At 46.9% G+C, this 57671-nt stretch carries 49 protein-coding genes and 1 tRNA gene (1 of these 50 running past the window's edge); 31 read left to right on the forward strand and 19 right to left on the reverse strand.

Features of this window, described 5'->3' with window-relative positions:
• The first annotated feature begins 83 nt into the window (after positions 1–83).
• From Q0323_RS03720 to Q0323_RS03730, 3 genes are all read left to right on the forward strand, one after another.
• Entirely contained in the window at positions 84–1715 is a 1632-nt protein-coding gene (locus Q0323_RS03720) for a CTP synthase (protein ID WP_297894728.1), read from the forward strand.
• Positions 1705–3285 carry a single-stranded-DNA-specific exonuclease RecJ gene (gene recJ / locus Q0323_RS03725; RefSeq protein ID WP_298051618.1) on the forward strand — a complete coding sequence of 527 codons (1581 nt, stop codon included), beginning with the start codon at positions 1705–1707 and terminating at the stop codon, positions 3283–3285. The genes Q0323_RS03720 and recJ overlap by 11 nt, the downstream gene beginning before the upstream one ends.
• Before the next feature lie 310 nt (positions 3286–3595).
• A complete protein-coding gene (locus Q0323_RS03730; RefSeq protein ID WP_298051620.1) occupies positions 3596–3739 on the forward strand; it encodes a hypothetical protein in 144 nt (47 codons plus the stop codon).
• Positions 3740–3759: 20 nt separating this feature from the next.
• Here Q0323_RS03730 and Q0323_RS03735 read toward each other — a convergent pair whose 3' ends face one another.
• From Q0323_RS03735 to Q0323_RS03755, 5 genes are all read right to left on the reverse strand, one after another.
• Positions 3760–4089: a cupin domain-containing protein gene (locus Q0323_RS03735; protein ID WP_291939008.1), complete on the reverse strand. Its 330-nt coding sequence runs from the start codon at positions 4087–4089 to the stop codon at positions 3760–3762.
• Positions 4090–4155: 66 nt separating this feature from the next.
• A complete protein-coding gene (locus Q0323_RS03740; protein ID WP_298051623.1) occupies positions 4156–6555 on the reverse strand; it encodes an NnrS family protein in 2400 nt (799 codons plus the stop codon).
• The gene (locus Q0323_RS03745; RefSeq protein ID WP_298051625.1) at positions 6548–7237 is read right to left on the reverse strand and encodes an ATP-binding cassette domain-containing protein; all 690 of its coding nucleotides are present in this window, start codon (positions 7235–7237) and stop codon (positions 6548–6550) included. The genes Q0323_RS03740 and Q0323_RS03745 overlap by 8 nt, the downstream gene beginning before the upstream one ends.
• Positions 7237–8034, reverse strand: a complete 798-nt coding sequence (locus tag Q0323_RS03750) for an ABC transporter permease (RefSeq protein WP_298051628.1) — start codon at positions 8032–8034, stop codon at positions 7237–7239. Before Q0323_RS03750 ends, Q0323_RS03745 begins: the two co-directional genes overlap by 1 nt.
• Complete coding sequence (locus tag Q0323_RS03755; RefSeq protein WP_298051630.1) at positions 8028–8987, reverse strand: ABC transporter substrate-binding protein; 960 nt, start codon at positions 8985–8987, stop codon at positions 8028–8030. Before Q0323_RS03755 ends, Q0323_RS03750 begins: the two co-directional genes overlap by 7 nt.
• A 193-nt stretch (positions 8988–9180) precedes the next feature.
• On the opposite strand from Q0323_RS03755, the gene ilvD reads away from it, so the two are divergent.
• Complete coding sequence (ilvD, locus tag Q0323_RS03760; RefSeq protein ID WP_298051633.1) at positions 9181–10854, forward strand: dihydroxy-acid dehydratase; 1674 nt, start codon at positions 9181–9183, stop codon at positions 10852–10854.
• Positions 10855–10909: 55 nt separating this feature from the next.
• Complete coding sequence (locus tag Q0323_RS03765; protein WP_298051636.1) at positions 10910–12655, forward strand: hypothetical protein; 1746 nt, start codon at positions 10910–10912, stop codon at positions 12653–12655.
• Positions 12656–12856: 201 nt separating this feature from the next.
• Here the strand turns inward: Q0323_RS03765 and Q0323_RS03770 are convergent, their stop codons facing one another.
• Positions 12857–14122 carry a 3-isopropylmalate dehydratase large subunit gene (locus tag Q0323_RS03770; RefSeq protein ID WP_298051638.1) on the reverse strand — a complete coding sequence of 422 codons (1266 nt, stop codon included), beginning with the start codon at positions 14120–14122 and terminating at the stop codon, positions 12857–12859.
• A 97-nt stretch (positions 14123–14219) separates the two neighbouring features.
• Here Q0323_RS03770 and Q0323_RS03775 point away from each other — a divergent pair, with 97 nt between their 5' ends.
• The 11 genes from Q0323_RS03775 (at position 14220) to Q0323_RS03825 (ending at position 25063) form a co-directional block, all read left to right on the forward strand.
• Complete coding sequence (locus Q0323_RS03775) at positions 14220–14744, forward strand: nitroreductase family protein (RefSeq protein ID WP_298051641.1); 525 nt, start codon at positions 14220–14222, stop codon at positions 14742–14744.
• Positions 14745–14749: 5 nt separating this feature from the next.
• A complete protein-coding gene (locus Q0323_RS03780) occupies positions 14750–16072 on the forward strand; it encodes an NFACT RNA binding domain-containing protein (RefSeq protein ID WP_298051643.1) in 1323 nt (440 codons plus the stop codon).
• Between the two features lie 49 nt (positions 16073–16121).
• Positions 16122–16886: a phosphatidate cytidylyltransferase gene (locus tag Q0323_RS03785; RefSeq protein WP_005872778.1), complete on the forward strand. Its 765-nt coding sequence runs from the start codon at positions 16122–16124 to the stop codon at positions 16884–16886.
• Positions 16880–17965 carry a 1-deoxy-D-xylulose-5-phosphate reductoisomerase gene (gene dxr, locus Q0323_RS03790; protein ID WP_298051646.1) on the forward strand — a complete coding sequence of 362 codons (1086 nt, stop codon included), beginning with the start codon at positions 16880–16882 and terminating at the stop codon, positions 17963–17965. Before Q0323_RS03785 ends, dxr begins: the two co-directional genes overlap by 7 nt.
• Positions 17966–18152: 187 nt before the next feature.
• Positions 18153–19109 carry a DUF3137 domain-containing protein gene (locus tag Q0323_RS03795; protein WP_298051649.1) on the forward strand — a complete coding sequence of 319 codons (957 nt, stop codon included), beginning with the start codon at positions 18153–18155 and terminating at the stop codon, positions 19107–19109.
• 397 nt (positions 19110–19506) lie between these two features.
• Positions 19507–19582, forward strand: a tRNA-Val gene (locus Q0323_RS03800).
• 632 nt (positions 19583–20214) lie between these two features.
• Positions 20215–20733, forward strand: coding sequence for a hypothetical protein (locus Q0323_RS03805; RefSeq protein ID WP_298051650.1), 519 nt, complete (start codon positions 20215–20217; stop codon positions 20731–20733).
• Between the two features lie 117 nt (positions 20734–20850).
• On the forward strand, positions 20851–21255 hold the full coding sequence (locus tag Q0323_RS03810; protein ID WP_298051652.1) for a hypothetical protein: 405 nt from the start codon (positions 20851–20853) through the stop codon (positions 21253–21255).
• Positions 21256–21287: 32 nt separating this feature from the next.
• Positions 21288–21713: a hypothetical protein gene (locus tag Q0323_RS03815; RefSeq protein WP_298051654.1), complete on the forward strand. Its 426-nt coding sequence runs from the start codon at positions 21288–21290 to the stop codon at positions 21711–21713.
• 366 nt (positions 21714–22079) lie between these two features.
• Positions 22080–24152, forward strand: a complete 2073-nt coding sequence (locus Q0323_RS03820; RefSeq protein ID WP_298051656.1) for a TonB-dependent receptor — start codon at positions 22080–22082, stop codon at positions 24150–24152.
• 119 nt (positions 24153–24271) lie between these two features.
• The gene (locus Q0323_RS03825; RefSeq protein WP_298051658.1) at positions 24272–25063 is read left to right on the forward strand and encodes a class I SAM-dependent methyltransferase; all 792 of its coding nucleotides are present in this window, start codon (positions 24272–24274) and stop codon (positions 25061–25063) included.
• Positions 25064–25484: 421 nt separating this feature from the next.
• Here the strand turns inward: Q0323_RS03825 and Q0323_RS03830 are convergent, their stop codons facing one another.
• Positions 25485–26039 carry a manganese efflux pump MntP family protein gene (locus Q0323_RS03830; protein ID WP_298051661.1) on the reverse strand — a complete coding sequence of 185 codons (555 nt, stop codon included), beginning with the start codon at positions 26037–26039 and terminating at the stop codon, positions 25485–25487.
• Positions 26040–26125: 86 nt separating this feature from the next.
• Here Q0323_RS03830 and Q0323_RS03835 point away from each other — a divergent pair, with 86 nt between their 5' ends.
• Positions 26126–26755, forward strand: coding sequence for a hypothetical protein (locus Q0323_RS03835; protein ID WP_298051664.1), 630 nt, complete (start codon positions 26126–26128; stop codon positions 26753–26755).
• A gap of 43 nt (positions 26756–26798) precedes the next feature.
• On the forward strand, positions 26799–28628 hold the full coding sequence (locus Q0323_RS03840) for a DMT family transporter (RefSeq protein WP_298051667.1): 1830 nt from the start codon (positions 26799–26801) through the stop codon (positions 28626–28628).
• Here Q0323_RS03840 and Q0323_RS03845 read toward each other — a convergent pair.
• Together Q0323_RS03845 and Q0323_RS03850 are read right to left on the reverse strand one after the other, a co-directional pair.
• Positions 28572–29375 carry a metal ABC transporter permease gene (locus Q0323_RS03845; RefSeq protein ID WP_298051669.1) on the reverse strand — a complete coding sequence of 268 codons (804 nt, stop codon included), beginning with the start codon at positions 29373–29375 and terminating at the stop codon, positions 28572–28574. The two genes, Q0323_RS03840 and Q0323_RS03845, sit on opposite strands and share 57 nt — an antisense overlap.
• The gene (locus tag Q0323_RS03850) at positions 29368–30135 is read right to left on the reverse strand and encodes an ABC transporter ATP-binding protein (RefSeq protein WP_298051672.1); all 768 of its coding nucleotides are present in this window, start codon (positions 30133–30135) and stop codon (positions 29368–29370) included. Before Q0323_RS03850 ends, Q0323_RS03845 begins: the two co-directional genes overlap by 8 nt.
• 99 nt (positions 30136–30234) lie before the next feature.
• On the opposite strand from Q0323_RS03850, the gene Q0323_RS03855 reads away from it, so the two are divergent.
• Genes Q0323_RS03855 through Q0323_RS03865 form a run of 3 tightly spaced genes read left to right on the forward strand, consistent with a single transcriptional unit; the run spans position 30235 to position 34394 of the window.
• Positions 30235–31149, forward strand: coding sequence for a bifunctional 2-polyprenyl-6-hydroxyphenol methylase/3-demethylubiquinol 3-O-methyltransferase UbiG (locus tag Q0323_RS03855; protein WP_298051675.1), 915 nt, complete (start codon positions 30235–30237; stop codon positions 31147–31149).
• Positions 31112–31984, forward strand: a complete 873-nt coding sequence (locus Q0323_RS03860) for a cytochrome c peroxidase (protein ID WP_298051677.1) — start codon at positions 31112–31114, stop codon at positions 31982–31984. The genes Q0323_RS03855 and Q0323_RS03860 overlap by 38 nt, the downstream gene beginning before the upstream one ends.
• A complete protein-coding gene (locus tag Q0323_RS03865; RefSeq protein WP_298051680.1) occupies positions 31974–34394 on the forward strand; it encodes a GGDEF domain-containing phosphodiesterase in 2421 nt (806 codons plus the stop codon). The genes Q0323_RS03860 and Q0323_RS03865 overlap by 11 nt, the downstream gene beginning before the upstream one ends.
• 577 nt (positions 34395–34971) lie before the next feature.
• On the opposite strand, the gene Q0323_RS03870 is transcribed toward Q0323_RS03865, so the two are convergent.
• The 4 genes from Q0323_RS03870 to Q0323_RS03885 all read right to left on the reverse strand — a co-directional run bounded on the left by Q0323_RS03870 (position 34972) and on the right by Q0323_RS03885 (position 39371).
• Entirely contained in the window at positions 34972–36480 is a 1509-nt protein-coding gene (locus Q0323_RS03870) for a succinate CoA transferase (RefSeq protein ID WP_298051682.1), read from the reverse strand.
• 949 nt (positions 36481–37429) lie between these two features.
• Positions 37430–37948, reverse strand: a complete 519-nt coding sequence (locus Q0323_RS03875; RefSeq protein ID WP_298051685.1) for a hypothetical protein — start codon at positions 37946–37948, stop codon at positions 37430–37432.
• A 293-nt stretch (positions 37949–38241) separates the two neighbouring features.
• Positions 38242–38802 (reverse strand): sel1 repeat family protein, encoded by a 561-nt coding sequence (locus Q0323_RS03880; RefSeq protein WP_298051687.1) that lies wholly within the window; start codon positions 38800–38802, stop codon positions 38242–38244.
• A gap of 137 nt (positions 38803–38939) precedes the next feature.
• Positions 38940–39371: a redoxin gene (locus Q0323_RS03885; protein ID WP_298051690.1), complete on the reverse strand. Its 432-nt coding sequence runs from the start codon at positions 39369–39371 to the stop codon at positions 38940–38942.
• Between the two features lie 141 nt (positions 39372–39512).
• On the opposite strand from Q0323_RS03885, the gene Q0323_RS03890 reads away from it, so the two are divergent.
• A complete protein-coding gene (locus Q0323_RS03890) occupies positions 39513–40589 on the forward strand; it encodes a DUF3137 domain-containing protein (protein WP_298051729.1) in 1077 nt (358 codons plus the stop codon).
• A gap of 226 nt (positions 40590–40815) precedes the next feature.
• Here Q0323_RS03890 and Q0323_RS03895 read toward each other — a convergent pair whose 3' ends face one another.
• Positions 40816–41826: a DUF475 domain-containing protein gene (locus Q0323_RS03895; protein ID WP_298051694.1), complete on the reverse strand. Its 1011-nt coding sequence runs from the start codon at positions 41824–41826 to the stop codon at positions 40816–40818.
• Between the two features lie 87 nt (positions 41827–41913).
• Between Q0323_RS03895 and Q0323_RS03900 the strand changes: the two genes are divergently transcribed.
• From Q0323_RS03900 to Q0323_RS03925, 6 genes are all read left to right on the forward strand, one after another.
• A complete protein-coding gene (locus Q0323_RS03900; RefSeq protein WP_298051697.1) occupies positions 41914–43233 on the forward strand; it encodes a Na+/H+ antiporter NhaC family protein in 1320 nt (439 codons plus the stop codon).
• Between the two features lie 272 nt (positions 43234–43505).
• Positions 43506–43949 carry a copper resistance protein CopD gene (locus tag Q0323_RS03905; protein WP_298051699.1) on the forward strand — a complete coding sequence of 148 codons (444 nt, stop codon included), beginning with the start codon at positions 43506–43508 and terminating at the stop codon, positions 43947–43949.
• 612 nt (positions 43950–44561) lie between these two features.
• Positions 44562–45371 (forward strand): transporter substrate-binding domain-containing protein, encoded by an 810-nt coding sequence (locus tag Q0323_RS03910; RefSeq protein ID WP_298051702.1) that lies wholly within the window; start codon positions 44562–44564, stop codon positions 45369–45371.
• Between the two features lie 22 nt (positions 45372–45393).
• Positions 45394–46197, forward strand: coding sequence for a transporter substrate-binding domain-containing protein (locus Q0323_RS03915; RefSeq protein WP_298051705.1), 804 nt, complete (start codon positions 45394–45396; stop codon positions 46195–46197).
• Between the two features lie 65 nt (positions 46198–46262).
• Positions 46263–47066 (forward strand): transporter substrate-binding domain-containing protein, encoded by an 804-nt coding sequence (locus Q0323_RS03920; RefSeq protein WP_298051708.1) that lies wholly within the window; start codon positions 46263–46265, stop codon positions 47064–47066.
• Positions 47067–47081: 15 nt separating this feature from the next.
• Positions 47082–47885 (forward strand): transporter substrate-binding domain-containing protein, encoded by an 804-nt coding sequence (locus tag Q0323_RS03925; protein WP_298051710.1) that lies wholly within the window; start codon positions 47082–47084, stop codon positions 47883–47885.
• 221 nt (positions 47886–48106) lie between these two features.
• Here the strand turns inward: Q0323_RS03925 and Q0323_RS03930 are convergent, their stop codons facing one another.
• Positions 48107–49063 carry an AraC family transcriptional regulator gene (locus tag Q0323_RS03930; RefSeq protein WP_298051712.1) on the reverse strand — a complete coding sequence of 319 codons (957 nt, stop codon included), beginning with the start codon at positions 49061–49063 and terminating at the stop codon, positions 48107–48109.
• Between the two features lie 109 nt (positions 49064–49172).
• On the opposite strand from Q0323_RS03930, the gene Q0323_RS03935 reads away from it, so the two are divergent.
• Both Q0323_RS03935 and Q0323_RS03940 read left to right on the forward strand, forming a co-directional pair.
• Positions 49173–51143: a TonB-dependent receptor gene (locus Q0323_RS03935; protein WP_366939550.1), complete on the forward strand. Its 1971-nt coding sequence runs from the start codon at positions 49173–49175 to the stop codon at positions 51141–51143.
• Between the two features lie 50 nt (positions 51144–51193).
• Positions 51194–52339: a PepSY domain-containing protein gene (locus Q0323_RS03940; protein WP_298051717.1), complete on the forward strand. Its 1146-nt coding sequence runs from the start codon at positions 51194–51196 to the stop codon at positions 52337–52339.
• 188 nt (positions 52340–52527) lie between these two features.
• Here the strand turns inward: Q0323_RS03940 and Q0323_RS03945 are convergent, their stop codons facing one another.
• The 4 genes from Q0323_RS03945 to Q0323_RS03960 all read right to left on the reverse strand — a co-directional run bounded on the left by Q0323_RS03945 (position 52528) and on the right by Q0323_RS03960 (position 57358).
• Positions 52528–53460, reverse strand: coding sequence for a D-2-hydroxyacid dehydrogenase (locus Q0323_RS03945; RefSeq protein WP_298051721.1), 933 nt, complete (start codon positions 53458–53460; stop codon positions 52528–52530).
• Positions 53461–54081: 621 nt separating this feature from the next.
• Entirely contained in the window at positions 54082–55266 is a 1185-nt protein-coding gene (locus Q0323_RS03950; protein WP_298051723.1) for a glutathionylspermidine synthase family protein, read from the reverse strand.
• 869 nt (positions 55267–56135) lie between these two features.
• Positions 56136–56723, reverse strand: coding sequence for a UPF0323 family lipoprotein (locus tag Q0323_RS03955; protein WP_297942762.1), 588 nt, complete (start codon positions 56721–56723; stop codon positions 56136–56138).
• Positions 56720–57358, reverse strand: coding sequence for a helix-turn-helix domain-containing protein (locus Q0323_RS03960; RefSeq protein ID WP_298051726.1), 639 nt, complete (start codon positions 57356–57358; stop codon positions 56720–56722). The genes Q0323_RS03955 and Q0323_RS03960 overlap by 4 nt, the downstream gene beginning before the upstream one ends.
• 279 nt (positions 57359–57637) lie before the next feature.
• On the opposite strand from Q0323_RS03960, the gene Q0323_RS03965 reads away from it, so the two are divergent.
• On the forward strand, positions 57638–57671 hold the 5' end (the start) of the coding sequence (locus Q0323_RS03965) for a TetR/AcrR family transcriptional regulator (RefSeq protein ID WP_298028216.1). It continues 590 nt past the right edge of the window; 34 of the gene's 624 nt are visible here — the first part of the coding sequence; the start codon lies at positions 57638–57640; its stop codon lies off the right edge, out of view.

A 57671-nucleotide genomic window follows, 5' to 3' on the forward strand; every position in this document is an offset into this window, starting at 1 on the left:
AAAATTTTCAAATTCTAGCTTAGTGTGCTTTAACCTAAAAGAAGTTATAATCGCGGCATTAATATCAAAATTTAGGAAAACTTATGGCAAAACAAACGAAATATATTTTCGTTACCGGCGGAGTGCTGAGCTCGCTGGGTAAGGGCATTGCAGCGGCGTCGATCGCGACGCTTTTAAAGCATGCGGGGCTTAAAGTGCGCATACTAAAGGCGGATCCTTATATCAACGTCGATCCCGGCACCATGAGTCCGCTGGAGCACGGAGAGGTTTTTGTAACCGACGACGGCGCGGAGACCGATCTGGATCTTGGGCATTATGAGCGGTTCTTGGATGAAAATTTAAGCCAAGACAACAACTTTACCACGGGCAAAGTTTACAGCTCCGTCATCGAAAAGGAGCGCAGGGGCGATTATCTGGGCAAGACGATCCAGGTGATCCCTCACATCGTAGGCGAGATCGTGCGCCGTATAAAAAAGGCGGGCGAGGGCAACGACGTGCTGATCGTCGAGATCGGCGGCACCGTAGGCGACATCGAGGGGCTGCCGTTTTTAGAGGCGATCCGCGCGATGAGAGTGGAGCTTGGTAGGGTAAATACGATGAATATCCACCTCACGCTCGTGCCTTTTATAAAAGTCGCGGGCGAGCTCAAAACCAAGCCTACGCAGCACAGCGTAGGCGAACTGCGCCGCATCGGCATCAGCCCCGATATGATAATCTGCCGCTCCGAAATGCCGCTAAATCGCGCGCTAAAAGATAAGATCGCGCTAAGCTGCGGCGTGGATAAAAACTGCGTCATAGAAAGCCCAGATAGCGCGAGCATCTATCAGATCCCACTTGCGTTTTTGAAACAAGATATTTTAACGCCGATCGCAGAGACTTTAAGCTTAAATAAGCTTGAAGTCGATATGAGCAACTGGGACAGCCTAGTTAAGCGCGTCATCGTGCCTACGAACGAAACTACGATCGCCTTCGTCGGCAAATATATCGATCTGAAAGAAAGCTACAAATCCCTCACCGAGGGGATCATCCACGCGGGCGCGACGCTCGATACGCGGATAAGCTTAAAGTGGATAGATAGTGAAAAAATTGAAGCAAGCAATGTGGATGAAATTTTCCGCGACGTAAACGGAATTTTAGTCGCGGGCGGCTTCGGTTCGCGCGGAGTGGAGGGTAAAATTTTAGCCATAAACTACGCGCGGGTGCATAAGGTGCCGTTTTTGGGCATCTGCCTAGGGATGCAGCTTGCGATGGTGGAGTTTGCGCGCAACGTCTTAAAATTGAAAAACGCCAACTCCTCGGAATTTGACCCTCAGACCGAAGATCCGGTGATCTACCTCATCGACAGCTTCATCGACGCGAGCGGCAAAAAGCAGATCCGCACGCACAAATCCCCTATGGGCGGCACTATGCGGCTGGGCGGCTATGACTGCGACGTCAAAAAAGGCTCGCTTCTGGGTAAAATTTACGGCGAGCAAAAAACCATCCGTGAGCGCCACCGCCACCGCTACGAAGCCAATCCGAAGTACCGCGCCGAGTTTGAAAAGCACGGGCTTATAGTCTGCGGCGAGAGCGACGGGCTTATCGAAGCGGTCGAGCTAAAAAATCATCCGTTTTTTCTGGGCGTGCAGTTTCACCCGGAATTTACCAGCCGTCTAGTGCGCCCAAATCCCGCGATTTTGGGCTTTATCGAAGCATCTATAAAAAATGCTAGGTAAAAATGAGATAAGGGAAATTCTAAAATCGAGATTTGCGAACGATCGGCATACTAAAATTTCTGAAATTCCCTTACCTTGCGAGCTGAAGGATACCTATAAGGCGGCTTTGCGCATAAAAACTGCCATCGAAGAAAACCAGCGCATAGCCGTAGTCGGCGATTACGATGTCGACGGTATCGTAAGCACCGTCATAATGAGCGATTTTTTCAATCAAATAGGCGCGGATTACGTTATTAAGATCCCAAACCGCTTCACCGACGGATACGGGCTAAACAGCGAGATCATAGGCGAGCTTGAGGATGTGGATCTCATCATCACGGTAGATAACGGCACCTCCGCGACGGAAGCTGCCGAAATTTGCGCTCAAAAGGGGATCGATCTCATCATCACCGATCATCACATGCCCCCGCCCGTGCTGCCGCGCGCTTATGCGATAATCAATCCGAAGCAGCCTGATTGCACCTTCCCAAATATCGAAATTTGCGGCGCACAAGTAGCGTGGTATCTCGTGGGAGCGCTAAAAGAAACCCTCGGCGTGAACTACGATATGGCAAGCTCTATGGATATCCTCATCATCGCCATAATCGCCGATATGATGGAGCTGCGCGACATGAACCGCGCGCTGCTGCGCTTCGGTATCAAGCGGCTAAATAGCTCAAACCGCGCCTGCTTCAAGGCGATAAAAGAGCATTATTTTAAAAAGCACTTCGAATTCGACGATATCAGCTATACGATCGCGCCGCTTATCAACTGCACGGGGCGGATGGACGATGCGACGATGTCGTATAATTTCCTATGCGCCAAAAATATCAGAGAGGCAAACCACTACCTAGAGACGATAAATTCCATCAACAACTCGCGCAAAGAGGAGGAGAAAAACCTCTACGACGAGATCGTAAAAAGCGTCGATCCGAGCGACAACGTCATCGTCGTGTGGGGTCCGCAGTGGCACGAAGGGATCATCGGCATCGTCGCAAGTCGCCTAAGCAAGACCTACAAAAAGCCCGCGATCGTCTTTAGCGTAAGCGGCTCGCGCGCCAAAGGAAGCGCGCGCAGCATCGGTAAATTCGATATTTTAGAGCTAATCTCCTCGCAAAGCGAAATTTTAACGACCTTCGGCGGACACAAGGGCGCTGCGGGCGTGGGGATCGATCCTGCGCTACTTCAGGAGTTTAAGCGCCGCGTAAATGAGCGCATAACGCCTAAAGATCTGAGTGATTTTAACGCGCAAGACGATCTGCTGGGCGAGCTGGACGCGTCGCAGATAGACTTCGAGCTGCTTGAAATTTTAGAATTTTACGAGCCGTACGGGCAGAAAAATCCACGCCCGCTCTTTTGTATCAAAGGCGCCCGCGCCCGCAATATCAGAGAGATCGGCAAGGAGGGCAAGCATATCAAAATGGCGCTTGACAAAAACGGCGGCAGCGTCGAGGCGCTGTTTTTCAACTACGACTTTTTGCCGCGCGCCGGCGAGCGAGTGGACGCGATCTTTACGATTAGCAAAAACAACTTCCGCGGCACGATCACGCCTGAGCTCATCATCAAGGAGCTGACTCCGAGCGAGAGCTAAATTTTAAAATTTAGGCCTGCTTGGTGGGCATTTCGCGCCGGACACGGCCTTTAAATTTAACTCTCGATCTATGAGCTAGGCCGCGCATTGCGCACTCGGCGGGTTCGCCCTACTACAGCGCCCGTCTACTCTACTCGCCCGATATGTATTGCACGCTCGGCGCGACTTAAAAATTTAACGCGCGAGCTATGAATTTGACTTGCGATGCGAGCTCAAGCGCGCGATTTCGGGGCTAGACACAGCGCGCAAACGCAGTGCGTTATTTTCAGCTCCCGCGCGGTTTGCAAAACAGACGAAATTTTTAGGCGCGGTGAAAATAAAATTTAAACGTTTTGGAATTTTAAAATTTTGCGAGGGCGAGCGGGAGCAGGCGGGAACAAACAAGGCGATCCTAAGAATGAAATTTCGGATAAAATTTTATGAAGCGGCGGGCGGGCTAAATTTTAAAATTTGACCCGTCCTTAAACTTATAGGCTAAAAAACCACCACTAAAAACCACTTAAACGGCACCGGCGCAAAGATCGCGTGCGGCAAGCCCGCAGGCATGACGATGCTTTGCCCCGCTTTTACGCGGTGCTTCTGCCCATCGATCGTGAAATCGCCCTCCCCCTCAAGCACGTAAACGAATGCGTCGCCGTCGGATTTGTGCGAGCTGATCTCCTCACCGCCGTCGAAGGCGAAAAGGGTCATATTCAGCGCAGGATTTTGTGCGAGGGTGCGCGAAATCACCTTATGAGGGGATACTTCGACTAGCGAAGCAAGCTCTACGGCCTTAGCGGCGTCGATATTTTTGATGTGTTGCATAAGCTCTCCTTGAAATGAAATTTGATCGATTGTAGCTAAAATTTAACAAGCCCGCTTTGATGAGCATCAATCCGGATCCGCGCTGAAAGGATTTTTCAGAAAGATCGGGACGAAATTTATCAGATATAGCGCGACCGCGGCGATAAAAAGCGCCGCGGGGGTCATCACGTATAAAACAAAGCTCTCGCCCGCAAAAACGGCTCTTAAACCTCCCGCGAGTAGAGCCAAAACGAGCGCCGCACGGCTTAGGCGCGGGAAGTTTAGCGGCGAAATTCCGCTGTGGCGCTGTCCGGCGATCATCCCTACGAAAAGTATCGCTCCATACATATAGCAGATCGCGATGACGTGCAGCGGCGCGGCAGCGTATCCCCCGCGGATCAGCTCCCAGCCCAACCACGCATAGCCCGCCGCGCACGCAGCCTGCAACGCGTAGTAAAACGCCATATAGTGGCGGCTTAAAATTTCGGCGTAGTGCAGCTCGCGAAGCTTCGCCAAAAACAAAAATCCGATGCCAAGCGCGATAAATCCGCACGTCGCCTCGCTTAAAAATGGCGTCGCGAGCGCCAAAGCAAAGGCGAGGAAAGCGGCTAAATTTTTGTAGATAAAATTTGGAATAAAAACGGCGTCCTTCAGCCCGCCCTCTCTTAACGCTTCGTTGCCTATGACGACGCTTATGCGGTAGCTTACGACGGCGATTGCCGCGACGTTGATATGCACGAAGCTAAGCAAAAACTTCTCATTCCCGTTCGCGCCATAGGCGGCAGAGCAGGCGCAAAACGCCGCAAGGACTGCCAGGATGCTAAAATTATTCGAGTTTTTATCCAGCCACAAAAGCCATGCCGCAAAGATGAAAAATATCGCCCAAAATAGCGCCGTAATCGCAGCCGCAAGCCGCAAATTTAAAAAGCTCGCGACAAAGGCTGCGATCAGGCAGGCGGCAAAGGCAAGCGAAACAGGCTTTAGCGAGCCCTCGAAGTTCGTCCAATCGGGCAGCGCGGTAAGCAAAAATGCCGCGTAGATGCACGAAGGCGCCAAAAACAGAAAATAAAACTTATGAGCGCCGACATAATCGATCGCCAGCGCATCGGGTGCTAAAAAACTAAGCGCGCCCAGCGCCGCAAAAAAGCAGGCGCAAAGAACGAAGGCGCGCATCGGATGGGAGAAAAAATTCCTCGCGCGCTCATCTTTAAATTTAGGCGCGTAAAAGCCTAGCCGCTGCGCCGGGCACGGCTCGGAATTTTTGAGCTCCTGCGGCGAAACAGGCTCGGTTCCATTTTGCGTGGAATTGGTCTTAAAATTCCGATCGGAATTTTTAGAGCTCTGCGAGAAATTTTGAACAGAATTTGGCTCGGCATGACTTTGCGCGGAGGCGTGTTTGGAATTTTGACCTTGATAGGAATTCTTGGCGCTTTGTAAGAAGCTTAGCGGTAAATTTCGCTCGTAATTTTTAACGCTCTGCGAGAAGCTCAGCGCGGAATTTGGATCGGCGCTTCTGCCGTTTTGTGAGAAGCCATGAGTGGAATTTTGATCGTAGCTTTTAGCGCTTTGCAAGAAATCATGTGCGAAATTTGGATTTTTAAAGCTTTGCGCTGGCTCGGCGTCCGAATTGCGAGCTGAATTTTTGAAATTTCGCGTAAAATTTGAAGCGGAAATTTTGAAATTTCGTGCGAAATCGAGAGCGTAAATTTTAAAATTTCGCGTAGAAATTCCGCCTGAATTTTTAAAATAATCTGCGCCAAATCCACAACGCAGACGGGCATCTGGGTTCGCACCAAATCTGCAATGTAGGCAGGCGGCACGAGCAGGGCGGTCGGATACGCGCTGTAAACGATCGCTCGCGTTAGAGCTGCATCGCAAGCTGACACTCGCGCCGGAGTCGCGGCGTGAGCGGGTATCTTGGCTTGTGCCAACGCGCCGTAAGTCGGCTCTGGCGCTGCGATACATATCGCTACTAAATTTCGCCGAATTTCGCGCTGCAAAAACCCAGCGCACTACGCCGTTCAAGAGCACGCTCACGATATAATCGCAGTTCGCACGGCTACGCAGTTCGTATTTCGGTGTGATAAAACCGCGGTGCCAGGCGTCCTGCGAAAGGCTGTATTCGCTTGCGCTAAGATTGCAGCATCCGATGTCCCGAAAGAGCCTGTCTATGCAAGCAACGAAATCATAACATTTAGTATCCCGCAAGAGCCTGTGCCCGCCCGCACCGACATCAATACATCCAGAACTCCGCAAAAGCTCGCGCCCGCGTGCATCCATATCGCAGCGCCCGATGCCCCGCAAAAACCCATCTATGCGAGTGCTGAGGTCGTCGCATCTAGCGCCCGACAAATGCCCGTGATTGCGCACGCTCGGATCTCCATATGCACCAAAATCTCGTTCATACGCGTCTGAGCTGCAACGTAAGTTCAAATTTCGTGCGGAACCTCCCTGCTTGCGCGCATTAAAGATAAAATTTCTACTCATAATAGCTCACTCCCCCAAACTGCTCGCTTACCACGCGCTCTTCGTACCGCTCGTCGCGTGCGTTTAGCGGCTCGTCCAGGCTCACGACGCGCCTAAGCCCCATCCCTTTGGGCTCGAGCTCGATGATCTCGTGGCTTAAGCGTGCGGCTTCGAAGCGGTCGTGTGTCACCAAAAGGCAGGCAAGCCCCTCGCGCTCGATCTTTGAGACTAAAATTTCGATCAGTACGCCGCGTAGGTCGCGATCGAGCCCTACAAACGGCTCATCAAGCAGCGTCAGATCGCAGCCGCTAAGGATCGTGCGCAAAAACGCCGTGCGCTTTTGCATACCGCCGCTTAGCTCGCGCGGGAATTTATTCAGATCGCTCGGGCTTAGCCCGATCTTTGCGGCGAGGGCGTAAATTTCGTTCACGCCGGCGGGGCTAAAAATTTCAATATTTTTAAGCGCCGTGAGGTTTGGTAGCAGGCGGTTTTCTTGAAACAAAAAGCTGATTTTCTTAAAGCCGTTTTCGATCTGCCCGCTTTTTTTATCCTCCAGCCCGCAAACCAACCGCAAAAGCGAGGTCTTACCGCAGCCGCTGGGGCCAAAAAGCGTCTTGACTTCACCCGCGCGCAGCCGCAGCGAAAAATCTGAAATTATAACGTCGCGCAGAATTTCGTAGCGCAGATTTGAAATTTTTAGCATCATCTGCTCCACGGCATCAGTAAAATTTGAAGCGGCTTGGTCACGAGATAATCGAAAAGCGCCGTAAAGGCTATGACTAGGCACACATATGCCATGACCTCGACCGTATCGATATTGACGCGCGCTTCGGCGATCTTTGCGCCGACGCCGTCGTTCGCGCCCAAAAGCTCCGCCATCACAAGCACCTTCGCGCCGTTGCTGACCGCGACGTAGATCGCAGGAAGCAGCCGCTCGATTAGGTGCGGTGCGTAGAGGTAGCGCAGTTTTTTTAAAATTGAGCTTTTGTAGCTGTCGAAAAGCTCGGTGTATTCGATGCTCACGCTAGCCATCGCCTGCGCCGCGGACGCAAAAGTCATCGGCGCGACTACGATAACGACGGTAAAAAGTACGCTTTTATCGCCAAAATGAAACCAAAATATCGCAAGCACGATCCAGACGATGGGCGGAGTCGAAAGAAGCACGGTGATTAGCGGGTTTAAAAAGGCTCGCAGGCTTTTAAAATACCCCGCCGCAAGCCCGCTGCAAATCCCCGCAAAAAGCGCGAGGAAGGTGCCTGCAAGCGCGCGCTTAAGCGACAGGGCTAGATCGTTTGCAGCGAAATTTTTTAAAATTTCGCACGCCTTAAAAAAAACAGCCGCGGGTTCTGGCAGAATGAGCGGCCCGTAAGCCTCGCTCGCCACCTGCCAAATGGCTATGAAAAAGCACACCGCCCCTAGGCTCGCAAAGCCGCCCCACAGATAGTCTATGACGTAAAACGCGGGGTTTTGAGCTTTGCGAATTTTATCGATTTTTAGCATAGAAAAAACTCGTCCTTAGGCATCGCGCCGCCGAGGAGCTTAGGGTTAAATTCCATCAAAATTTCATAAAATTTCAAAAGCTCGTCCTTGATCTCGCTAGGTTTTTTGACGCATAAATTCGACGTATCGATGCTCATAAATATCGCAGGCGGCGGCGCAGGGAAGAAATTCGTCCCGATCGCCGCGGCGCTTTGTTTGTTCGCTTTGATCCACACAAGCGCGTCTGCCAGATCGGCGTTTAAAATTTCAAAATCCGCCTTTTTCGCGGCGTAAAAATCGGTATCTGCGATGATGCCTGCTTGCGGGATGATGGGCTTTACCGAAAACGCCTGCGCCCACATATCGCTTAAATTTGCCCCTCGCTGCACGGCGATACCCGATACTTTGCCCTTTAAGATCATGGCGCTTGCTAGCGGCTCCACCGTGATCGCGACGTCGTAGTCCTTGGCCAAAAACAGCTGCGCGCTCTCTGCGGGGCTGGCGGTGTAATCGATGTTTAGCCCGCTAATGCCCTGCTTTTTCGCTATGGCTCGCACGATGATGTCTAGCATGTCATTTTTAAAAGGCATGACGATCTTTTTGCCCTTCAGCTGCGCAAATTCCGTTATCTTCTCGCCCTTGCTCATCACGAAATTTAGCCCCTCGGTGAGGATATTTACCATGCCAATCTTGCGCCCTTGATTTGCGAGGTTCACTCCCACGTTGCTCGGGCTCATCATAACCTTGTACTCGCCGTTTGCCACGCCCGCGCGCAGCTGATCGGGATCGCGCCAAAGCTCAAGCCTGGCGTCGTATTTTTTGCCGATCTGCCCCTGCATGCACGCAACGCCGATGATGAGGCTAGGCATCGCGGGCGCGCCGTAGATAGCGAAGGCCTCCTTTGCAAAAAGAGGGCTAGCAAGCCCGCTAGCCGCCAACGCGGACGTTAGTTTTAAGAAATTTCTTCTTTGCATCTTCTCCTCTTTTCATTCCTGCCAAACGGCAAGATTTTGATAATCGATGTGCAATTATATCAAAAACAGGAGTGATTCGGTTTGATTAAGCTCAATAGTCCCACTTTAAATTTTAATGCGCTAAAATTTAAAACGCCCTGCAGCGGTAAAATTTTATGCTAAAATGGAGAAAATTTCAATTCAAGGACATAAAATGAGAAGCGACATCATCAAAAAAGGCTATACGCGCGCGCCGCACAGAAGCTTGCTAAGAGCGACGGGGCTAAAGGACGAGGACTTTGAAAAGCCCTTTATAGGCGTGGCAAATAGCTTCATAGAGATCATTCCGGGGCATTTTTTTCTCAACAAATACTCCGAAATTTTAAAAGACGAGATCCGCAAAAACGGTTGCGTGCCATTTGAGTTTAACTGCATCGGCGTGGACGACGGCATCGCTATGGGGCATGCCGGGATGCTTTATAGCTTGCCTAGCCGCGAGCTGATCGCAAATTCGATCGAAACGGTGATGAACGCGCATGCCCTGGACGCTCTGGTCTGCATGCCAAACTGCGATAAAATCGTGCCCGGCATGGTGATGGGCGCGCTTCGCGTGAACGTGCCGACGGTTTTTGTTAGCGGCGGCCCGATGAAAAAGGGCTACACTAAAAAAGGCGAGCCGATCGACCTATCCACGGCGTTTGAGGCGGTGGGTAAATTTGAAACCAAAGAGATCAGCGCCGAGGAGCTAAAAGAGATCGAGTGCAAAGCCTGTCCAAGCGGAGGCAGCTGCTCGGGGATGTTTACGGCAAACTCGATGAATACGCTGTGCGAAGCGATGGGTATCGCGCTAAAAGGCAACGGCACGGTGCCCGCGCTCACGCCTGAGCGCGAGGAGCTCATCAGGGAAGCGGGGCGACGAATTTGCCAAATCGCGCTGGATGAAAAATACAAAATCCGCAACATCGTGAACGAAAAATCGATCCAAAACGCCATAGTCGTCGATATGGCGATGGGCGGCAGCAGCAACACCGTGTTGCACATCCTAGCTATCGCGCGCGAAGCGGGGGTAAATTTACAGATCGCGGGGCTCAACGAGATCAGCCGCAAGATCGCTCACATCGCCAAAATCAGCCCGAGCTTACCAAATATCCACATGGAGGATATCGACCGCGCGGGCGGGCTAAGCGCCGTGATAAACGAAATTTCGCGCCGCGACAATGGGCTGCTAGACCTTGGCGCGCCGACGGTCACGGGCGAGAGCCTAGGCGAGCGCGTGGGTGCTAGCGTCATAAAAGACGAAGAGGTCATCCATAAGGTCGAAAACGCCTATTCGGACGTGGGCGGACTGGCGATTTTGTTTGGAAATTTAGCCGAACAAGGCTGCGTCATCAAGACCGCGGGCATCATAGGCGAGCGTAAATTTAGCGGCAAGGCCGTGTGCTTTAACAGCCAAGACGAGGCGATAGAGGGCATCTCAAAAGGCAAAGTCGGCAAAGGCGACGTGGTCGTCATCCGCTACGAAGGGCCGCGCGGAGGCCCGGGTATGCAGGAGATGCTAAGCCCGACTTCGCTCATCATGGGGCGCGGACTGGGCGCGGACGTAGCTCTCATCACGGACGGGCGTTTTAGCGGTGCGACGAGAGGGCTAAGCGTCGGGCACGTGAGCCCGGAGGCTGCCGAGGGCGGCATGATCGGACTGCTACAAGACGGCGACATCATCGATATCGACGTGGATACGTACGCGATCAACGTGCGTCTAAGCGAAGCCGAGATCGCAGAGCGCAGGGCTAAATTTAAGCCGGTTGAAAAATCGCTGCCGTACCGCTGGCTGCGAATGTATCGCAAACTGGTAACGAACGCTAGCAACGGAGCGATTTTGGAGGCGTAGAATTTAAAATCGGTAGGTATCGTAGTTTTAAAAATTTAAATAAGGAATGATTTTTTTGTCTGAGAGAAATTTTACCTATAAGGATTTAGAGCAAGTAGAGACTGAAATAGAAAATATACATGAGGCGCTTGCTAATGTCTATAATAATAAGTCATGTATTTGGAAAATTAGTAGAACTCTTGACAAATTAAAAAATTCAAATTTTTCTAGTACGGAAAAATATATAATAGCTATATTTAAATCTGAATATGCCAAGCGCATGAATAGAACCGATGAAGCCATCAATTTTCTACAAAAATTTATAAAACAAGATGATTTTAAAATTTTATCTGATACGACCCGCGGTCTTATTAATGAAATAGAACAATATTTGTTGGTTTTGAAGCAAGATAATATTTACTCAGCCAGTAGAACTGCATTTAGAACCACTATCATAAGGTATATTAAATCGATTAAAATATTAAAAGAAGAGAAAGAAATTATCGAAAGGTACATAAAAAGTAGAAATGTAAAGGAACAAAAAAATCTGAATTATGAATTTTTTGAAAAAGAGAATGTATTGTATGCTGTTTATAACAATCTTAGCAATATACTTGAAGATGTAAGCATTATGCAATCATATATAAGACATATGAAAAATTCTATGTATTTTAATTTTCTTAATTTGTTTTCTATTGCTGCGAGACATACAGTTTTATTATTTTGGATGGTTGTTTTTATTGGAGGGGTATTTTGTTTGCCTTACTTTTTTAAAATTGGAATACCACCGCAGATTAATGTTAATGAAATAATTCCGTTATTGCTTTTTATTGGTATTTTAGGATTAGCGTATGTTGTTACGGTAGGTTTACTTTCTTTTATAGGTAGCTATTTTATTTTTAATGTCAAAACTAATGAAAAATGGATAAATAGATATTTTATAATTACACAAATTTACTTATTTGCAATTCTTACTATTCCATTTCTATATGAAATTAAATTTTTTAGTAAATATTTAAATCTTATACTTAATAATTTCGGCACTATTCTAGTTGTTTATTTTATAGCATCTATATCATATTTTATTTTATCTATGTTTAAAACCGGAAAATTTAAAGATGATGTAAATTTATTTATATTTTTACATCCTCTTTTTGACTTTCTTCTCATAGTAATAGTTTATTTTGGATATAAAGATATAGTACTACCAGTATTTTTGTGTTTTTTTCTAATTATTCTTGTTACTAGAATAGCTGCTTTTTCAAAATACTTTGATTATAAAACAGTTTTTTGGCTTTCTTTCTTTATTGGGTTAGGTCCAATTTATCTTTTAAGTCCCGATTTTGTAAGAATGATCAAGCTTGCGAACTATAAAGCCAATTTCATAGTAAAAAATGAATTTATCGAAAGCGAGAAATTGGATAAAATCCCGCTATGTTTTCAAGACTATAATGATACTTGCAAAAATTTAAAATTAAGTGATGATAATAAAACAGCAATAAATAGCCTCATAGTAAAGGTCAAATTTGATGAGCAATATTTTTTTAAAGCCCAAGTACCAAAAGATGAATTTAATATAACAAAAGAGCGCGTCATACGCTATCAAGATGAAAATTTTACTGATATTTCACAGAAAATGTTTAAAATTTTTAAAGTAAAAGAATGCAAGTATAACTCTACTGCTTCTTGCTATATCCATAATGACAAGGAGGGTAACATAACCATAAAGCATTATCATAAAGATATGGAAAATATTATACAAGATGAAAATGGTAAATATTTTATAGAGTTTCCGGTAAGAAAAGAAAATATATTAAATTGAGCGTTATCTTGCCTAAAACAAGGTACATTATCCAAATTTATAGTGATTTGGCTACAAAATTTCTGAAATAATCTAACAGCTATCTTAAATGTATGGACGCTTTAAATTTTACGATAAACACAAAATGAGCAGATCCGCAGATTTTTCAAACCGCGCAAAGCGGAGGATTTGTCTTACGCGGCTAAATTTAAATTTTAAAACCTACAAATCCCGCGGATCGGCGATCTTGCCTGCGACGGCGCTAGCTGCGGCGACGGCGGAGTTTGCTAGATACACTTCGCTCGTTCTATCGCCCATACGACCGACGAAATTTCGATTAGTCGTGCTTACGCAGCGCTCGCCCACGCCTAAAATTCCCATATATCCGCCCAGGCACGCGCCGCAGGTCGGGTTGCTCACGACTGCGCCCGCTTCTACGAAAATATCCCACAGCCCCTCTTTTTGCGCGGCCAGAGCGATCTTTTGCGTCGCAGGCGTGATTATGAGGCGGGTTTTGCGCGCGACCTTGCGACCTTTTAAAATTTGCGCGGCAATCCGCAGATCGGAGAGCCTGCCGTTGGTGCAGCTGCCGATGAAGACCTGATCGACGGCAATGTCGTCGCGCACCGCATCGCGCACACTCTTGCCGTTGCTAGGTAGGAACGGATACGCGATCACCGGATCAAGCTTGCTCACGTCGATCTGCAAAATTTGCTCATAGTTCGCGCCCTCGTCGGAGTAGTGAAATTTCGGCTCGGCGCGCAAATTTTTATCTGCCAAAAATTCCTTCGTGATCTCATCGACCGCGACGATACCGCTCTTGCCGCCCGCTTCGATCGCCATATTGCAAAGCGAAAATCTGCTATCCATATCCAAATGCTCCAGCGCGTCGCCGCAGAACTCCAGCGCCTTATAGCGCGCGCCATCCACGCCGATGAGGCGGATCACCTCTAAAATCAGATCTTTACCGTATATGTGCGGCGCGGGCTTGCCGCGAAAGATCACTTTGATCGTAGGAGGTACTTTGAACCAATTCTTGCCCGTTATCATCGCAAAAGCAAGATCCGTGCTGCCCATACCGGTTGCAAAAGCCCCCAGCGCGCCGTGGGTACAGGTGTGGCTGTCCGCGCCGATGATGACGTCGCCGGGTACCACGAGCCCTTTTTCAGGCATCAGCGCGTGCTCGATACCCATATCCTTTTCGTCGAAATAGTTTTTCAAATCGTGCTTGTAAGCAAACTCGCGCGAAATTTTAGCTTGGTTTGCGCTTAAAATATCCTTCGTAGGGATGTAGTGATCCATCACGATCGCAAAGCCGTCCGGGTTGGCGAGCTTTTTTGCGCCGCTAAGCTCGAACTGCTTGATCGAAATCGGCGTCGTGATGTCGTTGCCGATGACCATATCGATGGCGCTTTCGATGATCTGTCCCGCAAAAACCGTCTCGCCCACGTGCTCGCTAAAAATTTTCTCCGTGATCGTCTGCCTCATAAAATCTCCTTCGTGTCGGTTAAATTTGCGCGATTTTAGCTAAAAAATCATAAATTTTTGCAATTTTATGTATAATTGAGCCGCAAGGAGCGAGACGATGGAAATTTTAGATATTTTTGCGAACCGCAGAAGCGTAAGAAAATATACGGATGCGCCGCTTGAGGACGAGGCGCTAGATAAAATTTTAAAAGCGGGTCTGCTTGCGCCCTCAGGTCACGCGCTGCGCCCGTGGGAGTTCATCCTCGTGCGCGACAAACGGATGCTTGAGCGGCTAAGCGCATGCCGCGAAAGCGGAGCGGATATGCTAAAACAGGCCGCAGCCGCGATCGTCGTGATCGCAGATACGCAGAAGCAGGATGTCTGGATCGAGGACTGCTCGGTGGCGCTAGGCTACATGCACCTTGCCGCAAGCGCGCTAAATCTCGGAAGCTGCTGGGTGCAGGTAAGATTGCGCGCCGCCGCGGACGGACGCAGCTGCGAGGAGTTTTTGCGCGAGGCGCTGGGCTTTCCGCCAAATTTCAAAGCAGAAGCGATACTGGCCCTCGGCGTGCTGCAACAGCATCCGAGCCCGCACGATCTGCAGAAGCTAAATTTAAGCAAAATCCACAAAGAGAAATTTTAACGCGTATGAAGTATCAAAACTTAATTCAAATTTGCGAGTATCTACGCGCCAAACGCTTCCTTTCACACATTAAACGCGTAGGAGATAACCTTTTTAAAGTCTGTTTTGACGGCAACGAGACGCTGTTTTTCGATATGAATAAATCAGGCTGCAATATCCACGAAAATGACGCTTTTACCGAAGGTAAGGTTTACGCGGCGCCCTTTGACGTGCTACTTGCCAAGCGCTTCGTAAAATCGCGCATCACTTCCGTTAGCGTGCCAGAAAATAATAGAATTCTATGCCTTAGCGTGAGCCAAAACGCAAGCTACAAAACCCAAAGCTCAAATATCTACTTCGAATTTACCGGGCGATTTACCAACGTAATAATCACCGATGAAAACGATGTGATTTTAGAGGCACTGCGGCACTTCGAAACGGAATTTAGGCAGATCAAGGTAGGAAGAAAACTCCGCCACCTACCGCCTGCAAATATTAAAGAAGCCCCCGTGCCAAAAATTTCGGACTTTAGAGCATTTTTTCGCGCGGAATTTAACGCGCTAAATGCGGATCGCTTAAACTCGCTCAAATCCGCAAAAATCACGACGCTAAATAAAAAGCTAGAATCGGTGCGCGAAGCTCTAATCTCTTTGCAAAGCAGCGCCGAACTACTGCGAAGCGCCGAGCTTTTAAGCGAAAAAGCTGCCTTGCTAAAAGAAAATATCTATAAAATTCCAACTAGCGCGCGAGAATTTACGCTGCAAAAAGAAGACGCCGAAGCGATAGAATTTAAGCTGCAAAAGCCTGCAAGCGCCGCTTTGGGCGAGCTTTACTCTGAGGCAAAGCGTATGCGCCAAAAGGCTGCTAATATCCATATCGAAGAGCAAAATTTAAAGGAGAAACTCGCGTTTTACGAGAATTTAAAATCGCTCGTCCTTGCCGCACAGGATGCACACGAGATCGAAATTCTAATGCCTAAGCGCACGCAAACTAGGCAAAAAAGCAAGGAAAAAAATAGCGAATATGTAGCGAACTTTTATCTAGGAGATTTTAAAATCAGCGTCGGTAAAAACGAAAAAGGCAATGAGTTCTTACTAAAAAATAGCTCCAAATCCGACTATTGGTTTCATCTTAAGGACACTCCAAGCGCACACGTCATCGTAAAGACAAATAAGCAAAGTCTAAGCGAAGAGGTGGTCGAATTCGCCGCTAAAATTTGCGTGAGCTTCAGTGCAAGCGGCAGCGGAAAATATCTCGTCGATTACACCAAACGTCAAAATGTCAAAATCAACGAAGGTGCTTTCGTAAACTACGTAAATTTTAAAACAATCAGCGTTTTAAAGCCGTAATAAGCGAGCTTGCAGTATAATTATTCAAAATAAATTCCAAGGAAATTCTATGAAGCAAAGAATAATCACGGCAAGCATTTTACTCGCCGTATTTTTAGCTCTAATTCTAATAAACGCCAGGTGGCTAAATTTCGCCGTATTTGCTCTGATACTCGTGCTTGCGTTTTTTGAAAGCCTCAAATTATGGGGTCTAGAGGAAACTAGCAAAAAGTGGCTCGCGCTAGCGATCGCGTTTTTTGCGCTGCTACCATTTACGCAGACCGATGAGCCTTTCGTCTCAGCGCTAAAAGTTAGCATCCTGATGATCCTATGCGTCGCCTCTGTCGTAGCCTTTACCAAAGGCCCTAGCCTAAAGATCACCCTTCCTTTCATCTATCCCGTTGCGCCGATATTTTTTATGTGGGCGGCTTACGATGATTTCGGGGAAGTTTTTCACTTCGTTTGGCTGATCTTTATTATCGTAGCTAGCGATAGCGGCGCATATTTTATCGGAAGAGCTTTTGGCAAAACTCCGCTAAGCGCTAGCTCGCCGAATAAAACCGTAGAAGGCGTACTAGGTGGTCTTGCGCTCGCGCTTATCGTTAGCCTCATTTATGCGCGCATCTTTACCAATATGCCGCCGCTTGAAATTTTAGGCAAAACCATCATCATAGCAATTTTTGGCGTGTTTGGCGATCTGTTTGAAAGCTACCTAAAACGCGCGGCGGGTCTTAAAGATAGCGGCGCGCTCTTTCCCGGACACGGCGGGATCTTAGACCGCATCGACGGCTATATGTTCGGCGCAATCGCGATGGCGATAGTCTACTCATGGTAGTTTTAGGCTCCACTGGCTCTATCGGCACAAACACCCTAGACGTAGCCGCGCGCAGCGGCAGTATGATCGAAGCGCTTAGCTGCGGGCGTAATATCAAGCTTTTAAACGAACAGATCGCAAAATTTCATCCTCGTCTCGTCTGTATCGCGGACGCGCAGCAAAAAAGCGAGGTAGATCACGAGCGCGTATTTTGCGGCGCGGATGGAATTTTGCAGATGCTTGCGGAGTGCAAAAGCACGACCGTGGTAAACGCTCTTGTAGGCTTTGCGGGCATGATGCCTAGCCTAAAAACCCAAGAGCTCGGCAAAAAGCTCTGTCTAGCTAACAAAGAAAGCCTGGTCGTCGGCGGGAAATTTCTGCAAACGGATAAAATTTACCCGATCGACAGCGAGCATTTCGGACTGAAATTTTTACTTAGCAATGCCAAAATCCCCGTTTCGCGCCTAATCATCACGGCTAGCGGCGGCGCGTTTTACGACGTGCCGCTAACGCAGCTGGGCTCGCTCACGCCGCAAAATGCCCTCAATCACCCCAACTGGAAGATGGGCGCAAAGATCACGATCGACAGCGCCACGATGGCGAATAAGCTCTTTGAGGTGATCGAGGCGTTTTGGCTCTACGGCACGCGCGAGATCGATGCGCTCATCGAGCGCACCTCGCAGATCCACGCGCTGGTCGAATTCGCAGACGGCTCTACGACGGCGCACATTAGCAGAGCCGATATGCGCCTAGCCATCGCACACGCGATGTTTAGCGGCGACGTACGGGAGCAGATCACCGCACCCGTGGATCTGTGCGCTCTGCGACCTATAGAATTTAAACCGATCGACGAGATGAAATTTCAAATCTTTACCATCAAAGACGCGCTGTTAGCAAACCCCGATCTAGGCGTCGTCATCAACGCCGCAAACGAAGCGGGCGTAAATGCGTTTTTGCAGCAGCGCTGCCGCTTCACCGACATTGCGCGCGTCGTGCTGAAGTGCGCGGAAAAATTTAACTCGCCTAGCGTGACGGACGCGGACGCGCTTGTAGCGGTGGACGCGAGCGTGCGAGCGTATGCAAACGAACTACTGAAATAAGTTTTTTTAATCACGGAATTTATGCTGCAAGTTAAGCTTGGCGGCAAATTTCACTGCGCGCGGCTCGCGCAAGCAGCCGTAAAATTTAGCGGCATATAAACAGCGTGCGCCTATTGCGCCGTATCGGGCGCAGATTTACGCTGTGCCGCAAGGTTGCGCCATTAAATTTAATAAATAGAGGTTGGGCGTGGATATTAAAACCGTAATAGATTTAGAAAAGCAGCGCAAACAGCTTAAGAAAAGTCGCAAGCTTTGGAAAATTTTAAGTTACCTCGTAGCGTTTGCGGTTTTCGGTCCGATGCTTGCACTCGCATTGATAATCATCTTTCTTGATTTTCCCAAACTCGATCTCGGCGTAGAAAGTTTATTTCTTTTAGTCGCGTCTATTTTAGCAATAATCAGTACGAGAGATGAATTTTACGAGTGGATTTTTGAGCGCAAAACCGAGCAATTTTTGATGCGCTACAAAGAGCTATATCTCAAGCCTTATATCGAGAGTCTGGGCTTTTCGTATAAAATGGGCGCGCTTTTTCAGGAAAAAGAGGTAAGGCAAAGCGAGATATTTGACGGATTTGATAGATTTCGCGCGGATGATCTGGTTTACGCGAACGTGGATGGAGTGGACTTTATGTTTTGCGATATAAGGCTGGAAAAGTACATCGGTGCGGGAATTCCATTTGTTTTTAAAAATAATTACGCCACATTTTTCGAAGGACCCTTTTTCGTAGCAAATTTTAATAAAAAAATCCGTTCCGACGTTTTTGTTTTCTCGAATACGACACTGCCGCCGTCTGAGTTGCGGTACAAGCTACTGGGTGGTCGCGAAATACCAATAGATAACGCGGACTTCAATGCAAACTTTTCGGTTTATGCAAGCGATACGGTGGCGGCTATGTATGTCCTGACGCCCGCGCTGATGGAGAAAATTTTATCTCTTAAACAGCTTGTAAAATCCGATATCTCGCTGAGCTTTAAGCAAAATAAAATTTATATCGCGATATCTCGCGGCGCCGATAGTTTCGAGCCGAGCTTGGATCAGCCGATACTCAATGCTCACATCGCAAAGGATATCAAAGCGGATCTGGACGCTATGCTGCAAATCGTAAAAATTCTAAAGTTGAATGAAAAAATTTGGACGTCTTAACGGGCGCAAGGCGGAGCGAGGCAAGCGGGCGAAATATGGCGGGGCGAAGCAAGGCGAGTAGATGAAACGAGATGGGGCGAAGCAAAGCGACTAGATAAAGCAAAGCGAGGCAAAATAGGCTGCTGGGGCAAAACGCGCGAGCGCCGCAAAAGCGCGATAAAATTCCGCGCGGGATTGCGAAATTTAGTTGCGGGATGAAATTCCACGCGGGATTCGAATTTTAGTAGCGGGATGAAATTCCACGCGGAGTTGCGGCAAGATCGCGAAATTTCGCGTAGAATTCGACGGGGTTTTACGTCGCGACAAAATCTTGGTATAGAATTTCGGCGGAATTTTACGAAAAATTAAAATTTGCTTGCTATTGAGAGATTTTTTTGATATACTGCCGTTTCTTTTTGGCCCCGTAACTCAGTTGGTAGAGTGTCACCTTGACATGGTGGAAGTCGTTGGTTCGAGTCCAATCGGGACCACCATTTAAGCTACTTTTAAGTTATAATCACTTCTTTTTACTTCTCTTTAATTCCTGCTTAAGTTGTTTTAAAATTTTAATCCACTTCATTTTCGCGTTCGCGCGCCCACCCGTCTTAAATTTAGTTATTCCAACCTCTTTCATTTTTATTTTAGATATAATTTTTCCTGAAATACTATGAGATCGATTAGCCGATCGATGAGGTAAATTCTATCGGCAACCGATTAAATTCAGAAAGGAGTATCGGAGATATATGGGGCAGTATGTTATAAAAACATTAGATTACTGCACAGAAAAGGGACTGCGGCTACAATGGGAAAAGGACTTTGCGATCTCCGTCAATACTCCAGGAAACGAAGTTACTATAAGGGCAAATAAAAGTGGACTCATATCTCTTGCCAGGCATTTGCTTACTTTAGCGCAAGATTCTGCGCCGAAACATTCGCATATACATCTGGATGAGTATAATTCGCTTGAGGAAGGCTCGTCAGAACTTATATTGGAGAAAATATGAACACAAACAGCATCAATGTAGATGGAAAAGAGCTATTATCCTCCGCGATTGAAGTGGCGGGATCATATTTAACGGCGCTTTATGAATGACGGCGTAGAGCGCAAAAAAAGGAGAATAAATCAGTGCTGCCGAATAAAATTTATATAAAAGACGATCCTCTAACTATTGATGAGGAACTTATGGGACATGAATATCATAAATTAGATATTAAAATTCTAGAAGACAAAAGGCTTGTAGTATTGGGTTTTACTACGAATTTGGCTATGTATTATTTCGCAAAAAACATTTTAACATCATCGTATAATGAAAGGGTCTCATACCTAGAGCTTTTTCCTTATGAATATTGGGTGGGAGGAGCGCGATTCGCAAAAAATAGTGCTCAACTATGCATAGATATAGAGAAATTTATCAAAATGAACGAAGCGGAGTGCTATATAACGGACGATATGGATAAGTATAAATTTGAGCTGGATTTTAAAACATTCTACCAAAGTGTTACATTTTATTTCCCTAGTACGAAAGATTACATAAATTTCGCCAAATATCTGCTAAGTATGAGTATCTACAATAGAAAAAATAGGGTAAAATTTTATAGCGAAGATTATACATTGATTTTGCAATATTGCAGGTTTGTCATATGAGAAATTTAAAACGATCAAGAATAAAATTTATCTCTCATAGAGCTCAAATTTAGGGATCATACGGTATGGCGCAAAACGCTATGAATAAAGCAAAGCATAACGAAAAGGAGCAGCGCAATGTCAGATAGAATTGGCTTCTTTTTTCTTGGTGTAGTATTCTTTTTATACTTTATAATTTTTTCAGTAAATAAAAATATAAAGATAGGCGAGAAATATATTAAATTTGATGATGCGGGTAGTTTGTGGATATTGCCCGCAATCGTATTTTTAATAATGGGTATTTACGGCTTTTATTTCGCCTTTCGCTCTGAAAAGAGCATAAAAAGATACCCAGAGTATATGTGGTGTGCAGACTGCGGTAAATTTTACCGATACGAGGACGTCAAAAACACGGATCAAATTTGCCCGGACTGCGGCAAAAAGCTTACGGAGTATAATGACGGCGACTATTGGAAGAGAAACGCTCCTCATCAAGGCGTTAAACCCCCGAAGATCAAAAAGCGTAAATTTAAAAAGCGATGAAATTTTGATTTGTTATAGAGGGATGTATAAAAATGCTAAATAGAATTTTTGCATTAATCGGCTTTTTTGCTTTTTTCGCATGGGGGCTGGCGGCCGTTTTATTGGGAAAAGTCGATATAAAACCCGGCTTTATGGCATCGGTAAAGCTTGAAAGCGCGTATCTGCGTATCATCATAGGAATTTTATGCTTTGCGGCGTGCGCTTTCTTTTTACATCTCGCATTTCGCCCTGAAAAAAGCATAAAATATTATCCTAAATTTATGCGCTGCAAAGGGTGTCTTAAATTTTATAATTTCTCGGACGTTAAAGATAGGAGTGTTTGTCCTAAATGCGGAGGCGAGCTGCGAGATTATGCTGAGATAGAAAAGTGGAATCAAGCGGAAAAGAATAAAAAGCTTGAGAAATATTATAAATTTGAAAAGGAGTGGCTAAAGAGGGTGAGCCATGATAAAAAATAATTGATACTCAAACAAAATCAAAAGGCCTTAGGAATAAAAAATGGACGCTAGGATAGGTTTAATACTTTTGGGCGCATTTTAGACGGGTATGATTTTAGGGATCGATTAAATTTTAAAAATTCCAGCTATATCCGCTTTGCAAATTTACTGTTTTAAGAAATAAAAACCGCTAAAGAGTCTAAATTTAAAACCGAAATTTTACCGCGCCCAGCAAAACGCTCGAAATTAAAATTTCATCCAAACTACGCCTAAATTTTAAAAAATCTATCTTTAATCTTTGAAATTTATTATTATTTAATCAAGAGAAATTATAATATAGCATTTGCAAATCATTCGCAAAATTCTAATTTTGAATAGGGGAGAGTGATGTTTAAAAAATTTTATCTTTCAAATGCCGCGATCGCGCTAAGTTTGTGCGCCGCATTGCAACTAAACGGAGCCGAAAACAACGCTATGTCTGCAAATATCGGTGCGCCCGGCGCGAGAGCCGTAAATTCCGCAGCTCCTAAAAACGCTTCCGGCGCGAACGCCACGAAGCTGGGCACCATCGTAGTTACCGCGACGGGCTTTGAGGATATGCTTAAAAACGAGGTTCGCAACGTTTCCGTTATCACCGCGGAGGATATGGAAAACCGTGGCTACCGCGATCTGCGCGAAATTTTAGAAAAGGCGCCGGGGGTTAGCTTTCACGGCGATACGGTAGATCTGCGTGGACAGGGCCAGAAGGCAAATACCTCCGTCAAGGTCCTTCTTAACGGAGTCGCGCTCAATATGATCGACACGACGCCGACGAGCATTCCGATCGATTTAGTTCCGATTGAAGATATTGAGCGCGTGGAGATCATCCCCGGCGGCGGTAGCGTGCTTTACGGCAGCGGCACCAGCGGCGGCGTGATAAATATCATCACAAAAAAAGGCGCCAGATACCCGTACGCCAATATCTCGACCAAGATCGCATCGTATAATTACAATGATCTAAATTTCGGCGCAGGCGGGAATGTGAGCGAAAATCTATTTCTAAAGACCGCAATAAAGGGCTTTGATCAGCATGGATACCGCAAGGGCGAAAGAGAGCGAGGCTACTATACATCGTTCGGACTAAATTATAAAATTTCAGATGATCAAAGCCTCTCTTTTAATCCGAGCTTTTATCGCGCTAGGACGCATGATGTACCGGGTTTAGGGCTTGTTGAGCTCAAGAAGGATCGCCGCCAACAGGGAGGTGAGAGGACCTTTACCAAAAGTACGCGACTAAATTTTGACCTGGATTATGCGGTGAAATTCGGCGATAGATTTGAAGCAAATTTACAGCCTTATTACCAAGATATTAGAATTTTGCAGAAGGGCTTTGTGATGAAAGATCGCAAAGAGGGGGCAAATTTAAAGGGCAAGTTTACCTATGATAACGACGAGCTCATAGCGGGATATGATTATCTTAAAAATAAGGGTTTCCGCAGGATCGACTTTACCACTTCGATGAATCCTATGATGAGCCTTTCGCAGCTTACGATCTTTGATATGCAAAAACAGACGCACTCGGTTTATGCCTTAGAAAAGCACGACTTCACGGAGCTGTTTTCACTTAGTGCGGGCGGGCGTTTTGAGCGCGCCGAATACAAAGTAGATCGCGAAGTCTCTACGACGATGCGTAGGATGGGGCGCATATTTCATACTCAAGAAAGCACGCACGTAACGGATCATAAAAACAACTACGCTTTTGAGATCACGCCGAATTTTAATTATTCTAAAGACGGCAATCTATATTTTAAATTTGAGCGCGGCTATATCTCCCCAGGTCCTAATCAACTCATCGATAAGCTCGGTCGTAACGGCCCTTACGTGCTTAATAACCTCAAATCCGAAACCTTTAAAACCTACGAGATCGGTCTTAAAGATCTGATCTACGGGCAATACGTAAGCGCTACGATCTTTTGGACCGATACGAAAAACGAGATCGTAAACGAAACCTTGGGCAGCTCGATCACCGACGGTTGGCATTTTATAAATATCGACGAGACGCGCCGCAAGGGCGTGGAGCTGTATGCAGAGCAAAGCCTGCTTTCAAATTTAAAGCTCAGCGAGACCTTTTCATACGTGGACGCCAAGATCCAATCCGGTGCGGATAAAGGCAAGCAGGTTCCGCTAGTGGAGCGCTCGAAGTTCGTTTTGGGCGTCGATTACGAGCCGATTAGAAATTTAACGCTGATGAGCGATTTTAAATATTTCTCATCATCGCACGACGGCAACCACGATAGAATCGACTCGCGCACGATCGTAGATCTGGGCGCTGCGTACCGCTTCGCAAGCGGATTTTTGATAAGCGCCGGAGTCAAAAACGTCTTTGACGAGGAGTATAATTACAACCAAAATTTACGCTCGGACGTCTATACTCCGGCTCCAGGGCGCAACTATTACGCGGAGTTTAAATACACCTATTAGCGTGCGTTTAAATTTAAGCGAGGTTTGAGCTGCGAAATTTAAAATTTACGGGCGGAATTTAAAATTTCGCCGCAGCGTGCTTTGCCGCCGCGAGATTAAATTTAATAAAAGGAGCGAAGATGAAACCGGACTATAAAAACTGGGTGCCTAAGGGCATGATCGCGAGCTTTGCCGCGGGTGCGGGCGTAGCGTTAGTTTTGTTTTTGATTTTCGGCGTTTGCGGCGCTTTTGTTGGCGGCGTGCTGAGGTGGTTTCTTGCGGGGCTTTTCGGCGCAGCGGCGCTGTTTTTGGGCTGCTTTGCGATCTACTGCGTCGTGTGGTACCGCGCGTTTGATTACGGCGGCAAACGTCAGCTCTCTCGCGCGATCGTAGAGGGCACGGCGAAATACGTGGATCTACCCGAGGGCGGGCGCGGGCTGGACGTAGGCTGCGGCAGCGGCGCGCTAACGATCGCCGTCGCCAAGCGCAACCCGCACGCATCGGTGCTAGGCGTCGATCGCTGGGGCTTTGAGTACGCGTCTTTTAACAAGCAGCTGTGCGAATCCAACGCGCGCGCCGAAGCGGTGCAAAACACTAGCTTCGAGCAGGCCGACGCCACGCAGCTGCCCTTTGAGGACGGCAGCTTCGATGCGGTTACAAGCAACTACGTCTATCACAACATCATGCGCAAGGATCGCCAGGCGCTGCTTTTAGAGACGCTCCGCGTGCTTAAAAAGGGCGGCAGCTTCGCGATCCACGATCTTTTCTCGCGCGGAAACTACGGCGACATGGATGCTTTCATCGCACGGCTTAAGGAGCAGGGCTACGAGCAGCTCGAGCTTATAGATACGACGCAGGGGCTTTTTATGGGCCCGCGCGAAGCCAAATGGCTGATGCTAGGTAGCTCAAAGCTTCTGATGGGTAGAAAATAGAAAGTCTTTATTCGATTTAAAATCGGTAGCTAACGCGAATAAAATTTTAAAATTATTAAAAATCTTGAAATTCTAAGATTACGAAATTTTAAATTTTTGCAAAATTCTAAGAAAGCACAATGCGGTGAAATTTTAGAATTCTGCCTAATTTTAAATTTTGAAATTCCGCCTGACGCACTACTGCGTTAGTATCGCGACAAATACCTTGAGTTGCGCTTTAGCCATATTTGCCGCATTGAAGCGGCGCATTTTCGTTCCCGCCGCGCACCCAATCGGATTTAAATCCCACCGCTTAGAAAATCCGCGAAATTTTTTATAATTCTATAAATCTCAAATTTTATAAATTTTAAAATTACGTATCGTTATGCCACTATCGCGGCAGAGTACTTTAACCGCACCTACCCGCTGAATATCCGCGCGGCTAAATATCAATAACGCCGAGGTGCGAGAGTAAAATTTTAACCCCGATTAAGATCAAAATCACGCCGCCTAAAACGAGCGCTTTTGAGTGTAGATATTCGCCCGTTAGCTTGCCTACGTAGCACGCCGCGACGCACAGCGCGAAGCAGACGAGCCCGATTACGCAACAGGCGTAGAGGATGTTTGTCTCGCCAAAAGCAAAGGTCACACCCACGGCCATCGCGTCGATGCTGGTGGCGATCGCGCCCAGCACCAGCTCCTTCGTGCTTGGGCGTAGATCTGGCTCGTCCTGCTCGCGGCGGGATTCCGCGATCATCTTAATGCCCAAAAACGATAAAATCCCAAACGCGACGAAGTGATCGATTTCTGAGATAAATTTTACGAAATTTATTCCCAAAGCGTAGCCCGCTAGCGGCATTATAAACTGAGCTGCCGCGTAGAAAAACGCGACGCGCGCGATCTGTGCAAATTTAAAATTCGGATATTTCGCGCCGTTTGAGATACTAAGCGCGACGCTGTCCATCGCAAGCGCGAAAGCGATGAGCAAAAGCTCCATATTTAGCCCTTTTGGTATTATAAAAGCGTTGATTATACATTAAAATTTTCGAAATAAAATAATCAATCTTTAATTAGGGAAAAACTTTGCTTAAAAAATTAATCTTTTGTTTATTGCCGCTATTTGCGACTGCTAGCTGGGAAGAGGTCGCCGTAAAGGGGCTGGACGTGATGTTTAGTGCGGGCGCGGGCGATGGCGAAAATTTTAAAAGCTCGCTAAGCACTCTGATCGAGCGCGCCGCAAATGAATACGAACGCGCTGGCGTACAGGATTACGAGCTCGATCTGCCTAGCTACATTACCGAGCGCGCGGGCAAAAAAAGTATCGCCGTGCAGAATATGCAAAGGCTGGCGAGCAAGAAGCTAAGTCTTGCCGTAGAGCCGATCAAAAAGCTTGTACTGGCTAAAATAAAAGATATGTCCGAAGCCGATACTAAGGCGGTAATGAGCGGCGAGGTGCTATTTAGCCACTATCTGCGCACCAACGCCTTTGATGAAATTTACGAAATCATTCGCCCTTTGGCACGTGAACTAGGAGCCGATGCGAGCTTTGCTAAAAGCTTTAAAAGTGCCGTCGGACGCGAGCCTGGAGACGATTTTAGTAGCGAATTCAGCAGCGCCTTTATCAACGAAAGTTTCGATTTTTTAAGTAAAAACGAAAGGGAGTTTCGTAAAAACTCGGGCGCGATTTTAAACGCCATAAAGACGATCAGATAGGCGCGACCGCACTAAAATCTCGGCGAAATTTTACTTTAAATTTATGAAAAATTCTATCTCGGAGCTCGCGGAAAATTTTAATTCAAAATCCGCTTTAAATTTTATCTCAAATCAGGCGTGCGAGCGCACGAAAAACACAGCGCCCGGCGGTAAGGTAAATTTCGCTCCCGCTCCCTACCTCAAAAGAAATTTCAAATTTCAAGACGCGGCCGCCGAGTTAAATTTTATGAGCGTGCGAAATTTAAAATTTTATCCCGCTTCGGCCGGTCTCGCCGCGCGCAATAGTGCCTCGGTCGGTTTTGCCGTGCACAGTCTCGTAGCGCCCTATTCCGCTCCGCGCGTCAGAAATATCGAAAAAAAAGTTGCTTTAAATTTTGCGGCTCTTGTGCTAAATTTGAAGTCCGCGCAAATTCTAAGCTGCGCCGAAAACAAAGCTTTAAATTCCGCAAAAGTCTCCGCAATAAATCCTTGCGAAAATTCCGCAAAAAATTTCAAACGAAATTTTATGGGAAATTCCACTCATAGCGGCGCAAATAGCGCGAGTTTGCTAAGCCGTGTAAGCGTCGTAGACGAGCCAAATTTAAGTCCCGCAAAAAGCCTTGATGCAGCTCATACGCGACGCTTAAAGAAAAATTTTACCGAGGTCATTGCAAGCGGCCACGGCTCTGCTCATACGCCGCAGAGCTTTGGATTGAAAAATTTTAAGGCGCGGAATTTTGCGAAGAAATCTAATTCGGCAGAGAATTCTAGCTCCGCTCGAAGCTTAAATTCCGCGCAGAATTTCGATTTCGCGCAAAGCTCTGATTCTACGCAGAGCCCTGCTGCTGCGCAAAATTCTGCCTCTACGCAAAACTGCACGCAAAGCTCGAATTCCGCGCAGAGTTTCGGGCAAAATTCTAATTCCGTTCAAAGCCATGCGCAAAATTCCGTTCCGCCTAGCAGGCTGTGGGATCTGGGGCTACTTTTCGTGGCGATCGTTTGGGGATGCACTTTCGTGCCGGTTCAGCGCGCGCTGCATAGCGGCGACGTTTTTAGCTTTTTATTTTGGCGCTTTTTGGCGGCGAGCATTTTTACCTACCTCGCCTGCCTGCGCTTCGGCGTCAAATTTGACCGCGGCACGATAGGGCGGGGCGTGTTTTGCGGGCTGATGCTGTTTTGCGATTTTTCCTGCCAGACCATAGCGCTTGATTATGCGCTCTCCTCGACGGTGGCGTTCATTTTGGGGCTAAATGTCGTCATCGTGCCCTTTTTGATGCTTGCGTTCTTCGGCAAAAAGGTCGGTGCGAGCGCCTTTGGCGGCGCAGTCGTGGCGCTTTTGGGGCTGTATTTTTTAAGCGGAGCAAGCGGCGCGGTGGGATTTGGCATAGGCGAGCGGTTGACGTTAATCTCGGCGTTTGCTTACGCGCTTCACATCGTCTTTACCGGCGTCTGCGCGCGCAAAAGCAATCTCTACGGCTTTGTGATCGTGCAGTTTATCTGCGTCTGCGTCTGTGCGCTGATCGCGGCGGTTTTCACTCCGCACGCGGAATTTGAGGGCGAGATAAAGGTACTTGGAAATTTGATCTTTTCGCCGAGTTTCGACTTCGTTTTTGCGCTGGTTTTGACCTCGATCTTTGCCACCGTTGCGGCGTTTGTGATCCAAACGATGGCGCAAAACCGCGGCGTAAGCGAGATAAAAACGGTGCTGATTTTCGCGCTAGAGCCCGTAAGCGCGGGCATTATGGGGTATGCTTTCGGCGAGAAGCTAAGCGCGCTTCAAATTTTGGGTGCGGCGCTGATACTCACGGGCATCCTGCTTAGCGAGCTGGGTGGGCTTTTAGGCGCGAAGTTTGCTAAAGATCGAGCTTACGAAAAAGCAGACCGAGGCGACTAGGATGATCGAAGCGCCGCTGGTTAGATTGAGCTTAAAGCTCAAAATAAGCCCCGCCGCGCAGAAAAGCGCCGATAGCGCGCAGCTTATCGCCATCATCGAGCCTAAGTTTTTTGAAATTTTTTCGGCGATAAAGGGCGGGATCGTCATCAGCGAGATCACTAAGATTAGTCCTACAATCTGAATCGACGCGACCACCGCGAGGCTCGCCATTACCACGAGGACGTAGTAAAAGACGCTCGTATTTACTCCGCGCAGCAGGGCGAATTCCTTATCGAAGCTGATCGCTAAAAACTGCCTATAAAAGCACGCCGTAAGCGCCGCAAATGCCGCGCCGCAAATGCCGATGAAGATCAAATTTTCATGATTTATCGCTAGGATCGAGCCGAACAGAAAGCTCATCAGATCGGATTTGTATCCAGGCGTAAGATCGGCGAAGATTATCCCCAAAGCCATTCCAAACGCCCATATCGCGCCGATTACGGCGTCGAAGCGCTCGGTATTTCGTAGTGTGACGTAGGCAATGAGTAGCCCCAAAAACAGCGCAAATACGCTAGCTCCCAGCACGGGCGAGATGCCTAAAAATAGCGCGATGCCGATGCCGCCGTATGCGCCGTGCGCGATACCACCTGCTATGAAGCTCATGCGATTTATCACGACTAAAGAGCCCACGACGCCGCAGACTATACTGACCAAAAGCCCGCCGAGTAGGGCGTTTTGCATGAAATCGTAAGATAAAATTTCAGCCATTTTTGCACTCCTTGCAGCAGCATTCGTTAAGCGCGAGATCGACGGCACAAAAGTGCCCGTGTTCGCGTCGCAAGTGATCTAAAAATTCCGCTCTGCCTCCCGGATCGATCTCGTGAGTGTGCGCCGAGCCGTTTGCGACGTAAAGAGCGCGGTTTGCGTAGTTTAGCGCGAGCTGCACGTCGTGGCTGATTAGAATTATGCCGCAGCCGCCTTCGTTTAGGGATTTTAAAAGCTCGTAAATTTGAACCTGCCCCATCGTGTCTATGCTCGCTAGCGGCTCGTCAAGAAGTAAAATTTTAGCCTTCGCGCACAGCGCCCGCGCGATGTAAACGCGCTGTCTTTGTCCGCCGCTAAGCTCGCTGATACGGCAGTCTGCAAGGTCTTGCATGCCTACGCGCCCCAGGGCTTGCATGGCTTGCTCGCGCTCGGATTTAGAGTAAAAGCCGAAAATTTTCTTATCTATCAGCCCCATTAAAACGACTTCGAGTACGCTTATGGGAAAGCTTTTGTTTATCGCGATGAACTGCGGCACGTAGCCCATTTGCGCTCTGGCAAGCGCGGGCGATCTGCCTAAAATTTCGATCGTGCCCGAGCTTGGTTGCAGCAGCCCCAAAAGCAGCTTCAAAAGGGTGCTTTTGCCGCCGCCGTTGGGCCCGAAAATCGCTAAAAAATCGCGCAGCTCGTAGCTTAGGTTTATATCTTTTAAAATTTCGCGTTTTTCGTAAGCAAAGTTTAAATTTTTTATCGTCACGTCCGCCATGAACGCCCTTTCGCCTAGATTTTGAAAGCATTTATTATAGCCCAAATTCGGAAAAATTGCCAAATTTTGCTATTATTACAAAAAATTTAAAGGCGAGCGGTGGAGAAAATCGGCGAAAAATCAGATGAAAATAGCTGGGATAAAAAGTCCGAAAGTTACGCCAAATTTAGCGGCGAGCCGGGCAGTTTCGGTAAGCGGGTGTTTGAGATACTGCGCGGCTGGGGCGTGAGCTTTGCGGGCAAAAGCGTGCTCGACGTGGGCGCCGGTACGGGGGTTTACTCGCTGTATCTCGCGTCGCTGGGCGCTAAAGTAACGGCGATCGATAGCTCGGAAGGGATGCTGCGCGAGCTAAGGCGCAGCGCGGAGGAGTTTGGCATTAGCTTGCAAAACGTATTAAATTTAAGCTTTGCGGAGTTTTGCGAGTGGCTGAGCCGCGATGGTTTTGCAGACGCGGCAGGCGAAAATTTTAAAATTTATCCACGCTCGCAAAGTGAAATTTCAAACTCGCAAGCTCAAGAAAGCGCCGCGCAGGCTTTAAATTTAAAAGACGCTGCGAGCAAAAGCTGCGAAAGCGAAAATTTAAAAATTCCCGCAGTTTTTGACATCGCGTTTCTTACGATGAGCCCCGCGCTAAAAAGCACGGAGGATTTTGAGGCGTTTTTGGCTTTGGGCGAGCGCAAAATTTATCTAAACTGGGCGAGCGAGCGCAATTCATCAATGCTAGCGCCGCTGTTTGAGCGTTTCGGCACAGGAGCTAAAAGACTTGCTACCGCCGCCGAAAAGTTCGAGGCGCTACTAAAGACGCGCGACATCAAATTTAAAAGCGAAATTTTAACCGAGAGGCGCGAGCAAAAACGTAGCCTGCAAGAAGCGGTGCAAAACGCCGCGTGGCACCTATATATGGACGGCGCAGAGGCTAGCGAGCGCGAGATCGAGGAGCTTTTGAAAAAGCGGGCTAAAGGCGGGATGATAAGCGATGAGATCGAAGCGAGCTTTAAGCTGTTTTATATTTAGCCTGGCGCCGCTTTTGGGGCTTTGCGGCAATCTTTTTACGCCGCTTGAGATGCCTAAATATGACCCGCAAAAAGCGCAGTTGGGAGCAAAAATTTTTTCGGACGTGAGATTTAGCCGCAAAGCTCGCTCCTGCGAGAGCTGCCATAACTTCTATCTAAACGACTCAGGCGCTTCGGTGCGAGACGGGCGGGTGCCTACGCTCATCAATTCCTATTATTTCGATCGGTATCTGGGCGATTATAATTTCGAGGGTTTTGAGGCGCGGATCGCGGCGTCGGTCTTTGGCGAGAATGAACTGGATGCGAGCGAAGATAAAATTTTAGAGCTTATTAGGAAGAATTTAGCCTACAAGCAGGCTTTTGAAAGTGCTTACGGCGAGGCGAATACAGCGAACTTCATTGATGCGTTGAAGGAATTTTTAAAGTCCAAAACGGCGATAAATTCCAAATTTGACCGATTTTTGCGTGGCGAGGTTAAGCTAAATGATGCCGAATATAACGGATATGTGCTTTTTGTACGGCTGTGCTCGGCATGTCACAACGGCGTTAGCCTAGGCACCGGCAGCTTTACTAAAATTCGCCCAAGCGCGGAAGAGGAGGATGTGCCTAGGCATAGGCTCACTTCCGATGGATTTGAGCTGCGCCGCGTGCCTAGCTTGCGCAATATCACGCAAACCGCGCCTTACGTAAACGGGCAGACGGATTTGCGTCTTGCGGTGCGGCAGATCGCAAAGGATCTGCTAAAATACGATCTTAGCGATGAGGAGCTTGATGCTTTGATGAGCTTTTTAGCTACGCTTAAAGGCGATATGACGGAGGCGCAGGATGAAAGATAAGATAATGTGGGCTTTGATGGTGGGGATTATGATATTAGGCATAATCATCGCCGGGAATTATTTCTCGTCGCTAAGAGATGTAGCGAGATTTAGCACGATTTCGCGCGAGCTAGCTTTGATCGATAACGCCGATAACCGCTTAAATATATTATTTGATGCAAAGATCGCAAGAAGGGACTTTTCGATTGCAAATGCCGATATGCGCGGCATCTATCAAGTGCTGCAAGCTCTGCAAAAAGATAAAATCATCGATAAAATCGGACTTAGCGGCGATGTGCGCGCGATCGGAAGCGCTTTTAGCGATAAAATTTCGCTTTTGGACGAGCTTGGGGCTTTAAATTCGCAGAATTTAATCCTTTTTCAAAGTCTGCAGCAAAAATTTTTATCCAGTGGCGCAAATGCGCAAAGAGCAAATCTCTACTCTCAAATTTTAGGGCTTAATTATAAAAATCGCTCCGAGATCTCTGCTTTAAAAAGTGCGCTAGAAAGCGCAGATGCGTCAAGCCCCGACGAAGCTGCGTTTATAGGAATCGCACGGCAAATTTTAAGGAATTTCGAGCGTCAAAATATCATCGTAAGCGATAATCTCTCGTTGCTCAACGAGCGCTTCGCAAGTCTGCGCGAGCGATTTTCTTACGCTAGTGAGGAATTCTACGGCTCGTTTATGCAAATGACGATGCTTTACACGGCGGTGTTTTTGTCGTTTTTACTGCTTACTTACATCATAAATTCCGATGCTTTGCGTAGTAAACGCGCCCTCGCACCCTATCGCGCGCTATGCGAGGAGGCAGGCGAAGCGATAGTTTTAGCAGATCAGAGCTTTAAAATTTTATACGCTAATAAAAGCGCGCTTAGCTTAAGCGGCTACGAACAAAACGAGCTGGAAGGGAGCGATCTTGGAGTTTTGATGCCCAAAGATAAGGGGACCGAACTTCCTACGATGGTAAATAAAAGCGCCAAAGATACGCGCCTGCTCCGTAAAAACGGCGAACTAGCCGATGTGAGCCTAAGGCTAGCAAATATCGCCACCGCATCCAAGCCGCCGCTATATGCGCTTTACGCTCATGACATCGGCGAGCGCGAGATTATGAAGCTAGCTCTTGCGAACGCGAAGGAGAGCTTAAACAATCAAGTCTATATCGATCATCTTACGGGCCAGGGCAACGAAGCAGCGCTATACGAGCTAATAAACGCCGAAAAAACGGGCGTAGCGATCTACATAACTATCGTAAATTTTGCAAATTTACGGCTTTTTTACAAGGCGGAGACGACGAATGAAATTCTGCGCTCCTTTGCGCGCACGCTTGCAATGTGTATCGAATCGCATGAGATCAAAGCTAGTATCTTTCGCATCCAATCGGATGAGTTTTGCCTATTTTACGAGGGACTAAATGTCGCGCGCGACGTGGAGATCATAAATAAATACTTCACCGACAAGGTTTTTAATCTCCATACGACCGAGGGCTTTGCCTCCGCGCCTTTAAATATCACGATGGGCGTGAGCGAGCGTGCAGACGTAGCGGGCGGCGCAAATAGGGTCTTTCAGGCGGTTATGGCGATGTATGAGGCGCAGAGCAAAAACGAGCACGTGGGCTTTTACTCGCGTCCAAATGCGATTGAGGAAAAATATCTGCAAAATCAGATTATGATCAACACTATTCAAAACGCGATCAAGAAAAATCAAGTCTTTGTGCTTGTCCAGCCCATATTTGATATCACCCACCGCGATCCTAGTGGTAACACCTACGGCACCGAGGGCGGTGATTATGTCCCGTTAGTATATGAAATTCTAATCCGTCTAATCGACCGCTCGGGCAAGACGCGCTGCCCGGGTGAGTTTATCGATATCGCAAAACAAACCTCGCTCTACATACCGCTAACTCAGGTAGTAATAAACGAAGCTTTTCGCTTGCTAGACCGCTTCGCGGGAACTTGCTTTAGCATAAATCTTTCATATTTTGACATCGCAAACGAAGGTATCAAGGAGCTTTTAGAGCGCAAGCTCGCATCTAGCCCAAATGCTTCAAATTTATTTATTGAAATTTTAGAAAGCGAGGAATTTGACGATTACGAGAGCCTACGCAGCTTCATCGCCGTAGCCAAAAACTACGGCTGCAAGGTCGCAATAGACGATTTTGGCAGCGGATACTCCAACTACTATAGAATTTTAACGCTCGACGTGGATTACATAAAGATCGACGGAGCGCTCATCAAAAACATCGCAAACGACAAAAACTCGCGCGCTATCGTCGAAACTATCGCTAACTTCGCGCGCAAGCAGGGCTACGAGCTCATCGCCGAATACGTAGAAAACCACGAAATTTCAATCATCTTAGAAGAGATGGGGATTAAATATATGCAAGGCTACTTCTACAGCAAACCGATGGAGCCTTCGAGGATAAAATTCTAACTCATCTCGCCGCGACTTTATAGCCCGCCTCTTTAAATTTATAGCCCAAAGATCGCCTTCGTAAGGCGATAAATTTTGATTTAGCAAGCTGCTGCTTTAATACGAAATTTATCTTGGTAAATACTACGCGGTTTTATCGCGAACTTATGGCGCGCCTTATAGCTAGGATTGGCTTGGCAAATGAAGTGAGAGCTAAATTTAAAATTTGATAGCAGATTTATGGATGAAATTTTGCGAAGTTCAAAATTTTAAAATTCCAAGCCGTAGAATTTTAAAATTTGAAATGCGCGAGCTGCAAATTTAAGGCTAAATTTTAAAATTCCGTAGCGATAAAATTTTAAATTCCGCGCCTTAAACCCGCCTGCAAATTTTAAAATTTTATGGCGCAAATTTTCAATTCATTCATATAATAAACATTTCGCGCGAACTTTACAAAATAAAAATTTTAACGAGCTTCGCTCTAATTAGCGATAGAGCTTTCAAATGCAGGCGGAATTTTTAAGTGCAAACTTTCTTGCTTTCAGCGAGAATGAGCTTAAATTTTAGGCTTTAGCGCATTAGCTCAAGCAAATTCGCCCTAAGCCTTCATACTCCCCGTATCTTTAAATCTTTGATGCCACGACAGCGCCTCGCTTAAGATGTGTGGAGTATGCCCCGCACAGGGCTGCGCACATGCCCGCTCGAAATAATCTCTCAGCGCGTCTTGGTAAGTGGGATGCGCGATGCTTATCATCGCGCGAGCACGCTCACGAGGGCATTTGCCGCGCAGATCGGCGATGCCGTATTCGGTGATGATGACTTGAGTGTCGTGCTCGGTATGATCAACGTGACTCACGAAGGGCACGATAGCGCTGATCGCGCCGCCCTTAGCGAGCGACGGGCTCAAAAATAGCGACAAATATCCGTTGCGAGCGAAGTCACCGCTACCGCCGATGCCGTTTTTCATCTGCGAACCCATGACATTGGTGGAGTTTACGTTGCCGTAGATATCTGCCTCGAGCATGCCATTCATCGACACGGCGCCAAGCCTTCTGATAAGCGCTGGCGAGTTGGAGACGTCTTGTGAGCGCAGTATGATGTGCTTGCGGTAGAAATCGATGTTTTTTTGAAATTCCTCGACGCCTGCGGGGCTAAGCGATAGCGCCGTGGCACTTGCAGTACCTACGACGCCTCTTTTGATGAGATCTAGCATGCCGTCTTGGATCACCTCGGAGTAGCACTGCAGCCCTTGATAGCCAGCATTTTGTAGTGAGCTAAGCACGGCGTTGGCGACGTTGCCGATGCCCGATTGTAGCGGCAGTAGCTTCTTTGCGGGAAGTCTGCCGCAAGCTTCCTCGTTTTTTAAGAATTTTACGACGTTTCGCCCAATCGCGCTTGAAATTTCATCTACGGCGGTAAAATTATTGACGCGGTCATGCGTCCTGGCCTCTATGACAGCGACTACTTTGGCAGGATCTACATGCATGTAAGGGCTGCCTACGCGATCGCCTACGTGCTTGATCGGCAGATCCTCGGCATGCGGCGGCAGGCGCAGATCCGTAACGTCGTGAATGCCCTCCAGCTCAAGCGGCTGATAGTAATTCACTTCTAAAATCACGCGATCGGCGATATCGAGCCAGGCTTGGTTGTTGCCTAGCGATGTAGACGGCACAAGTTCACCGCTTTCTTTAATCGCTACCACTTCGATCACGGCAAAGTTTAGATGCGGAAAAAAGCCCGCCTTAAGCTGAGCAGCAAGGCTTGATAGATGCACGTCCGTGTATCGCACGGCGCCGCTATTTATCGCATGGCGCATATCGGCATCCGTAAAAAACGGCACGCGAAAGCTCACGGCACCTGCTTTTGCCAAAACTCCGTCTAAAAGCGGATCGGTCGATGCGCCTGTAAAAATTTTGATTTGATAGGGCTCGCCTTTTTCGTGCAGCGTTGTCGCTCGTTGCGCCAGGGTTTGCGGCAGAGCTAGCGCGCAGCCCGCCCCAACAAAGCCGCTAAAGCCCACCGATGCGCCATTTGGGATCAGTTCGCAGGCTTTCTCGGCGCTCATAATTTTTGATTTTAGATATTCGTTTTGCACGCGTGAGTTCATTTTCCGCCCTAGCCGTGATTTGGGCGAAATTATAATATTTTTGCGCTAAATTTCAAAATCTAAATTTCGTGCGCGAGCTAGGCTATAGAGCAAAATATGGGGCGCGATCGGTTGGGGTACGCCGCCAAACGCCTCCGATCAGGCTTTTTTGCTTCGGCGGTTTGAAATACGCGCTTGCACAAGCGCTCGGTAAATAGGGCTTTAAGTGTGATTAAAGCTTGGCTTGATAGTCTCGCTGCGATACTGTAAATGCTTATTGCGCACCCAATTTTGCGGAATTTAGGCGCAAAATTTACGCATAATTTTGTGAGCTGCGATATTTAAATTTAAGCTTCCTTTTGCAATTTAATCGCTCGCCGCACTCAAATTTAAATCCCCAACTTGTAATTTTAAAATAGATGTTTTGAAATTTATCGCTCGTGGCGTTCAAATTCCGCGTCTAGCGAGCCTTGAACTCATATTTGAAATTGCATCACTTGCGGTGCACGCCTTTGCACGCCGCGCTTGGATTTTAATTCCGCATTAATTGAAATTCCCCCTGTCTGGAATTCTTGCCTCTTCGCACAAGACGGCGGTTTAAAATTTCAGATTTCGCGCTTTTTTTGGGGGCGACTCGACGTAGATACGCAAAATTTTGATATTTTACGCTTGCAAAATTCTAAAAATTATATCATCGTCACGGCTAAATTGCAGATTTCGTTTAAATTCTAGTTCTTAAAATTTTAGCCTGGTTGTCACGCATGATTTGCAATTTAAAGAGCCTTGTTACACAAATTCTAATCTCTGCTGAGTCTAAAATCGACGCCGCTTACGACGCAAATTTAAACGCGTTTTAGAATTTAAAATTTAGTCCGCCTTCTTACCATTTTCGGTCGAGCTTTATAAAATTTCGGCAAATTTTATACTCGCGGAATTTTAAAATTTTATCGCCGTAGAAGCCAGTAAAATTTTACTTCTGTGGCTTGCCGTCGCCGAATTTTGCGACTATCTCCTCGCTGCAGCGCTCCTTGGGCGCCCAGCCTTCGCGCTTCATTCGCGCCAGATTGTCGCACGCCTCCTGCGAGCCGCCCTCGCAAAGCTCGTCGTATATCACGAGGCTGCGGCACTGCCCGCTCGCGAAACTCTCCAGCGCTGCGGCGTTGCCTAGGCAGGCTCGTTCGCGCAGATCGCTCATCGCGCGCCCACCTACGCCGCCCATTTTATCTCCCCGCTTCCGCTCGGCGAGAGTGGCGAGCTCGCAGGCGTCTGTGAAAAAACCCTGCGCTTTGAGGCGATTTCGCACGACGCCGCGACCGCCCAGCTCGTATCTCATCGCCGCTTCGTAGCATGCGGCGGCGTCCTTTTTGCTGCACTTTGCTAAAAGCGCGCTAGTTTTTGCGCCGCTAAATTTAAACTCTTTGGCTTCGCCGCCCGCGTTTGCCAAACTAAGCGCCAGCGCCGCTGCCAGTGCAAGCTTTAAAGCTTTCATCTCCGCTCCTTTTATTTCGTTTATCCGCTCGCTCGCCCCGATTTACTGCTTCATCGCACCACACCCACGAAAATCGCTTTAAATTTTAAAACCGAACCTCGCTCATTAGAAGCAAAACGGGGCTGCTACGCGGTGATCGGCGCCTTTAAATGCGGATCGCACGCTCATCTAGGTGCGAGTTGTAAAATTTAAGCTTTCGTGCGGCGAAATTTGCAAGGCGTCCGGTAATCTACGCGGTCTAGCCCTAAAAAGCAATTCTGCGCCGCTCAAAGAAGCGCTTTGCCTCTGCCGTGCTAATTTTTCGGCAGTAGATCGAGCACCGCGCAGGCACGCTTGTTGTGCATTTTGCATGCCTTATCTAGCGCCTGCCCCGAGAGCTCAAAGCTTTGAGGAGTGCCTATTCCTTGGAGATATTTGACCGACAGCTCGTAGCATGCCTCGCTACTGCCGGCATCGCACTGCTCGCGAAAAAGCTCAAACGACGCCACGACGTCCTTCTGCACGCCCAAGCCCCGTCCTAGCGCATCTGCGTAGAAAAAGCACGATAGCTGATCTTTGCGCTCGCAGCCGCTTTTTAGACCGCGCGTGACGCGCTCGCAGGAGCCTTCGTCGCTTTTTACGATGCAGCTTTGCAGATCCGCCCGCGAAATTCCGTCCGTTTGGATGACCGCATCGGCGCTGCTTTGCGAGCCGGCGCTTGCTTCGCCGCTCTTTAGAAAGTGCGCGCTTGCGGTCTCGCCGGTGCTTGTTATTTTGTCCGTTTTGCCCGCCGCAGAAATTTTATCCGCCCACTCGCTCTCGTTGCAGTTTGCTGCGATGGCGCAAAATAGCGCTAAAAATAGAAATTTTTTCATACCCGCCTCCGTTAAATTTAGCGCTATTTTAATTAAAAATGCTGAATTTAAGAGAAATTCGCTCTGCTCCAAATTTCAGCTTTGTATCGCAATGTGTTTGGAGTGCGAAATTTAAAGTGCGCCGCCGAAGCGATCGATCATAGGCTCTTTAGCGCCGCAAGTACGTTTTGCGCGTCCTGTTCGGGCTCGGCGATGCGGCTAAAGCGCTTTATCTCCTTGCCGTCTTTAAAAATCAGAGTTTGGCGGTGGTAAAATTTCTTCCCGTCGCCGGTGGTGAAGGTTTCTAGCCGCAGCGGCGTTTCAAGCTCGAATTTTTCGTCGTTTATGAACTCAAACGAGGCGCCCGTAGCGCGCTTAAACTCGCTCGTGCCCGCCTCGCCCATGCTGCCTACGGCGATAAGCTCAAAACCGAGGGCTTTTATCTGCGCAAACGCGCTCTCGTAGGCCTTGCACTGAAGCGTGCAGCCCTTAAGCCCCGCCGCATCGCGCAACTCTGCGGGCAAAAATTTGCCGCTGTCACCCATTTTCGGATAAGTAAAAACCACGCAATTTTTCGGTAAATTTATCATCTCTCGCCTTTTGATCGAAATAGGTCGCAAAAATAGCATAAAAAATCTTAAACCCGCTTAACGGATGAAATTTTAATAAAATTTAGCGTAAAATAAGGGGCGAAATTTAGGCAAAATCAAATTTGGAGTTAAATTTTGGATATGGACAGAGCGATAGAGGAACTGGCAAAAAAGCAGCAGCAGTGCAAGATAAAATTTCTAAAACCGCTGATTTTATTGCTATGTATCGCGGTTTTTTCCGTCGGCTGGTTTATCCACGGCTTGATACAAAACGAATACTCCTCCGCCGTGCTGATGTCCGCGATGATCCCGATAATTGCGGTAAGCTGCGTATGGGGGATTTATGATGATTCCATCGCCAAGTGGGAGTACAACGCTTTTTACAAAGACGCCTTCATCCGCGCTATTATTTCAGATATCGATCCCGCCTTTAGATACGAGCCGCAAAGCGGCATAGACGAAGAAGAGCTCCGCAAAACGGGCATCTATCCGAATAATGAATTCGTAGCCGAGGATCAGATAGACAGCGTGTATAAAGGGGTAAAATTTAGTCTAAGCGAGGCGATAAAAATCTATGAAACGCGAGAATCTATGAGGCTTGTAGAGTTATCTCAAAGGTCCAAGAGCGATCTTTCTGCGGCTTTTTTGCTATCGGCGATCGCGCTTTGGAACGCTTGGAGGCTCGGCGAATATGTGCAAGCCTTTAGCGGCTCTGTTTTGGTGTGCGAGTTTTATAAGAAATTTAAGGGGCAAACCATCATCGCGGACCGCTCGCCAGGCACAAAATTTTTAGGCGATCAGGAGCTGATGGACGACGTGATTTTCGGCGAGGAATTTCGCGTGTTCGCAAGCGATAAGATCGAGGTGCGGTATCTTTTGACGCCTAGCTTTATGGAGCGTCTCGGGGCTTTGAAGCTTAAGCTTGCACCCAAGATCGCTCTTAGCGCGGCGTTTATGGACGGAAAATTTTATCTATTTTTAAACGGCGCGAAAAACCGCTTCGAAGCCGCGCTGTTTTCGCCGCGCACTACGCTAAAAGACGCCAAGCGGATAAAGGCCGAAGTTTTGCAGCTTCTTGGTATCATTGACGAGCTGCGTTTGAATGAGGAGGTTTTTGGCGGCGCAAGCGAGAGCGGCGAGTCCGCAAATAGCCCGCCACCCGGCGGCAAAGAGCTGCAGAGATTGCGCGATAAAGGCTTGAGCTCGCGCGATCGCTGATTTGAATTTTAAAACGCCATCTCGCGGTTTAAAATTTAACGCTTTTCGTAAAATTTAATCTCATCGCCCGCGTCTTTAAATTTAGCGCTTTTTAGAATTTGGCGTTTCTTAAAATTCGGTGCCTCTTGAAATTTAGCGCGGTGCAACTGGTTAAATTTTACGGCTTGCGGCGGTAGCTTGAAATTTTAAAATTTGTCCCGCGCGCCGCAAAGCTCGCTATGAAATTTTACTCATTGTTTCCCGCGATCGTTTCGATCAGTTTGCGTTTGTTGCGGCGGTTGTAAAGCACCGACGAAAGGAGCGATAGCGCGATGAACAAGATCCCCACGGTGCCGGTTATGATCTCGCTTACTTCAAATTTCAGCTTGGCAAACATTATAAACGCCAAACACGCGATGGCATAGTGCGCGCCGTGCTCCAGATAGGCAAAGTGCGACAGCGTGCCGCGAGCGATGAGATACAGCGTGATGGAGCGCACGAACATCGCGCCAGCACCTAGCCCCAGCATAATGATGAAGATATTATCGCTTAGCGCAAACGCGCCGATCACGCCGTCGAAGCTAAAGCTCGCGTCCAGGGTCTCTAAGTATAAAAAGCCCACAAGACCGTTTTTTACGCCGTCCGTGCCGAAAAGGCGGTCGAAGCAGGAGATGAGCAGATAGAGCAGGATCGCGCCGAAATACGCCGTGCCGAGCGCCCCTGAGCCCGTTTTAGCAAGCAGCGCGAGCCCCGCGGCTAGGGCGATCAGCGTGGGTGCGTTTGGAATGCGCTTTAAAAATCGCACGAGCCCGTTATTTTCGATTATGCCTAGCCAGTGTAGCTCGCGCTGCGTATCGAAGAAAAAATCGCAAAAGACCATCAGTAAAAACGCGCCGCCGAAAACGTAAATTTGCGCTTCGTTTTCGCTTAAAATTTCATGGTAGCGCTGCGGCTGCTTAAGCGCCAGCACGAGGGTTTCCCAAAGTCCTAGATGCGCGCTTGCGGCAACGATTAGTACGGGGAATAAAAACCTCATCCCAAAAACCGCGATCGGAATGCCCCAGAGGATAAATCTGCTCTGCCACACCGGCGCCATATCTTTTAGCACCTTGGCATTGACTACGGCGTTATCGAAACTGAGGCTGATTTCCAGCGCGCATAAAAGCGCACAGATATAAGCGGCACCCGCGCCGCCGATATAAAATGCGATAGCAAGCGCGATTAGGCTTACTACAAAAGAGGAATAAAAATATTTCATCGCTGTCCTAGCCGATTTTTTGCGCGATTTTAGCAAAATTTAGCCCTAAATTCTATATAATTGCAAAAATTCCAAAAAAGGCAAAAGATGCTTACCAATCCCGTATTTATCAGTATCTGTGTGATGTGCGCGCTATGCTTGCTGAGGTGCAACGTAATGCTTGCGATCCTAATCGGCACGATATGCGCCGTGCTCTCAAGCAATATTCCGCTGGGAGATGCCATAAATTTATTCATAAACGGCAACCCCGAAAATGCCGGCAGCCTCGGCATGGGCGGAAATTTAGAAACCGCGCTTTCGTATCTGCTGCTAGGCGTCATCGCAAGCGCGATCTCAAAGACCAACTTAACGGCGATCTTGGTGCGCGCGGTGGCAAATTTAATCAGCGACAAAAAATACGTATTTATCTTTTCGATCGCCTTTTTTGCGTGCTTTTCACAAAATTTAATCCCCGTGCATATCGCCTTCATCCCGATTTTGATCCCGCCGTTAGTTAAGATCATGAACTCGCTAAAGATCGACCGCCGCGCCGTAGCGTGCGCGCTGACGTTCGGCTTGCAGACGCCGTATATGGCGCTGCCGCTCGGATTTGGACTTATATTTATGGGGCTAATCGAAAAAAATATGAACGCAAACGGCATCGCGGTAAGCCTTGGCGACATATCGAGCGTGATGTGGCTAAGCGCCGTGCCGATGCTAGTGGGTCTCATCCTAGCCGTGATCTACTACCGCAAGCCGAGGGAGTATGCCGAAACCAAACAGAGCCTGGATGCACATTTTAGCGAACTTAAGATGGGTATGCGCGAATGGGGAGCGCTAGCGGGTATCGCGGTGTGCTTCGCGGTGCAAATTTGGATCAAATCGCTTCCGTTTGCCGCGCTTAGCGGAATTTTAGTAATGCTTGCGAGCAAAGGCATCGAGTGGAAAAAGCTTGATAACGTATTTGACGAGGGCGTGCATATGATGGGCTACATCGCGTTTTTGATGCTGATCGCCGCAGGATACGGCACGATCTTAAAAGAAACCGGCGGCGTGAACGAGCTAGTGCACGTAGCGAGTACTTTAAGCGGCGGCAAGCTAGGCGGCGCGCTGCTGATGATCGGCATCGGACTGCTCGTGACGATGGGTATCGGCTCGAGCTTCGGCACGATCCCTATCATCGCTACGATATACTGTCCGCTAGCCGCGCAGCTGGGCTTTAGCACGGCGGCGACGATCTTTATCATCGGCGTGGCTGCGGGTATCGGCGATGCTGGCTCGCCTGCGAGCGATAGCACGCTCGGGCCTACCGTGGGGCTGAATATCGACGGCGAGCATAGCCATATGTGGGATACCTGCGTGCCGACCTTTATTTTCTTTAATATCCCGCTAATCATATTCGGCATAATCTTTTCGATGATGTTATAGATTGCAGAATTTACGCGGGTTTTCGCGGACAGAATTTTAGAATTTTGCCCGCGCGGCGATGCTCGTAAATTTATAAATTTACGAGCGCGTTCATTTTTAAATTTAGCTGCGCGGCTTTACTTTTAAATTTGCTCGCGCGATTTTGCCAAAATTTATTTGCGTCGCTCGCGCAATCTACTTAAATTTAACCGCTCGCGGCGCGTTGATAAAAATCATTGCTAAAATTTGAAATTTCGCATAAAATGGGCGAAATTTCATAGCAAGGAGCGGTGGTGGAGCAAATTTATCCTTACGTGCAGATCGTCCATCTTATCTGTGCCATTATCTTTTTAGGCTATATATTTTTCGACGTCGTGATTTTTATGCGGCTTAAAGGCGCGCTGGGCGCGGATTTTGAGCGCATTAAAAAGGCGATCGGCTCGCGCGCGATTAAGATCATGCCTGTTTGTCTTTTTACGCTGATAATCACCGGCGGAATGATGATGAGCCGCTGGGTCGGTAGCGCTAACGGCGGGTATTTCGGCACGCCGCTTCAAAAAATCTTTATGCTAAAAGTCACGCTCGCGCTCATCATCGCCGTGTGTGTAGCGATAAATTTAAGTTGTCGTGCAATGGGAAGGCCCGCGCCTGAGTTTTTACGAGCAAATATCCACAAGATCGCGCTTACTTTCGGCTTCATCATCGTGCTTTGCGCTAAGCTGATGTTCGTAGTATGATTTATGACGCAAAATTTAGCGCTGGCGGCACACTTTTATCGCGAAATTCTGCAGCGTGGCAAAGATTTAATTTTGCTTGCTTTTAAAATACGACGTTTGCTAAAAATTTTAAAATTCCGTTTTGCTGGGCGGGAGTAGAAATTTAAGAATTTTAAATTCCGCCGCGTCTGCACCAAAGCACGAAATTTTAAAATTCCACTCCTTTCTTGTGCTGTTTTGCCAAATGCAACCTGTAAGATTTGATCTTATAAAATTTTAAAATTTCATCGCGAGTTTTAAAGCGCTCATAAAATTTCTCACCCAATTCTGCAGCTTTAAAATTTTATAAAATTCCGTGGCTTTAAAATTTTGCAAAATTTTAAAAATTTTAAATTTTACCGCTAGGACGCGGATAAGAATTCTAAAAAACTCGCGCAAAATCGAAGCAAACAATGAAAAAGCGAATTTATTTGACGACTTTACTTACTATTTAATAATCATTAAAGATATAAAAAGCTAAAATTGCTTTTCGCCTGCGGGCGAATTTAATGTCTGCTTGCCATTCGCGCGGGATTTTGAGGTTTTCCGTAGCCGTGGCAATGGTTTTGAAATTATTTATGAGAAAGGAAAAGGATGAAGAAATTTCTCTTAAGTCTGCTTGTCGTAGCTTTGGCTAGTAGTGCGCTCTGCGCCAGATCTCTCTCCGAGATTAGAAGTAGCGGAGTACTTAGAATAGGCGTTTATGACGCGCAGCCGCCATTTAGCAAGATAGAAGACGGCGTGCATCAGGGCTTTGAGGTCGATATGGCAAATGCCATCGCCAAAGATATGCTTCCATCGGGTGGGAAGGTGGAGTTTACCTCCGTGCTTGCAAATCAGCGTATAAAATTCCTACAAGAAGATAAGGTGGACGCGGTTATCGCAACTCTTACCGTAACTCCGGAGCGCGAGAAGCAGATCGATTTTACGACCCCGTATTTTAGCGTCAATATGGGCATTTTAACCCGCATCGAAGATAAGATTAAATCCTTAAACGATTTGCAAGATAAAACTATTTTAGTTCTTAGCGGCGGTACTGCAGAAACATACTTTGAAAAGCAAGGCTATAATATCGCCAGATGCGATAACGCAAACGCTTGCTACAAGGCGCTAAAAGCTGGACAGGGCGACGGGTATGCCGATGACAACCTAGTCGTGCTGGCTTATCCGGTATTAGATAAAAAGGTTGAAGTAAATATCAAAAATTTAGGTACTTCGGATTTCTTAGCCATCGGTGTGAAAAAGGGTAATTCGGAGCTTTTGGATTTTCTAAACGGCGAGCTAATCAAGCTAAGCAAAGAGGGCTTTTTCAAAAATTCGTTCGATAATTTTATCGAGCCTTACTACAAAGGAACTGCAGAGAAAAAGTATTTCTTGCTGGACGATCTTTATAGCTTGCTGTAATTTTAAAAAAAAGGGGGATGCTATGAAAAAGATAATCCTAGCATTGATGCTGGCTGCGTGTTCGCTTCTTAGCAATACTTTGACTCAAATCAAAGAAAAAGGGGTTATTCGCATCGGTATAGATGGCTCATCTCCGCCGTTTAGTGTCGCTAAAGCCGGCGAATATAGCGGCTTTGAGATACTCTTAATAGAAGGGCTTGTTAAAGAAATTTTCGGCGATAAAGGCGGCAAGATAGAATATGTCGTAACGGTAGGCGATGACCGCATAAAAGCAGTGCAGGACAACAGAGTCGATTTAGATATCGCGCTTATCTCGGTTACGAAAGAGCGCGAGAAGCTGGTAGATTTCTCCGATCCATACTTTAGCGTAAATATCGGCGTGCTAACTCGTAGCGACGATAATATCAGAAAGGTCTCCGATCTAAACGGAAAGACTATACTGGCGCAGCCCGGCACCACCGTGTTTGATTACTTTACGAAACAGGGCTATAACGTAGCGCCGTGCGATAGTGCAAGCGAATGCTTTAACGCTCTAAAATCGGGCAAGGGCGATGGATACGCAGACGATAATCTGCTTGTGTTCGCTTACGCCGTAGTCGATCGCAAAGTCGAAGTAAATATCAAGAATTTAGGCTCGACGGACTTCCTGGCCATCGCAGTGCAAAAGGGCAATACCGAGCTGCTTAACGCGGTAAATGCGGGACTAATCGAGCTAAGTAAAAAGGGTTTTTTTACAAAAATTTTTGATGAGAGTATTGAGCCTTTTTATAAAGGCACCATTGATAAAAAGTATTTCTTACTGGACGATCTTTACAGCTTGTTTTAATTTAAAGTGGCGATGGATGGAATTCTATTCGATTGCGAAATTTTAGTAAAATTTAAAGGAATTTTATGAAAAAGATTATATTTGCGTTGTTAATCGCTTCGTGTTCGTTATTTGCTAACTCTTTAGCGCAGATCAAAGAAAAAGGGCTCATTCGTATCGGAGTGGACGGCTCACTACCGCCACTTAGCGTCTCCGAGGATGGAAGATATAGCGGTTTTGAAATTTCGCTTATCGAAGAGCTCGTGAAAGAAATTTTCGGCGATAAAGGTGGCAAAATCGAATATGTCGTAACTCTGGGCAATGATCGTATCACAGCCGTGCAAGACAACAAGGTCGATTTGGATATCGCGGCGATTACGGTTACGAAAGAGCGCGAGAAACTAGTGGATTTTTCAAATCCTTACTTTAGCGTAAATATCGGCGTGCTAACCCGCACCGACGATAATATCAAGACAATAAGCGACCTACAGGATAAAGAAATTTTAGCAGAGCCCGGCACTACGGCTTTTGATTATTTTAATAAGGAAGGCTTTAAAGTTATCTCATGCGCCAGTTCGAGCGAATGCTTCCGTGCGCTAAAATCCGGTCACGGCAGCGGCTATGCAGACGATAATATGGTAGTTTTGGGTTATTCGGTCGTAGATCGTAAGGTAGAGGTAAATATCAAGAATTTAGGTACGTCGGAATTTTTAGCTATCGCGGTGCAAAAAGGCAACAACGACTTGCTAAACGCCTTAAATGACGGGCTTGTCAAGCTCAGCAAAAACGGCTTTTTCAAGAAAATTTTTAACGACAGCATCGATCCTTTTTACAAGGGCAAGGCTGAGAAAAAATATTTCTTGTTAGATGATCTTTATAAAATGTTTTAATTCAAAGGACGAAATATGAAAAAAATTCTACTAAGTATTTTGCTGAGTGCTGGCGCGCTTTGCGCTAATTCCCTAGCAGATATCAAGCAAGCGGGCGAAATTCGCATAGGCCTACAAGATTCCCAGCCTCCGTTTAGCTTCGATGATAACGGCACACTGAAGGGCTTTGAGGTTGATTTGGCAAATGAGTTAGTCAAAAATCTATTTGGCAATAAAAAGATCAAAATCGACTTTATCGCCATAGCATCTAAAGATCGCGTTCCCTCGCTGGAGCAAAACAAAGTCGATCTCATCATATCCAAGCTTACCGTCACAAAAGACCGCGTTCAGAAAGTCGATTTTTCTTACCCGTATTATTCAGTGCAAATCGGCGTACTAAGCCGTAAGGATGATAATATTTCAAGAATCGATCAGATCGCGCATAAAAAAATTCTAAGCGTTAAAGGCACAACTGCCGAGGAGCACTTTAAAAACGCGGGTTATGAGATTGCGACATGTGCCGACGCGAATGAATGCGTCGCTAGGCTAAAGGCTGGCGAGGGCATAGGCTTTGCCGACGATAATACGGTCGTACTCGGATATGCTAGAAACGACGCCGCGCTTGATGCAAAAATCATCAACCTCGGCAAGGTAGATTATATCGCCGTCGCCCTATCTAAGGGCAATACCGAGCTGCTTGATGCGGTTAATAGCAGCCTGGTAAAAATGTATAAAGCAAAATTTTTTCACAAGGCTTTTGACGAGGATATCAAGCCATACTACGGCGGCAAGATCGATAAAAAGCACTTCACGCTCGATGAGGTTTATAGCCTGTTTTAATTTAGACGCATTTAAAATTTTAAGGCGCCCTTTGGCGTCCAAACATACGCGCAGCTGCGATATTTGATCGCAGCTCGCTTTTGCCGCCAAGATTTCGGCGGCATTTATAATTTAAATTCCGTATTTTTACGGGTTCCGGTTGCGATATAAAATTTTATGAGATTTTGATATGCGGTTGCGAAAGAATGTGGCTTCTAAAAGATAGTCGGTCGCGCGAAATTCTAATCCGAGTAGTAAAATTTTATATCCTTTTTCAGTTGCGTCGGCAGCACGTTAAATTTAGTCCTAAAAATTTTAGAAAAATGCGATAAATTATTATATCCGACCATTTTGGCGGCTTCGTTTACGCTGATTTGATCTAGACTCAATAGCTCTTTTGCAATCTCAAGCCGTTCATTTGTCAGCATCGCATAAACGCTCGTGCCGAAATATGCTTTAAAATCCCTTTTTAGTGCAAATTCGTTCGTAGCGCAAAGATGAGCGAGCTCTTTAATGCTAGGTGGATTTTGCATATTTTCGAGTAATATTTTCTTTGCTTTTTGAACTGTTTTTATGCGATTTTCATCAAGGCTAAGCGCATTTTCGGGCTCATTAAATTTATGAAAACTTCTATAAAGCATCTCTAAAATTTTACTTTCCATAAAAATTTCGCGTATTTTGCCATCGTATATCGCGGCATTTTCGAGCTCTTTGAGAATAATATTTTGCACAGCGCTTATTTTAAATTTCTTCATGCAAACGGCTTGATCTAAATTCAAATTTTTTAAAATTCCCAGCTCATTTGCAAAAGCGGTGCTAAGCGCTATGCAGGAGCTTTTATAGTGTTTATTTTCAAGCTCGTGAACGCCACGCAATTTGCTTTGCATAGTTCCGAGCCAAAACTCACCTTTATTTAAAACGAATTGATCTTTATCCGATCTGAAGCAGATAGGATTTTCGCCCGTATTGAAAAATAAAAATGAATAGCGGCTGCCCCGTTCGTGGCGATGCAAAAGGGAATCTCTGCAAATTATATCGCTGCTATAATATCCTATCTCTCCGCCCGTATAAAAGGAGCTAAAGTCGAATTTTATACTTTCGCTTTCAAGCTCGGTTTTGTTATACCCACATTGCTTGGACGGCTCAATGTCGTTAGATATTTTTTGCAAAAAATCGTCTAAACTTATCTCTTTACTCATCTTATCCCTTTAGCGTTTAAAATACTCCCTCTGCCGTTTAGTATTTCTTGATAATGCATATCTTATTATAGTAAAATGAGTTTAAATTTTAATAAGAAAAGGGGCGTTTGTGCGTGCAATATATAAATTATCGCTGATCGCTGCTATAGCGACAGCCGGGATATCGAGTGAGTTAGAAAAACAAGGCAAAAGCGTAAATTTGGGTGAAATTACCGTAGTCAGTGCTACGGGCTATCGGCAAAATATCCAAGACGCACCCGCTTCCATCTCCGTTCTTACGCAAAAAGAGATACAAAAGCGCAACTACCAAGATATCTCCGCAATGCTAAAAGATTTGCCGAGTGCCTTTACCGCAACGCTAGGCGCTGCATCGAGAAAAGGCATAAGCCTAAGAGGCCTATCTCAAAAATATACGAAAATTTTAATCGATGGCAAGCCTGCGACCAGCGATAGTGCTTATAAAGGATTAAGAAGTATTGGCAGCAGCCAGAATTTCTTGCCTCCCGCAAATGCGATAGAGCGCATAGAGGTCATCCGCGGTCCTATGAGCTCGCTTTACGGCAGCGACGCTATGGGCGGAGTAATAAATATCATCACCAAGGGCTTTTCAAATGAGCTTAGCGGCAATGTAAACGGATACTATACTTTCGCTAAAAAATCGCAAATAAAAGGTAATTATCAAACGGGCTTTTATCTAAACGGAGCTATCGTCCCGGACGTGCTAGGTGTCGCACTTTACGGTAGATTTTTTGAAAAGATAGAGGATAAAGAGCCTTATGCGAATAGAAATAATGAAGAGACGAATATGGGCGCAAAACTGATGTATAACGTAACGCAAAATGATGAGGTAACGCTTGATTATCGTAAAGTAAATAATAAATTTAGGCGTACATACGGGCGTACGCGAACAATCTCTGGAGGCAATAACGATATTGCGAAAGAGGATATGAAAGGCTACACCGCAAGCCTGTCTCATCAAGGAAAATACGATAAGTTTATGATAGATAGCTACGCAAATTACGATAGCATGAAAGAAAGCGGCGCCCAGGATTTGCGTCTTAGAACGACTACGTTAAATTCTAAAGGCTCATATTTTTTTGATTCAAATGCTTTGAGTTTGGGCGTGCAATACCGAAGCGAGAGATTAAACGAAGCCGCTACTACCGCAGATGAGGCAAATGTCAAAAGATGGGATTATTCGATCTACGGCGAGGATGATTTTTATCTAACTGATGATTTAACACTAACCGGCGGAATCAGATATAACCGCGATAAAGACTACGGCGGCCATATATCTCCGCGCGCTTATGCCGTTTATCGTTTAAACGAAAGCTTTTCTATTAAAGGCGGCGTTTCGACGGGATATTCAACTCCGGATATTAAGCAGCGTAGCGAGGGCCTTGCCCTGCCATTTGCAGGAGGTCAGGGGGCGCAGATCGGCAGAAGCTCTTTAAAGCCCGAAAGCAGCATAAGCTACGAAGGCGGGTTTTCTTACGACGATAATAATAAATTTAACTTTAGCGCTACCGCGTTTTATACCAAAATCAAAGATGGAATTTCTACCAAATTAATTTGCCGTCCAAGACTGGGAAATCCTTGCGTGCATAACGGCAAAACTTACAGGCGCGGAATTTGGGATACTATAAACATTGGAGAAGCCGAGGTTAGGGGTCTAGAGCTAAGTAGCGATTATCAAATTTTAGATAATTTGAAGCTGCATGCAAACTACGCCTATACGAAATCCGAGCAAAAAACGGGTAGCGAGAAGGGCAAAACCTTAAATAATTTTCCAATCCATTCGGTAAAGCTAGGATTTGATTACGACGTAAGCTCCAAGCTAAACTTATGGTCGCAAATAAATTATTATAGTAGGACGCGCGATAGCCTAAGCTACGATGAGGATATCCGCTCATACACGCTTTTTGATCTGGGCGCGAGCTATAAGCTCACAAAAGACGCAAGTTTAAATTTTACGCTTTATAACATATTCAACGAATTCGTACTAACGCGCTCGGGAAATTATCAAATGATGGTTGTAGACGGGATGAAGGCGCAGGTTGGATTTAACGTGAACTTTTAAATTCGCGGCGCATAAAATTTCGTCCGCGGATTTAAAATTTAAGGAAATTAATGGCGATTCTAAAAAGGAAAAAATTTTGGTTCAACGTCCACCTTGTTTTGACGCTTATATGCTGCGTGCCGATCTTAATCGTAGCCCTTAGCGGCGCTATTATCTCGTATCATGATGAGATTATAGATGTGTTAAATCAAAGCAAGTCTTTCGTGCGCCCGAGCGAAAAAGACGCTCTTAAACCCACCAAAATTTTAAATATTTTCAGAAAAGCCAAGCCCGGTTTTACGCTCAGTTATTATAGGATTCCTCAAAATAAAAACAAAGCGATTAGGCTTTCCGGTACAGATTCTAGTGGCGAGTTTAAATCATATTTTATAGATCCTTATAGCGGTGAAATTACTTCGGAAAACATAGGTGATACGTTTATCGGCGTAATGCTAAACCTACATACCAATCTGGGATTTGGGTTAAGCAAAAACGAAACTCTGCGGCTAATAGGCAAAAATATCGTGGCACTTAGCACGGTTATGTTTATTTTGGTTTTAATTTCAGGCGCGGTGATTTATTATCCTAGCTTTAGAGAGAAAATTTTACGTGCATTTAGGATAAATTTTAAAGCTAGAGGTTATGCGTTTTTATATAGCTTGCATGGCGCAGTCGGAGTTTTGCTGCTACCTATTTTGCTTACGATAAGCGCTAGCGGGCTTTATTGGTCGTATGATTGGATAGCCAAAATCACCAACAGAGCGCTAGGCGAAAAGGAAATTTTTAGAAAAACGAGTTTTACCGAAGTGCGAGGATTTTCGCTCGAGGATGAAGATAAAATTTTAAATTTGCAGACGGCACTTGATATTTTTAAGCGTGAACGCGGTGAAAACTACGAATTCTTTAACATCATCGCTCAAAAAGATGGAGAAAATTTTATGATCTTTTATTTCGATAAAGGCGAAGAGGGTGAAGAGCATATGAACACGATGAGCGTAAACGTTAAAAAGGGCATCTTGCGGCATACTCGCTATGATGTTGCGAAAAGCACCATGTCGCGCCCTTTTGCTATACATAAAGCCGTTTTGAGCGTGCATTCGGGCTATATCTTCGGCGAGGCGGGCAAGTTCTTATTCTGCGTAGCGGCGATTTTTGTGTTATTTTTTATAGTTACGGGATTTTGGATGAGCATAAAAAGAATTTGCAAGAAAAGATAAATCTTGAATTCAAAGCGGAGCAATAGCTTATTCGCGGCATAAATTTAAAATTTTACCCGAAGCGGTATCGCTTCTTTTCAGCTAATAAAATTTTATGTGTAGCGCTTTGAAATACTGTGCGAAGAGCCTTTGTTAGCCTTGCGCCGCATCTTGATCTTGTTAAATTTACTTCGGCGTTTTAACTGCATTCATTTGCCGCTCATAAAATCCCTAATATTTTGCGCGATCATCTTTATCAGCCGTTTGCGGGCCTCTATGCTCGCCCATGCGATGTGAGGCGTGATGATGACGTTGCGGCGATTTTTCACGCGCAGCAGCGGATGATCCGCCCTCATCGGCTCTGTTTGCAGCACGTCAAGCGCCGTGCGCAAGCCTCGCTCGTCCACGGCGCGAGCTAGCGCCTCCTCATCCACGATACCACCGCGGCCGAAATTCATCAAGATCGCCCCCTCTTTCATCTTTGCAAGCTCCGCCTCGCCGATCAATCCCGCCGTTTTTGGATTTAGCGGGGCGTGGATCGAGATGATGTCGCATGCCCTCAAAAGCGCGTCCAGGCTCACTCTGGCAAACTCGCCGCTATCGTTCGCGCCGCTAGTGGAGTAGTATCTCACGTTTGCGCCGAACGCGGCGGCGATACGGGCGACCTTTGCGCCGATCTGTCCAAGCCCGATGACGCCGAATTCTTTGCCGTAAATTTCGCTGATGGGCGCGTCAATGTGGGTAAAAATTTCGCTCTCGCACCATTTGCCGCTACTGCCGTAATCCGCGTAGTATCCGAGCGCGTTGGTCAGCGCAAACAGCGACGCAAAGGTCTGCTGCACAACGCTGTTTGTCGAGTAGCCCGCCACGTTTTTCACCGCGATGCCGCGAGCTTGCGCGGCCTGCATGTCGATGTTATTCGTGCCCGTGGCGCTGACGCAGATCAGCTTAAGCGCGGTTTGCGCCATGATCTCATCCGTGATTAGGACTTTGTTGGTTATGACGATATCGGCGTCGGCTAGGTGCTGCGCGGTTTGCACAGGCTCGGTCATCTCGTAGCTTTCAAACTCGCCCAAGCTCGCAATCTCGCTAAGATCGGCATCGCCTCCAAGCGTCGCGACATCCAAACATACGATCTTCATATTTCCCCCTTTGCATTTTAAAATTTAAGCCGCAGCCGCGCGGTTAAATTTAGCCATCAAATTTCGTCGCGAGACCGGAAGCACGGCGCCTAAACGGCAAAATTTTAACTCTGCAAATTTAGTTATTGCGTAAATTTGCTCTAGCGGAATTTTACTATTGCAAAATTTAACTATCGCGAATTCTGCTCTCGCAAAATTTAATGCTTGCAGCGCGCGGGACGTTAAATTTCAGAATTCTAATTCGCATCGAAAAAAGCGGTAAATTTTACCGCCGCTGAAACCTGCGTCTAAATTTTGAAATTCTAATTTGCGCCGAAGCGAGAGATAAATTTTTGCCGCTCGCGTTTAAATTTTAAAATTTAGCTCGCGCAAATCTTGCTCCGCGCGGAATTTTAGTTCACGCGAATTTGATCTGCACGGAATTTTAGCTCGCGCCGATTTAACCTGCACGAAATTTTATCCGCACAGAATTCCAAGTCGCGCCGCTACGTTAAATTTTACCGTAGCCTCCTAGCGTTAAATTTTGCTGCTGAGCGGCGATAAAATTTACCGCCGGCAGAGCCTTGCCACCAAAATACTCCGTCCTAAAATTTCTAAAATTTTATAAAATTTGCCGCTCTGCTACTTCGCGTCCTCGATGTAGTGCCCCACAAATTTTGAGAGATTGTTTAGTATCTCGCCGCCCTTGCGGAAGCCCAGCGCGCAGCCTTCGTATGCGAAAAACACCCCCGCTTGATAGCTCTGGGCGCGCTCGTCTTTGTTTAGCTCGTAAAATTCCTGATATAAAAATTTCTGATTTCCGTATTCGCCGCCGTTTTCCTCTATCTTTCTGCCGTCGGCGTCGAAAATCGCCACATTCGCCCCCTCGCGCGCCAAAAACGGCTTTTTGATCATCTTTTTGCCGATGATCGGCGAGAAGGAGCTTTGCAGCAGCAGCGGGTGGTTTGGATACAGATCCCACAGGATTTTCATAATCCCCTTACTTTGGAAAAGCAGCGTGTATGCGGGATTTAGGATGATCGCCTTTTGATTTTGCACGATGTTTTTTAAGATGAGCGCGAGCTCGCCCTCCTCGATCGCGATCGCCTCCCAAGGGATGAGCTTGAACCAATACTCGTAGTTTTCGCCCTCAAAAAACACGCCCTCTTCGTCGTTAAATTCCACCTCGTCCACGTAGGCAAAGCGCGTTTTAAAGCCCGCATCCTCCGCGGTCTGCTGCAAAAGTTTCGTCGTCTTTTCGTCCTCGACGTTGCCCGCGACGCTGCTAAATAGAATTTTCCACCCTTCGTAAAATTTAGAAAAATCCTCAAGTTCGCCGTCAAGCACCACGAGCCGCTTGAAATTATCGCACAGTGCGTCGTAAAGGTCGTTGAACTGGCTCGCCTCGTCCATGCCGTTTTCTTTGAGCATCGCCCACTGGATGATCGCCGTTTCAAACACCGCCGTGGGCGTGTCGGCGTTAAATTCTATCAGCTTGATCGGCTTGCCGTCTAGCCCGCCTGCGAAATCAAAGCGCCCGTATAGGTGCCAGTGCACCTCGTTTTCCCAGCTTTGCTTGATTAGATCGACGAGGTTGAAGGGGATGCCGAGCTCGTGGAAGAGGTTGTTGTCGATGACGTGCTGCGCGGCCGCGACAAACATCTCGTATAGCTCGTTCGACGCTTCGTAATACGCATCCGCCTCCGCGGCGCTCACGCGCACGATCTCGTCGCTGACGTAAGGGGTCTCGTCCGCGTCCGTGTGCCAGTAAAAGCCGAGCTTTTCGAGATATTCGTTGCTTAACGGCGTTATCTTTTTTAGTTGCATAGATTTTCCTTTTTATGTAAATTTTAAAATTCCGCCCGCAGCGCAAAACAAATATAGCACTAGTCGCTGCCGGCGTCTCTTGCGAGCGCAGCGAAGCAGAATAAAACGCGAGCTACGAGCTCGCACCTCTAAGCGCGCCGGTTAATCAGAGCTCGGCGGGCGAGCGATGCATTGCTCCGCCGCAGAGCGGCGCCTCTTTTGCAAGAAATACACCCTTGTAAGTAGCCCCTCCTCGGCTTTCTCAAAAACTGCGGCACGTCTTGATCACGCGCCGCTGCGACCTGGATTTCGCTCGGGTAAAATTTACTCACTTTAGCACCGCTAGGCGATATAAAATTTGCCGCAAGAAGCGCTGCGATACGAAATTTCGCCTTGCAGATGCGCTGATTAAAACTCCCGTCGCAGCACGACCTCGCTCGCCTTAACGTCGCGTCGCAATATAAAATTTTATCGCACGACGCTGCCTTCCATATCAAAATTTCGCCACGTGGCAACACCTCAGTAAAAAACGCGGACCAATACACGCGACGACGGGCGCTAGATCCTGCCTCATCATGATGTCGTTGCATCAATGATTTCACTTACTTACGCGTAACGCGCAGAATTTTATCTTGCCGTGACCTTCGCCGCGTAAGGGTTGCAAATCACTACGTACGCCTTAAAATTTTTTCTAGCGACAACGTAGCCGTAGGACATTGTCCCCCGAGCGATACGTAATTTGCCGTATCGAATTTCACCGAAAACGTGCAACACGGAGCGCGCTTTCGTTTTAATTAAAATTCCGCCACGACAGAATTTTGCTCGCTTCAAGCGTCGCGCGTTAAAATTTAAACTCGCCGCATAAAGTCGCCGTATATTTTAAAGCGCGCTTAGCCGCCGAAAAATCCACCGCTTTTGCCGCTCTTGCTTCCGCCGAAAAATCCGCTTCTGCCGCTTCGCGCCTTGTCGTTTTGCTGCTTTGCTTGATTGAAGCTATTTACGCTTCTGGAGTAGGCGCTTGGGCTTTTATAGGCGGTTTGGCGCTGGCTTTGGTAGGCTGGGTTGTTAAATAGCTTGCCGCCGATCCATGAGCCGATTATGGCGCCTGCAGCGCTTGCCAAGATCGCTTCACCCAGGCTCATGCCGCCGCTGCTAAGCTGCGCGTTTTGGTTGGTTAAATTTGAAGTGCCGGCGTCGATTTTGGCGTTTTCTTCGGCTAGAAGGGCTTTGGTTTCCTCATCGCTTAAAATTCTCTCCGTGCCGTCTAGCGATCTTAAGATGATCTGGGTTTTTTCGCTCGGAAATTCCTCTAAAATTTTATATTTTCCCGGCGCGACCTCTTCGAGTCGCACGAGCGCGCCCTCTTGCAGACGGACGTTTTGCTCCTGCCCCCTATCGTCGCAGCCTGCTAACGAGCCCGCCATAACGAGCCCGAAGCCGCTTACCAGCGCATAGCTAGCGATTTTGCGTAGTTTCATTTAGATCCTTTCAGTGATTTTATATCTAGGCTTTGATTTATCAAAAGTTCATTTCCCTCGACGCGGATAAACTCGCTCTTACCGATGTTTTCGATGATTAGGCTTTGCGCTTTTGGGCGCTTTTTGCGTTTGAGCGATTTTACGAATTTTGCAAGGCTCATCCATTCGCTACGATCGAAAGTTTTTTCTTTGATTTCGACATCGTAGGGTTTGGTCTCGCGGCTTTTGCTCGAAAGCAGCGGTTTGTCGAAAAACGACAAAAAATACCTGAGCTTCTCATCGCGCTCTTTATACATCAGCTTGATTTCATCTTTTGAGGCGATTAAAATTTCCTCTTTTTCTTTGTGAAGCCTGTCCTTATCGCTTTGCAGTGCTTCGATTTTACCTTTTAACTCGGAGATTTCTTTGATGAGATACTCGATGAAGCTTTGAGTGCCCGCCCCGCCGCTGGTGCGCGAGCTTTTTGCAGAGCTTTGCGAAGCGGGCTCGCTTTGTTGCATTTCATCATCTAAAAGCACGTAGCGTACGCCGCCGCTTTCCTCGGCGCGCAAGGAATTTCTGCGGATGCGGTTATAGACGGCTTCCTTTGAAATTCCTAAAATTTCGGCTGCTTCGCCGATCGAGACTTTTTTCATACAAAGATGCCTTTTAGCGTTTTAGGTAATTATTGCTAAATTTGCCTAAAATAGGCATTAAACGCTTCGTTTACAAAGATAGATTCCGCCTTACCGCAGCCGGCGCGCGATAAATTCCGCTCGCTTGCACCCGCTAGATATAAAATTTCGCTTCGCTTGCAAAAGCCGCGCAAAATTATTTTTTTGCTAAGCTTTTAGAATTTTGCCCAATAATGTTGCTTAATTAAGTATATTTTTTATACACTTATGAAAAAATTTTAGTATTTCAAAGGAGGCGAAATGCCCGAATCGCCTAAATACAAAAAATCCGAAA

This window comes from uncultured Campylobacter sp. (assembly GCF_938030145.1).
In the GTDB taxonomy this organism is placed as follows: domain Bacteria; phylum Campylobacterota; class Campylobacteria; order Campylobacterales; family Campylobacteraceae; genus Campylobacter_B.

Excerpts from the sequence above, each read along its gene's own strand:
- Q0323_RS03720 (WP_297894728.1), top strand. The coding sequence starts at position 84 with ATGGCAAAACAAACGAAATATATTTTCGTTACCGGCGGAGTGCTGAGC.
- recJ (WP_298051618.1), top strand. The coding sequence starts at position 1,705 with ATGCTAGGTAAAAATGAGATAAGGGAAATTCTAAAATCGAGATTTGCG.
- Q0323_RS03735 (WP_291939008.1), bottom strand. The coding sequence starts at position 4,089 with ATGCAACACATCAAAAATATCGACGCCGCTAAGGCCGTAGAGCTTGCT.
- Q0323_RS03740 (WP_298051623.1), bottom strand. The coding sequence starts at position 6,555 with ATGAGTAGAAATTTTATCTTTAATGCGCGCAAGCAGGGAGGTTCCGCA.
- Q0323_RS03745 (WP_298051625.1), bottom strand. The coding sequence starts at position 7,237 with ATGCTAAAAATTTCAAATCTGCGCTACGAAATTCTGCGCGACGTTATA.
- Q0323_RS03750 (WP_298051628.1), bottom strand. The coding sequence starts at position 8,034 with ATGCTAAAAATCGATAAAATTCGCAAAGCTCAAAACCCCGCGTTTTAC.
- Q0323_RS03755 (WP_298051630.1), bottom strand. The coding sequence starts at position 8,987 with ATGCAAAGAAGAAATTTCTTAAAACTAACGTCCGCGTTGGCGGCTAGC.
- ilvD (WP_298051633.1), top strand. The coding sequence starts at position 9,181 with ATGAGAAGCGACATCATCAAAAAAGGCTATACGCGCGCGCCGCACAGA.
- Q0323_RS03770 (WP_298051638.1), bottom strand. The coding sequence starts at position 14,122 with ATGAGGCAGACGATCACGGAGAAAATTTTTAGCGAGCACGTGGGCGAG.
- Q0323_RS03775 (WP_298051641.1), top strand. The coding sequence starts at position 14,220 with ATGGAAATTTTAGATATTTTTGCGAACCGCAGAAGCGTAAGAAAATAT.
- Q0323_RS03780 (WP_298051643.1), top strand. The coding sequence starts at position 14,750 with ATGAAGTATCAAAACTTAATTCAAATTTGCGAGTATCTACGCGCCAAA.
- Q0323_RS03785 (WP_005872778.1), top strand. The coding sequence starts at position 16,122 with ATGAAGCAAAGAATAATCACGGCAAGCATTTTACTCGCCGTATTTTTA.
- dxr (WP_298051646.1), top strand. The coding sequence starts at position 16,880 with ATGGTAGTTTTAGGCTCCACTGGCTCTATCGGCACAAACACCCTAGAC.
- Q0323_RS03810 (WP_298051652.1), top strand. The coding sequence starts at position 20,851 with ATGTCAGATAGAATTGGCTTCTTTTTTCTTGGTGTAGTATTCTTTTTA.
- Q0323_RS03815 (WP_298051654.1), top strand. The coding sequence starts at position 21,288 with ATGCTAAATAGAATTTTTGCATTAATCGGCTTTTTTGCTTTTTTCGCA.
- Q0323_RS03820 (WP_298051656.1), top strand. The coding sequence starts at position 22,080 with ATGTTTAAAAAATTTTATCTTTCAAATGCCGCGATCGCGCTAAGTTTG.
- Q0323_RS03825 (WP_298051658.1), top strand. The coding sequence starts at position 24,272 with ATGAAACCGGACTATAAAAACTGGGTGCCTAAGGGCATGATCGCGAGC.
- Q0323_RS03830 (WP_298051661.1), bottom strand. The coding sequence starts at position 26,039 with ATGGAGCTTTTGCTCATCGCTTTCGCGCTTGCGATGGACAGCGTCGCG.
- Q0323_RS03840 (WP_298051667.1), top strand. The coding sequence starts at position 26,799 with ATGAAAAATTCTATCTCGGAGCTCGCGGAAAATTTTAATTCAAAATCC.
- Q0323_RS03845 (WP_298051669.1), bottom strand. The coding sequence starts at position 29,375 with ATGGCTGAAATTTTATCTTACGATTTCATGCAAAACGCCCTACTCGGC.
- Q0323_RS03850 (WP_298051672.1), bottom strand. The coding sequence starts at position 30,135 with ATGGCGGACGTGACGATAAAAAATTTAAACTTTGCTTACGAAAAACGC.
- Q0323_RS03860 (WP_298051677.1), top strand. The coding sequence starts at position 31,112 with ATGAGATCGAAGCGAGCTTTAAGCTGTTTTATATTTAGCCTGGCGCCG.
- Q0323_RS03865 (WP_298051680.1), top strand. The coding sequence starts at position 31,974 with ATGAAAGATAAGATAATGTGGGCTTTGATGGTGGGGATTATGATATTA.
- Q0323_RS03870 (WP_298051682.1), bottom strand. The coding sequence starts at position 36,480 with ATGAACTCACGCGTGCAAAACGAATATCTAAAATCAAAAATTATGAGC.
- Q0323_RS03875 (WP_298051685.1), bottom strand. The coding sequence starts at position 37,948 with ATGAAAGCTTTAAAGCTTGCACTGGCAGCGGCGCTGGCGCTTAGTTTG.
- Q0323_RS03880 (WP_298051687.1), bottom strand. The coding sequence starts at position 38,802 with ATGAAAAAATTTCTATTTTTAGCGCTATTTTGCGCCATCGCAGCAAAC.
- Q0323_RS03885 (WP_298051690.1), bottom strand. The coding sequence starts at position 39,371 with ATGATAAATTTACCGAAAAATTGCGTGGTTTTTACTTATCCGAAAATG.
- Q0323_RS03890 (WP_298051729.1), top strand. The coding sequence starts at position 39,513 with ATGGACAGAGCGATAGAGGAACTGGCAAAAAAGCAGCAGCAGTGCAAG.
- Q0323_RS03895 (WP_298051694.1), bottom strand. The coding sequence starts at position 41,826 with ATGAAATATTTTTATTCCTCTTTTGTAGTAAGCCTAATCGCGCTTGCT.
- Q0323_RS03900 (WP_298051697.1), top strand. The coding sequence starts at position 41,914 with ATGCTTACCAATCCCGTATTTATCAGTATCTGTGTGATGTGCGCGCTA.
- Q0323_RS03910 (WP_298051702.1), top strand. The coding sequence starts at position 44,562 with ATGAAGAAATTTCTCTTAAGTCTGCTTGTCGTAGCTTTGGCTAGTAGT.
- Q0323_RS03915 (WP_298051705.1), top strand. The coding sequence starts at position 45,394 with ATGAAAAAGATAATCCTAGCATTGATGCTGGCTGCGTGTTCGCTTCTT.
- Q0323_RS03920 (WP_298051708.1), top strand. The coding sequence starts at position 46,263 with ATGAAAAAGATTATATTTGCGTTGTTAATCGCTTCGTGTTCGTTATTT.
- Q0323_RS03925 (WP_298051710.1), top strand. The coding sequence starts at position 47,082 with ATGAAAAAAATTCTACTAAGTATTTTGCTGAGTGCTGGCGCGCTTTGC.
- Q0323_RS03930 (WP_298051712.1), bottom strand. The coding sequence starts at position 49,063 with ATGAGTAAAGAGATAAGTTTAGACGATTTTTTGCAAAAAATATCTAAC.
- Q0323_RS03940 (WP_298051717.1), top strand. The coding sequence starts at position 51,194 with ATGGCGATTCTAAAAAGGAAAAAATTTTGGTTCAACGTCCACCTTGTT.
- Q0323_RS03945 (WP_298051721.1), bottom strand. The coding sequence starts at position 53,460 with ATGAAGATCGTATGTTTGGATGTCGCGACGCTTGGAGGCGATGCCGAT.
- Q0323_RS03950 (WP_298051723.1), bottom strand. The coding sequence starts at position 55,266 with ATGCAACTAAAAAAGATAACGCCGTTAAGCAACGAATATCTCGAAAAG.
- Q0323_RS03955 (WP_297942762.1), bottom strand. The coding sequence starts at position 56,723 with ATGAAACTACGCAAAATCGCTAGCTATGCGCTGGTAAGCGGCTTCGGG.
- Q0323_RS03960 (WP_298051726.1), bottom strand. The coding sequence starts at position 57,358 with ATGAAAAAAGTCTCGATCGGCGAAGCAGCCGAAATTTTAGGAATTTCA.